Genomic DNA, 57,671 nt, shown 5'->3' on the forward strand with positions numbered 1-57,671 from the left:
CAGATTGTCTGATATATTGTTAAAGAGCAGTCACAACCGCTTCGCTTCCATTCAGAACGCTGCGTCGTTGTGAGGTGCGCATTATAGACATTCAGAAATTCTTTGCAACCCCTTTTTCTCACTTTTTTTCTGTTTTTTATCAAGCGATGGTTTTTTATCCGAAATACCGCACTTTTGTCTGTTTACTCGGCAATTTTTTCCGGATTATCATTCCTAATTCGCAAAAAAGTAGCAAAGCGCGGTTTACCGTTTTTGGTCAATCCACGGTATTGGTAGGTAATCAGGCTACCGATTGGCGGAGGGTTTTGACGATCTAGCAGCTTAAAGCCGGAGCCTATTTTAAAAACGCCCCGTTGATTTTGACAGCTAACCGCACCTAATTTACCGCTGAACTGCCCTTTTCCTTCATGGTGTGCGATCACTCGGCACTCCTCATCTTGGCTGGTTTTGAATTTTAGAATCTGCGAACTACGTTGCTGTTGATAAGGCATATGCGGATTGCGCACCACAATTCCTTCACCACCTAGACGCTCGATTTCAGCTAAAAAATCCTCAGCATGCCGACGGTTTTGAATCGGGATCTGTGGAATAATCTCAATATAAGCGCTGGGATTTTGTCGCAAATAATCTGCCAATTGTTGTAGCCGTTGCGATAAATCACCCTCAGCATCCGGCACGTCAAATACATACAGCTTGAGTTGTTGCCAACCGATGTCATCAAAAGTGCGGGTGATTGAGGAAATTTTCTCAAATTCGCCTCGTTGTGAAAACAATTCACCATCGATGGCGAAAGGCGGAAAGTCTTGGATAAAATAATCCGGCGTATTAAACCGATTGCCACCACGGCTCAGCAACTGTTTGCCATCCCAAAAACCGCGCACGCCATCCAGTTTTTCGCTCATCACCCAACCGTCTAACGGCTGTCCTTGATAGACGTCTAACAACATAAGATTCCGTTTACTATTTGCCGCAGCCTCATTTATTATGCAAAACCACGCCAAGATACAAGTTACATACACACGCCACATCCCACACACCTCCAATAGATAAAAGTGCGCTTAGGCTAGCTCAAATAAGCATAAAAGGAAGCAAGGATAAACGTAATTGGAACCTGGATCGTAAAAAAGCAAGTGCGCCCAACTCATCTGACCGCACTTTGCCTAAAATAAAAAATGCAATTAAATCACTTTTTGCACCAACGCTGAAAGGTCACCTGCAAACTGTTGCTGCTTCGCCATCGCAATAATCTCATCCGCACTGTGTTTAGCGCTATTGTACACCACCACCATGCTGACATCGCCCGGCTGCAAGAAATGCGTTTCGCCGAAGTCGGTGTAGCGGGTGGCGCCGATACTGATCACTGCTTGTTGCGGATAATTGGCTTTTTCCAGCAAACTTGCAATAGGGTGCATCGGGCCTTGATCCGGCTGATTGTTCATGCGTTCGACAATCCAATCCAGCAATTTTTGATGAAAATAGCTATAGCCGACGGTCGGGCTATCGATACCATAAATATTGAATTGCTCGCCGCGTTGGTGGAAACAGGCGATACGGTATTGATCTAAATTGCAGCCTGGCGCAAAGCCGTCTAACGGAATTAATGTGGCGGACAGCCCCTTGGTTTGCTCACCCCAATTTTTCTTATCGGCGATTTTGGCGGCATTCGGGCGGCGAATAGAGCAGTCGTTGTAAGCGCCGAACAACGTTGGATAAAGTGCGGTCACTTGCTTATGCTGGTCATATTCAATATCGCACACAATCGCCACTTCCGGCTCAATTTGCAAATTATCGGCATCTTGCGGAAAACGCAAAGTGTCCGCCGACAACGGATAAACTGATAAAAAGTTGCCAGCAAAGTGCGGTACATAAAATGGAAAAATCGCTTTCGGCTGATGTGCTTCCTGCACTTCAACCTGTTTGAAATCCGCCGCTTCGCCCGCCTGTTCCAAATGTCCGGCAAAGTTGCCGGCCACACCGAAACCGATTGCTTGTTTAAACGCCATATTACGCTCCTGATAAACCGTTCAAAAAGGAATTTGAGTATAACAAAAAACCGCACTTTATACCGAAAAAACATAAAAGTGCGGTGTTGCGCTTTGATTATTTGATGAAACTGACATGTTTGCAGATTTCTTCAATCGCCGCTTCTTTCTTCTTATTGAATTCGATTTTATTTTCTTCAAAAATATTGCGTCCGTGGGTGTCAATCGACACAATCAACGGCCCGAACTCTTTCACTTTGCACACCCATAAGGTTTCCGGCATACCGAGATCTTTCCATTGCGCATCGACGATCTCTTCCACGCACTCCGCCGCCAGCACAGCGCAACCGGCAGGAAATACGCAGTGCAGCGCTTTGTAGTCGCGACAACCTTCCATCGTGCCGTTGCCCATGCCGCCTTTGCCCAAAATCAGTTTGACGCCGGTTTGCTTGATAAATTCTTTCTCAAATTTTTCCATACGCATACTGGTGGTCGGGCCGACGGAAACCATTTCATATTTATCGTCGCCCAATGAACGGATAATCGGACCGGCGTGCAGAATCGCGCCGCCGTCGATATCGACCGGCAACGACCGTTTTTCTTCGATTAAACGGCGGTGCGCCACGTCACGGCAGGTGACCAGATAACCGTTTAAGTAAATAATATCGCCCACGTTGATGTCTTGCAGATCTTCCGCTTTAATCGGGGTGGTGAGGATTTTTTTATCGGTCATAATGTCACTCCTGAATGTGAAGTAATGGTGTAGTTCAACTCTTTGTCAAAAATAATGTGCCCTTTGCGGTGCGACCAGCAGCCCACGTTGACGCTGACGCCAATCACCGACGGGTGGCGTGCGGTGTTTTCTATATTCACGCCCATGACGGACATTTTGCCTTTTAAGCCTTGCGGCCCCAAACCGATACTGTTAATGCCGTCTTCCAATAATTTTTCCATTGAGGCGGCTTTCTCGTTAGGGTTGCTTTGTCCCAACGGGCGGAATAGGGCTTTTTTGGAGAGCACCGCGGCGGTTTCGACCGAAGTGGCGATACCCACGCCGACCAATAACGGCGGACAGGCGTTCAAGCCGTAGCTGGTCATGATATCCATGACAAAACGGGTGACACCTTCATAACCTTCGCCAGGCATTAAGACTTTGGCTTGTCCCGGCAAAGAGCAACCGCCGCCCGCCATGTAAGTGTCCAGCTCCAGCTTGTCGCTGTCCGGCACAATTTCCCAAAACACGCTCGGCGTGCCTTTGCCGACATTTTTGCCGGTGTTGTATTCGTCAAACGTTTCTACGCTGTTGTGGCGCAACGGTGCGTCTTTAGTAGCTTGAATCACCGATTCTTTCAGCAAGGCTTCCAATTCGCCTATATATGGAAAATTCGCACCGCACTTGACGAAAAACTGGATAACTCCGGTGTCCTGACAGCTAGGACGATTCAATTTCGCCGCCAAATCCTGATTTTGGAACATCGCGCCGTAAATGATTTTCGGCAATTGCTCCTGCTCTTTTTCACGCAACTCTTTCAGTTTCTTCATCACGTCGTCAGGCAGTACTTTTCCGGTAAAGCCAACAAATTTTGCAATGGTATCCGTTAAATAGCGCACACCTTCTTCTTTTGTCATCATAGATAACCCCTTAATTTTATTGGTTAAAAATAAAATACTCATACATGGTTACAATCACCATAAACCTAATGCTTTCCACCACAACGTCCCAACGCCAAGCCAAATCACCACGTTGATCACGGAAGCAAAAAAGCCAATACGCCACCAGTCTTGCTGTTTGATGTAACCTGCGCCGAAATAGATTGGTGCCGCGCCGGTGGCATAATGGGTCAGCCCCGCCATTAAATTGGACAGTGCGGCAAAGCCGAATGCCGCCAGAAACGGCGGTGCGCCGGCGCCGACCGCTACTGCTAGAAATGCGGCGTACATGGCGGTGACATGGGCGGATAAACTGGCGAAAACATAATGGCTGTACATATAAATCAGGAATAAGACGATTAAAGTCGGCACCCATGACACGCCCGCCATCAAACCGGTCGCCGAACCGGCAAACCAAGGAATAAAGCCGACTTTATTCAACATACCTGCCAAACCGACGATACCACCCATCCAGATCATGCCGTCCCAAGCGCCTTTCTCTTCCAGAATTTCATTCCATTCCAACACATTAGTAATCAACATCACGCTCACACCGAGCAATGCCACGACAGTCGAATTAATTTGGGTATATTGTGAGGTACTCCACAGCAACAGCGCACCGATAAACACACCGCTGATAATCCACTCGCCACGGCTCATGGCACCCATTTTGGCCAATTCTTCTGTTGCCACGACTTGCGCCGCACGCGTATCTTTGATTTCTGGCGGATAAAATTTATAAATAAAATAAGGGATCAACAGTATCGACAACAGTCCCGGCACAACCCCTGCCAACGCCCAAGTCCCCCAGCTGATATTGACATTGGCAGTATCCAGCGCAAAAGCGGCGATAAGCAGATTCGGCGCACAGGCGGTCAGGAACATTGCAGCAATCGGCGCGTCAACCTGAAAGGTCGTGGAGAGGATATACGCCCCGATTTTGCGCGGATTTTGATTCGGCTCGGAACCGAAAGCCGATGCCAGGCTGCGCACGATCGGATACATTATGCCGCCACAACGTGCGGTATTGGACGGTGTTGCCGGACTGATAATAAAATCGCTAATCGCCAGGGTGTAACCCAATTTCAGTGCGCTGCTGCCGAAACAGCGGATCAGTTGATACGAAATGCGCCGTCCCAAACCGGTTTTGATAAAGCCTTTGGCAAACAAAAAGGCGGAGACAATCAGCCAAATGGTGCTGTTACTGAAACCGGACAGCGCCTCCGACATCGTGATAATGCCGCTTAATGCCGCAAACATCACCCCAATCAATGCCACTGCCCCCAGCGGCAACGGTTGCAAAATAAAGCCGATAATGGTGGCGGCAAAAATGGCAAATAGGTGCCACGCTTGCAACGAAAGTCCATGCGGTAGCGGTGAAAGCCAGATACCGAACATCAGCAAAATAACGATAATTCCCCGAGTTAATCGCGTCATATCCACACTCCAAACAATAAAAATAGAAAGGCAAGTCCTTATAATTTATGTGGTGTATGGTACGGAATTTCATTAAAATAAGTCCAATACGATTTTTTATATACTTGATATAAGTAAAAACCTATAGGTGGAAGGCGATCAATATGGAGTTTCGACAATTCAAATATGTCTTAAAAGTGGCGGAAGAACGCAATTTTTCTGCGGCGGCGAAAAAGTTGTATATTTCGCAGCCGTCCTTGAGCCAATTTATTCAGAAAGTGGAAGAAAAAGTGGGTGCGCCACTGTTTGATCGCAGCGTATCCCCGCTGAAATTAACCTATATCGGTAGCTTATATGTTGAAACCGCACAAGCGATTATGGATTTACAGCATCAATTTGAACAAAAAGTCGATGATACCTTGAATATACGGCAAGGGCGAGTCACGATCGGCAGTTCACCATTTCGCAGCGCTTATTTGCTTTCGCGCGTTTTACCGCACTTTCGCCGACAATACCCAAATATCGAGGTATTTTTGCAGGAAGATAACACCCACAATTTGGAAGATCGTGTGCTGCACGGTCTGACCGATTTATCCCTGTCGCTGCTGCCGATTAACGAAGCGCTGTTCGATTACGATATTCTGTTTGAGGAAAGGATGTTGCTGGCGCTACCGCCCAACCACCCAATTGCCGCACAGTTAAAGCTGAAAGCCGGTGATCACGCCTACACGCCGATAATTGATCTCAGCGAACTACAAAACACGCCATTTATCCAGATGAACAAAGGGCATAAATTACATTATATGCTGCAAAAACTATGTGAAAATGCGGGGTTTTCGCCAAAGGTGGTTTTGGAAACCGAAAGTATGACCACCGCCCAAGCACTTGCCGGCGCCGGAATCGGCGCAGCTTTATTACCGGAAACCTTAGTCCACGCTGATCATTTCGACAAAGAACCGTGCTACTGCCGACCGGACAGCAAACCAAGCCGAACGGTAGTGGTGGTTTATCGCAAAGGGCGCTATTTATCGCGCGCCACCCGTGCCTTTATCCAAATGTTAAAGGATTATATGACGGATAACCCGAATTAAAAAACCGCACTTTGACTTTCAGACCAAAGTGCGGTTAAAGTGCTTACAGATGATTTTACTTATTGGCGGGCAATCACTTTATTGTCCTCCAGTTCCACGGTAATCGCAGTACCCGGCAGTAATTTACCCGACAAAATTTGTTGCGCCAACGGATTTTCGATTTCCTGTTGGATAGCCCGTTTCAGCGGACGTGCGCCGTAAATCGGGTCGTAGCCCACTTTAGCAATAAAGTCCAACGCTGCCGGGCTGAATTCGATTTGGTAGCCGTGCGCTTGCATGCGTTTGCTCAGGCGCTGCAGCTGAATCGAGGCAATCGCTTCGATATTGGCTTTATCCAACGGGTGGAATACCACGCTTTCGTCAATCCGGTTGATAAATTCCGGACGGAAATGGCGGCTGACCACCGACATCACCAGCTCTTTCACCGAGCCGTAATCCAAGTCGTTGACATTTTCCTGAATCAGATCAGATCCCAGATTCGAGGTCATAATCACCACGGTGTTGCGGAAATCCACGGTTCTGCCTTGTCCGTCGGTCAAGCGTCCGTCGTCCAACACTTGCAACAGAATGTTGAACACATCGTGGTGCGCTTTTTCCACTTCGTCGAGCAGAATCACCGAATACGGACGGCGGCGTACCGCTTCGGTCAGATAACCCCCCTCTTCATAACCGACATAACCCGGAGGCGCACCGACCAAGCGCGAAACGCTGTGTTTCTCCATAAACTCGGACATATCGATCCGAACCATCGCATCGTCGCTGTCGAACATAAACTGCGCCAAGGTTTTGCACAGTTCGGTTTTACCGACCCCGGTCGGGCCTAAGAACAGGAACGAACCGATCGGGCGGTTCGGATCCGCCAAGCCGGCACGACTACGGCGAATCGCATTGGCAACCGCTTCCACCGCTTCGCTTTGCCCGATCACCCGTTTGTGCAATTCGTCTTCCATGCGCAACAGTTTCTCTTTTTCGCCTTCCATCATCCGCGCCACCGGAATGCCGGTCGCACGCGATAACACTTCGGCAATCTCTTCATCTGTGACCCGATAGCGCAATAAAGTCATCTCTTTGCCCTCGGAGGCTTCCGCTTGCGCCAGCTGTTTTTCCAGTTCTGGCATGACGCCATACTGCAGTTCCGACATTTTGGCAAAGTCACTGGTGCGCCGTGCCTGCTCCATTTGTGTGCGCACATTGTCTAATTCCGCTTTGATGTGCTGCGTGCCGGACAGTGCCGCCTTCTCACTTTTCCACACCTCTTCCAGCTCGGAATATTCACGCTCTTTTTCGCCCAACTCTTGTTCTAACATCTGCAAGCGTTTACGGCTGGCGTCATCATCTTCTTTTTGCAACGCTTGTTGCTCCAGTTTTAGCTGGATAATCCGCCGCTCCAAGCGATCCAACGGTTGTGGTTTGGAGTCGATTTCCATGCGGATACTGGATGCCGCTTCGTCGATCAAATCAATCGCTTTATCCGGCAGTTGGCGGTCGGAAATATAACGGTGCGATAAAGTCGCCGCCGCCACAATCGCCGGGTCGGTGATCTGCACATGATGGTGAATCTCATAGCGCTCTTTTAAGCCGCGCAAAATTGCAATCGTGTCTTCCACGCTCGGTTCATCCACCAGCACTTTTTGGAAACGGCGCTCAAGGGCGGCATCTTTTTCGATATATTGACGGTATTCGTCCAGCGTGGTTGCACCGACACAATGCAGCTCGCCACGCGCCAAGGCCGGTTTTAGCATATTGCCGGCGTCCATTGCGCCGTCGGATTTGCCGGCGCCGACCATGGTGTGGATTTCGTCGATAAACAAAATCACCCGCCCTTCTTCTTTCGCCAGCTCGTTTAACACGCCTTTCAGTCGTTCTTCGAATTCGCCACGGTATTTAGCACCGGCAATCAGGGCGCCCATATCCAACGACAACACCCGTTTATTGCGCAAGCCTTCCGGCACTTCGCCATTGACAATCCGCTGTGCCAAGCCTTCGACAATCGCGGTTTTACCCACCCCGGGCTCGCCAATCAGCACCGGGTTGTTTTTGGTGCGGCGTTGCAACACCTGAATCGCACGCCGGATCTCCTCGTCACGCCCGATTACCGGATCGAGCTTACCGCTCTCCGCTCTGGCCGTTAAATCAATGGTAAATTTATCCAGTGCTTGGCGCGACTCTTCCGCATTTTGATCGTTCACGTTCTCTCCTCCACGCATTTTTTGAATCGCTGCTTCTACCGTCTCAGCTTTCAAACCACTTTGACGCAGCGCATTACCCAATGCGCCTTTGTCTTCCAACGCCGCCAACACAAACAGCTCGGACGAGATAAATTTATCCTGCCGTTTCTGTGCTAATTGATCGCAACGGTTGAGCAAACGCACCAAACTTTGCGACAGTTGCACATCGCCGGCGTTGCCTTCCACTTTTGCCAAACGATCGATTTCAGCGTTAATTTGGTTCTTCAATTGTGTAACATTGACGCCGCAACTGAGCAATAGCGGCTGTATTGAACCGCCTTGTTGATTGAGTAACGCCGACATCAAATGCAGCGGCTCAATATATTGTTGCTCCTTGCCCAACGCCAGCGATTGCGCTTCGGCAAGCGCTTGTTGGAATTTGGTGGTAAATTTCTCGATATTCATAAAAAAATCCTCCTGAATCATATCTTGTCTGACGCTAACCATAACGTCTATTCACGAGGATTAAATGAGGGGTGTTTTTTAAAAGTCAAGGAAATTTTAAAAATAAAATTGCATTTGAAACTGTTTGTTGCTTTTCTAGCCAAAAAGAAAACCCATCACAGTGGATGGGTTTCTATCAGCTAAGCTATAGGCGGAAATTAAAACGCTACCGCACTTTTCAATTTTTTCAAGGCGTTATTTTCCAACTGACGCACCCGTTCAGCGGAAATATTATATTTTGCTGCCAAATCCTGCAAAGTGGCTTTGTCATCATCCAACCAACGGGAACGGATAATATCCAGACTGCGCTCATCTAAAGCGGATAAAGCCTCGTTTAATTGCTCGTTTGCCTGATTTTCATAGTTTTCCGTTTCCAATTCCATGGCAAAATCGGAACTTTTGTCTTCTAAATATAGCGCTGGGCTGTAGCTCTCTTCTGCATCGTCAGTCGGCAAGTCGAACGCCATATCTTGTCCGGTCATGCGTGATTCCATCTCTTTCACATCATCAACCGACACCCCCAACTCATCAGCAACCATCGCCACTTCATTTTCATTGAACCAACCAAAACGTTGTTTCGTTTTACGCAGGTTAAAGAATAGCTTACGCTGTGCTTTAGTGGTTGCCACTTTGACAATCCGCCAATTGCGCAGTACATATTCGTGAATCTCGGCTTTAACCCAGTGCACCGCAAAAGACACCAAACGGACACCCACTTCCGGATTGAAACGACGCACCGCTTTCATCAAGCCGATATTGCCTTCTTGAATCAGATCGGCTTGTGGCAAGCCATAACCGGAATAACCACGTGCAACATGGATCACAAAACGCAGGTGCGACAAAATCAACGCTTTCGCCGCGTCCAAATCCTGTTGGTAATACAAACGTTCCGCCAATTCCTTCTCTTCCTCAGCGGTCAGCATCGGGTATTGATTGGCGGCACGGATATAACCTTCCAAGCTGCCTTGAGGAACCAACATCATTTGCATTTCTTTAGTCATCGTCTTCCTTCTTTATCTTAATTAAATCGGCGAGTGCTACTTATACCACAAATTCGAACGAGTTCAAAATTTGATACGCCCACACTATGGGGCTGGGAAGAACACTCTGTCACTGCTGTTTAGACTTAACTTTCTTTGAATAGTTCAACTTTTTTATGGATTTTGTACATCACTATTTTCAACAATATGATAAGCAATCGGTGCTTGTACAATGCCGTCTGCCAAACCTGAAACCAATTTTTTGCTGCTGGCTTCGCGGCTGTCGATCAATAAACGATTGCCTTCGCTGTGCAAAAATTTGCTGATTTCTGCTTCGCTATAGTCACTGCATTGCTGATAAGCGTCGGCAAAAACTTGGTTGTACATCACAGATTCTTTTTTCAAATTGTCAATATCATCCGGACGCAACAGACCTTCTGAGCCGGTCAGGCTAGAAGCGTGCAGCAAAAACTTACCGTTCGGCAGTGACAACCGCTCTTTTGCCGCACAAAATATCAACGTGGCAGAAGAACCAACCATCGACAGATTGACGGTAGTCACCGGGATTTTCGAGCTTTTCACTGCCCAATAGGCAATTTGTCCGCTGTCCATATCGCCGCCATCGCTGTTGAGGTACAAGTAGATTTTTTTCAATCGTGGATAATTGATATTCAGATCATCCAACGCATACACCAACTCGGAAATCAAGTGCGGTTCAACCGCTGCGGTGTAAAAAATTTTAGCGGTTTCAGCTTGATCATTTTCAAGATAGTCGGCCGGAATTTTTTTGATTTCGGCTTGAGTGGTGGAGCAAATCGCTAGCCCGGAAACAAGAGCAAGTGCGGTTTTGATGAGCTTTTTTGTCATTGAAATATCTCGCAAAGGTGAAAATGCCGCTCATTATTCAATAAGCGGCTAAAAATAAAAACCTGAATTACGTAGTTTTAATCTGTTTTGCTTAGCCGATTCCCGCTATAAATCAGCAAATTCGACAATTTTCGCCCAACCACGACTTTCCAGAAAATCCAGTAAGACTCGTGGGCTTTGGTTTAATATCCGTTCACTGGGAAAATCGACGGCTTCGAGTAACGCCAAACTTTTCTCAAAATTCCCCAAATATCCGGCATAATGCGAATCCGAACCGATGCTGACCCAGCCGCCGGCATCACGCACTGCGGTGGCAATGGTCAGGCAGTTGTCATAACTGCCGACACGCGAATGCAAAAACGAAGAGTTGTTGATCTCTAATGCCACATGATATTTCGCTGCCGCTTGTGCCACCGCCACCGCATCAATCGGAAATTTCGGATTACCAGGGTGGGTGATAATATCCACCTTTTCGCTCTTGATACAGTTGATCAGCGCCTCGGTATGCGCTTCACGGCTTGTCGGCTGAATCGACGGCGGATGAAATCCCGCCAACACCAAATCCAGCGAGCGGCGCATGCGATCATTGCAATCCGTTTCGCCGTCAACATTTAGGATATTGGCTTCGATACCGCGTAAAATACCGACGCCATCAATAAAACGCGGTAGAATTGCCAGATTGGAAAAATGCCATTCATGTGGTGCATCGCTCAATGCCGGGCCGTGATCGGTATTGGCAAACAAGCGAATACCACGTTGTTTGGCGACCGTAACATATTCATATAGCGTGCTGTAAGCATGGCTGCTGGCAATGGTGTGCGTATGTAAATCAACCGGATATGTCATGTTTTCCTCTTATACCTTAAACCGCACTTTTACGGTCTTGCCACAAATCCGACCATATCATATACCTTACGCAAGGTTTCGGCAGCTCGGGCTTGGGCTTTTTCTGCGCCTTCGCGCAAAATACGGTTTAACAAGGCTTCATCATTACGGAAATGTTGGAAGCGCGCTTGCAGTTCAGTCAGCATGGCTGAGACTTCATCGGCAACCGCACTTTTCAGGTGTCCGTACATTTTGCCGTCAAATTCCGCTTCTAACTCGGCAATGGTTTTGCCGGTCACGCCGGATAAAATATCCAACAGATTAGAGACACCGGCTTTGCTTTCACGGTCGTATTTCACCACTGGCGGCTCGTCGGAATCGGTGACCGCTCTTTTGATTTTTTTCGCCACCGCTTTCGGATCTTCCAACAAACCGATCACGTTGTTGCGGTTATCATCAGATTTCGACATTTTCTTAGTCGGTTCCAACAATGACATCACCCGCGCCCCGGCTTTAGGAATAAAGACTTCCGGTACGGTAAACGGATTGTCGTACAACGCATTAAAACGCTGTGCAATATCACGCGTGATTTCCAAATGTTGACGTTGATCATCCCCCACCGGCACTTGATTAGCTTGGTATAACAAAATATCCGCCGCCATTAATACCGGATAGGTGAATAAACCAACATTGACGTTTTCTTCATAGCGTGCCGATTTATCTTTAAACTGGGTCATACGGCTCATTTCGCCAAAATAGGAGTAGCAATTCAACACCCACGCCAGCTGGGTGTGCTGCGGCACATGCGATTGCACAAAAATGGTGCTTTTTTCCGGATCGATTCCGGCGGCAAGGTAAATCGCCAGCGTATCCAAAGTAGCATTACGCAAGGCTTGTGGATCTTGGCGTACCGTAATGGCATGCAAATCAACGATACAAAACAAGCAATCAAACTCATCCTGCATCTTCGCCCATTGGCGCAACGCCCCCAAATAATTACCGATTGTCAATTCACCCGACGGCTGCACACCGCTGAATACCACAGGTTTTTTACTCATTTTTTTCCCTTATTTATTTCTGTTTTTATCATTAATTTGTCACTAAAGTTAGTTAATCACCGTTAAAATATCGGCAAAATCGTCAAACACCCAATCCGGATTTGTCTCGCTGATCGGGATGTTGTAATTATAACCGTAAGTCAGCCCGACGACTGGGCAACCTGCCTTATGTGCTGCCAAAATATCATTTTTCGAATCGCCGACAAACAACAACTGTTTCGGATAAATCCCAAATTTACCACATAGATAATACAGCGGCGCAGGGTGCGGTTTAATCGCCGGCAGCGATTGCCCGCCCAATAGCTCGGAAAACAGGTGATCGATACCGAATGCCGCCAACACCGGCTGTACATGTTTGCTCGGTTTATTGGTAACCACCGCTAGCGTATACCCCTGTTTTTTCAAGGTTTCCAGCGTCGCTTTCACATTCGGGAACAGACGGCTTTTATTGCAAATATTTTCGCCATAATAAAAGCCAAAACGTCTTTTCAACTGCTTAATCGCTTCAGGATCCAGCGTTGCCCCGCTCCACTCAAGCGCTCGAGCAAGCAACACATCGGCGCCATTGCCGATCCAAGTCAACACCAGCTCTTCTGGTGCCTGCGGCAAACCAACCTCTACAAAGGCTTGGTTAATCGACAACGCCAAATCCGGCAAACTGTCGACCAAGGTACCGTCCAGATCGAAACCGATCACTTTAAACTGACTCATGCTGCTTTCCTTATACGATAGTTGAAGTGAGGCTCGCCAATTGTTGCCGCATAGCGTTGATCACTTCAGCATAATCCGGTTGATCAAAAATGGCCGAACCCGCCACAAACATATCTGCCCCTGCGGCGGCAATTTCAGCAATATTATTCACTTTTACGCCACCATCCACTTCCAAACGAATATCAAAACCGCTGGCATCAATCCGTGACCGCACTTGGCGCAATTTGTCCAACGTCGCCGGAATAAATGACTGCCCACCAAACCCCGGATTGACCGACATCAGCAGAATCACATCAATTTTATCCATCACATAATCCAGATAAGATAATGGTGTTGCTGGATTAAACACCAAGCCAGCTTTACAGCCGCAGCTGCGAATCAACTGCAAAGTGCGGTCAATATGCTCACTGGCTTCCGGGTGGAAAGTAATATAATCCGCCCCCGCTTTAGCGAAATCCGGAATAATCCTATCGACCGGCTTCACCATCAAATGTACATCAATCGGTGCGGTGATGCCGTAATCGCGCAACGCCTTGCACACCGCCGGCCCGAAGGTCAGATTCGGCACATAATGGTTGTCCATCACATCAAAATGAATCACGTCAGCACCGGCGTCCAACACCGTTTTGACATCATCTCCCAAACGCGCCAAATCGGCAGAGAGAATCGAAGGAGCAATTAAATAGGGTTGCATAAATCACCTTTTGTCGTTTAAAAGCCATAAAAGAGCGGTAAGAGGGGGTAGTTTACTACTTAATGGGGAGGGAGTGAAATAAATTGGCTATTGATGGATATTAAGCTTTTGCCTAATGAAAATGTTAGCCAGATCAAATTTTAGACATTTGATAGTTTACACGTGTAAGCCTGACTGTTATAACCATACTTGTACTTAGATTACTTGATGCCGTTTAAAGTACACAGGGATTTCCATTTAATAATAATATTGGAGAAATGTGATGAAAAAAATTTTCAAACAACTGATGTATGGTAGTGCAATTGCGGTAGCCTGCAGTAGCGCTTGGGCAGCGGACCTTATTGGAGCATCGCTATTAACTCAGCAACATCCGTTTTATATTGAACTAGCTGACGCAATGAAACTAGAAGCAAAAGAGAAAGGTGTTAATTTAGAGGTTTCTATTGCAAATCAAGATTTGGGTAAGCAGCTTGCCGATGTCGAAGATTTTATTGTTAAAGGCGCTAAAGCTATTATTATTTCGCCAGTTGACAGTCAAGGGGTTTTACCGGCAATTAAAAAAGCGCAAAACGCCGGAATTAAAGTTATTACGGTGGATGTTCCTGCCAAAGGCGTGGAGGTGACTTCTTATATCGGTACTGATAACTATATTGGTGGTGTAAAAGCCGGTGAATTAATGGCAAAAGAGTTAGGTAATAAAGGTAACGTTGCTATTATTGATTATCCAACTGTTCAATCTGTTGTTTTGCGAATCGATGGATTTAAAAAAGCACTAACCGATTATCCGGAAGTAAAAATTGTTGCTCAGCAAACAGGTATTACACGTGCTGAAGCTTTAGCGGCAGCACAAAATATGTTACAGGCGAATCCAGATATCCAAGGTATTTTTGGTTTCGGTGATGATGCAGCATTAGCTGCTGCAGTTGCAGTGAAATCAGCTGGATTACAACAACAAGTTAAAGTTATCGGTTTTGACGGTATGAAAGAAGCTAGAGATGCCGTTAATTCAGATCCAGTAATGGTTGGTGTTATCCGTCAATATCCTGACAAAATGGGAAAAGAAGCCGTTGATACTGCAGTGAAAGTATTAGCCGGAGAAAATGTTCCGTTAGAGCAGCCAATTGAACCGGGTGTTTATACCAAATAGCACTCTCAAAATAGCGGAATAGCATCTTCCGCTATTTTCCTAATTGGAGGGTAAACATGGTACAGAAAAACAATGTTATTTTGACATTAAATGGGATCAATAAATCATTTGGTGCCTTCAAGGCATTAAAAGATATGCGTTTAACTATCATGCGTGGGCGAGTTCATACTTTATTAGGAGAAAATGGAGCGGGTAAATCGACATTAATGAAGATATTAACCGGCGTATATTCAGCAGACTCAGGCGAAATGTCACTAAACGGCGAAAAATATAGCCCATCCTTCCCCCAAGACGCAGTGGCTGCCGGTTTATCTATCGTTTTCCAAGAGCTTAGTCTGGTCAATAATTTAACCGTCGCACAAAATATTTATGCCAACCATGAGCCTTCTCGCTTTGGATTTATTAATGATCGCAAAATTGAGAAACAAGCCACAACCTTGATTCGTTCTCTAGGTTTACCAATTAATGCTGCCACAAAAGTGGGCGATCTTTCCATTGCTCAGAGACAATTGGTTGAAATCGCTAAAGCCCTCAGCCGTAATGCCGACATTGTTATTCTTGATGAACCGACCTCCTCATTATCCGATTCCGAAGCTGAAATTTTATTTTCTATCATTGAAAAATTGACTACTGACGGCAAAGCAATTATCTATATTTCTCATCGCATGGAGGAAATCATGCGATTGTCGGATGACATTACCATAATGCGTGACGGAGAATATATTCAGACGCTAGCAAAAACAGAAACAACAATCGATCAATTAATCGCCCTAATGGTAGGAAGACGGATGGATCAAATTTACCCACCCAAATTATCAGTGAAATTTATACCAACAAATGAAAATATTTTAGAAGTTAGCCATTTAAGTGTTGCGGGTAAAGTTAATGACGTCAATTTTCAGGTAAAAGCCGGCGAAATTCTGGGATTCTTTGGTTTAGTGGGGGCCGGAAGATCTGATGTGATGAAAGCATTATTTGGAATGTTACCCCATTCTGGAGAAATTAAACTACACAATAAATCAATACCAATTAAAAATGCCAGTATTGCCATTAACCACGGAATTGGTTTTGTTACTGAAAACAGAAAAGAAGAGGGATTAGTCCTACTCGCCTCATTGCGTCATAACATCACCATGGCTGCACTACCGCACTTTACCACCACAGGCGGCTTGATGAATATGTCTAAAGAGAAAAAACAAACAGATAAAGCGATTGAACAGCTGGCTATTCGAGCTTATTCAGGGGAAATTGCTGCCAATACTTTATCTGGTGGTAATCAACAAAAAGTGGTTCTAGCAAAATGGCTAGCAACCAAACCCAAAATTCTAATTTTAGATGAACCGACACGTGGTGTTGATGTTGGCGCTAAATTTGAGATATATAGCATTATTCGTGAACTATCTGCCAATGGTACAGCAATACTACTGGTTTCTTCCGAACTACCGGAGCTTTTAGGACTGTCAGATCGCATCATTGTAATGGCAGGAAAAAGCATACAGGCTACAGCCAACACAACAGAACTTAATCCGCAACGAATTATGGCGGCAGCAACGAGGCAATTATAATGATAAAAAACAATCGGCTTACTCAATATTTACGCCAACTGGGCGGTATTTTCCTTGCGTTAATCATCTTGTGCGTTTTCTTCTCCTTAGCCAATAACCGCTTTATGTCTGTTGCTAATTTTATGAATATCTTGCAACAGGTTTCTGTTGTTGCCATTGCGGCTTTTGGTATGACTTGGGTTATCCTACTTGGTGAAATTGATCTGTCTATCGGTTCTATTATTGCCGTCAGTGGTATGGTAGCAGCCCAAGTTTTAACCTTAGATTATGGCTTATTTACCGCACTTTTTGTGACATTGTGTGCCGGTGCAATGATGGGTTTTATCAACGGTACTTTAACTGCAAAATTAGCGCTACCCTCGTTTATTGTCACCGTAGCAACCATGGGCATTTATCGAGGGATGGTGAGTTTACCGACCAATGGCGCACCACAAATGATCACAAATAGCGATTGGACAGCAATCGGAAATTCTGCGCTATTTGGAATTCCGGTGGTTATTTGGGTGTTGATACTACTCTTTTTAATTAACCATATAGTGTTGTCAAAAACGGTATTTGGTAGAAAGGCTTATCTTACTGGTGGTAATATCGAGGCAGCACAATATTCCGGTATTCAAACCGCAAGAGTTAAAATTTGGATTTTCACTTTATCCGGCATCATGGCAGCTATTGCCGGAATATTATTGTCGTCAAGGCTGTATTCAGCACAAACCAATGCCGGAATGGGATATGAATTAGATGCGATTGCCGCAGCGGTATTAGGCGGAACCAGTTTAACCGGTGGTGTCGGAACGATGATTGGAACATTGGTTGGCGCTTTAATCATCGGTATATTGAATAACGGAATGAATATGATATCAGTCCCATATTTTTACCAATTGATTGTGAAAGGTATTGTTATTTTAGTTGCAGTTTGGCTAGATGTGCGTGCAAAAAAGAAACGGAGTAAAGCATAATGCGAAAAATATTAACAATTGGTGAAATCTTAGTCGAAATTGTCGCAACAACCAAAGGTAATGGTTTTTTGGAAGCTCAACCTCTTATCGGACCTTTTCCTTCAGGCGCACCCGCTATTTTTATTGATCAAGTCGGGAAACTCAAAACGCCCTGCGCAATTATTTCTCGTGTCGGGAATGATGATTTTGGTCAGCTAAATCTGAATAGGTTAATGGCTGATCAAGTTGATATTTCAGGCATCTCGATTGCTGAAGGTGAAACGACCGGCAGTGCCTTTGTACGTTATCAGGCAAATGGCGATCGTAAATTCGTTTTTAATATTGCACACAGTGCATGCGGGAAATTAGAGGATAATCCCAATATTGAGGTATTATTAGCCCAATGTGATCATTTACACTTGATGGGAACCGCTCTTTCCTCTCCGGGTTTAAAAAATATGGCATTACGTGCTGTTCAGGTAATTAAAGCTCGCGGTGGCACGCTATCATTCGATCCTAATTTAAGAGCTGAAATCATGACACCTGAGCTATGTTCCGACCTAAAAATGATTTTACGACAAACTGATCTTTTTTTGCCCTCCGGTGACGAGCTGTTTTTATTTACCGAAGCCAAAGAAGAACAAGCGGCAATTAATGAATTATTTGTATTGGGAATTCAAGAGATCGTCTTAAAACGTGGCAATCAGGGAGCAACATATTTTACGAAAGAGCAACAAATAAATATACTACCGCACCATGTTGATGAGTTGGATCCAACCGGTGCCGGCGATAGTTTTGGCGGTGCATTTATCAGTTTTTGGATTAACGGTTATTCTGCAGCTGAAGCGCTTCGTTATGCAAATGCTGCCGGCGCAAGAGCGGTAACACTGCTTGGACCGATGGAAGGAACATCAACACAATTAGAGCTAGACCAGTTTTTAGCTCAATAAACAGCGAGAAGATTAATGGATAAAAAAAAGATGATCCCAAGCGTGCAAACTATGCAGCAACTTGCTGATTATGTCGGACTTTCTCGTCAAACATTGTCTAAATATTTTAATGATCCGCAACAAATTGGTGAAAAAACCCGTAATCATATTCAACTTGCCGTCGAAGAAACCGGATTTCGCCCCAATTTATTTGCCAGCAATCTTAAACGAAATAAAAGCAGAGTGATTGGTATTATTGTTCCAAGTATTACGGATCCTTTTTACATGCTGTTAGTATCACGTATATCGGAAATAGCAGAAAAATTAGGATATTTCACTTTTACACTACCTTCCAACGGTAAATTAACGCTTGAGGCTGATGCGGTTGCACGCTTACAATCGATGAATGTTGCCGGTGTTCTAGTGGTTCCATTAGGTAAAGATGCTGTACAACCTAAATTGCGTCGAATCGAAGAAAATCTACCAATGATATATCTTGATTCACCACCGTCACACCCTGCCCCTTTTATAGGTACTGATAATAAACAAGGGATCACATTATTGGTCGATTACCTTTGCCAAAAAGGAACACCACCTGCGTTTTTAGCAATGCCAGAAATTAACCAAAATGCCAAAACCCGTCTCAATGCCTATCAAGATGCGATGGCAAAAAACCGAGAAATACCACTAGTTCTGCAATCAGACGGCAGAGTAGATTGGCAATTTGAAACCTACGGCTACCAACAAACAGCTTCTTGGCTGGAACATAAGCCAAAACATAATGCGCTGTTATGTGCCAATGACCGACTTGCTTACGGTGCTTTTTTAGCGGCCTGGGAAGCCAAAATACCGGTTGGAATCAATGATGAAAAACTGCGTATAGCAGGACATGATGATCACCCCCTTGCAGCTTATACTTGTCCACCGTTGACGACGGCAGCCCAAAATTACGATATGCTTGCAGAATCGGCAATCACCATGTTGATAACTCACATGACAAAAGGCGACACAACTACAAATCCTCAATTAATTCCAATGAAATTAGTAATCAGGCAATCCGCATAATAAAATTTAATTATAACGTATTGTGTAAACCAAGGAAGTCCAAATGAATCCGAATACACCAAAAGAAAATATTCCATTATTATCCGACTATCCGTTTGATATGGATTTAGTCGCTGGTCGTACATTGATTGAAAAAGATAATTATCTTGACTACATTATCAATCGTCCACAAGGTATAAAAGGCTACATTATCAATTTAACTACCAGAGGCCGAGGAGCTATATTTGATGGAGAAAAAACCTTTTTGGCAGACAAAGGAGATTTGCTGTTGTTTTCTCCACAGACAATACATTATTACTGCCGAGAACCTGCGTATTATTCGTGGTATCACCAATGGATTTATTTTAGACCCAGAACATTTTGGATAGACTGGCTCCGGTGGTCGTCAACGGAAAATGGGATTGGGCGTTTGAGTATTCAAGACAAAGAAGAATATCAAGCTATTTTGGACTTATTCGTTAAAATTGAAAATCTATCCAAAGCAAACGATATTTTTGCCAAAGATACAACAATGTGTTTTCTAGAATTATTATTGATTAAATGTGCCAAACTTGATCCAAAAAATTTAGAGCATAAATCACATAATGAGTTGGATCTCAGAATTGATACGGTATGCAATTTGATTTTAAACGATTTACAACAAAACCATAAAATTGACTATTTTGCCAAGAAAGTTAATCTATCAACCTCCAGACTAACACATTTATTTTCGGAACAATTAGGCATGAGCCTTACGCAATGGCGTGATAATCAAAGAATGGAAAATGCCAAGAAATTACTCTATACCTCAGATATCTCGATTATGAGTATCGCCAAACAATTAGGATTTGATGACCAATTTTATTTCTCAAAAGTATTTAAAAAATACTGTGGCACTAGCCCTTCGCGCTTTCGCCACTCCAGATAATCACCGGCAAGTGACCTACATCACAAAAAAAATCTTTCTGCCAAATAATCTATATAAATAGCCAAATTTTACATATAAATCCCCCTAATTCTAGCCTATTATTCCTACAGACTAAAAATACAGCATATTGCAATGACTTTATTGTTATAAAAATCAATATGTTATGTTATTTTTTGGTCATGTACATTGATAAAGATGTAATATACCATTAGCAAAAATACCCATATTTAATAATATAACGAGGTGAATAATGAAAAAGCTGACCATGAAAAATCTATTCTTAACAGGACTGTTAAGCATGACGGTTCTTACACCTAATGTAATGGCAAAAGAGGTTGAAATAGTCAATATTTCCAAAATAGCGGGTATGCCGTGGTTCAATCGTATGGCTGAGGGCGTTGAACAAGCAGGAAAAGATTTTGGCGTAAATGCTTATCAAGTAGGTCCTTCCAGTACAGATGCGCCACAGCAGGTAAAATTAATCGAAGATTTGATTGCTAAAAAAGTCGATTCAATTTCCATTGTACCAAATGATGCAAATGTTCTAGAACCGGTACTCAAAAAAGCCAAAGAGCAAGGAATCGTTGTACTAACGCATGAATCTGTCGGGCAACCAAGTGCGGATTGGGATATTGAAATCATTGATAATGCACAATTTGCAGCTGACAACGTAGAAGAGGTAGCAAAAGTGATGGGAGGTAAAGGCGGATATGTAATTTATGTCGGAGGCTTGACTGTGCCACAGCATAACCTTTGGGCCGATCTCTTTGTAAAATACCAAAAAGAACACTATCCAGAGATGTTTGAAGTAACAACTCGTATGCCGGTAGCGGAAAATATTGATGATGCGCGCCGTACTACACTAGATTTAATGAAAGCGCACCCTGATTTGAAAACAGTGGTTTCTTTTGGTTCACAAGGTCCGATCGGAGCAGGGCTAGCAGTCAGAGAAAAACGTATGAAAGATAAATTCTTTGTCTTTGGTATGATGATTCCTTCGCAAGCCGCCTCTCTGATTAAAAGTGGCAATATCACGATGGGAATTACCTATGACCCAGCTTCAGGCGGTTATGCTTTAGCTGCAGTTGCTGCCAAATTATTAAAAGGTGAAGACATTACTCAGGGGTTTGAAATTCCAAATGTAGGAAAAGCAAACGTAAATAAAGAGAATCGTCTGATTCAGTTCCATAAAGTCTTAAAAGTCACAAAAGAAAATATTGATAGCCTTTATTAATTCTTCTAAAAATGTATGGATTCCCGCTATATAAAAAGGGAATCCATCATCCTGCTTATCAATCTTCATAGTAAAGGTGGTTATTATGACTTTTATTACCATGGAAAATATTTCCAAAACCTTTTATGGTGTGAAAGCATTGAATAATGTCTCATTAACCTTGAATCAAGGTGAAGTACTTTGCTTAGCCGGACAAAACGGCTGTGGCAAATCAACATTAATTAAGATCTTATCCGGCGTTTATCAACCGGATAAAAATGCAAGAATAACAATAGACTCTGATCAATATGACAAGCTAACACCCAAAGAGTCGATCAAAAAAGGCATTCAGGTAATTTATCAAGATCTTTCGCTATTTCCTAATTTGACTGTGGCTGAAAATATTGCGATTAATTTACATCATGATCACTTTTTATCAAGTAAGAAAAATATTTATGCTATTGCAGATAATACATTAAAAAATATCAACGCCAACTTAACGTTAGATGCTTTGGTAGAAACACTTTCGATTGCCCAACAACAATTGGTTGCTATATGTCGTGCGCTAGCTCAAGACGCGCGCTTGATTATTATGGATGAACCAACAGCTTCTTTAACCGTACAAGAAGTTCAATCATTACTCAAAATTGTTCAACAACTTAAAAATACGGGGATTAGCATTATTTTCGTTAGCCATAAACTAAACGAAGTTATTAAGGTTTCAGATCAGGTGCTGGTGCTCAAAGACGGAGGTTTAGTCGGTAGCTATCCAATCACTGAAATCAATGAAAAAAGGCTGGCTTACTTAATGACCGGTATAGAGTTTCATTACGAAAGATTATTACCTGTTGCTGATTCAAAACCCCTTCTGACAGTTAATAAATTATCTAAGGAAAACCAATATCAGGATATTTCTTTTTCTCTACAAAAAGGAGAAGTGATTTCAATAATCGGCTTGTTAGGCTCCGGCAGAACAGAACTCTGTTTAAGCTTATTTGGAGTAAGTTCACCAGATAGTGGGGATATTATTTTAAACAACCAAAAAGTTGTATTCAAAAGTAATCGTGATGCAATTTCTGCCGGTATCGGGTATGTATCAGAGGATAGAATGGCAACTGGCCTGGTAATGAACTCGTCAATCAAAGACAATATTATTTCGACGATCTTCAATAAAATCACCTCAAAATTCGGTTTAATTAATGAAAAACATGTTTTATCTTATAGTAATCATTTGATTCAGCAGTTAAAAATAAAATCACCCAATTCAGATCTTCCGGTAAATACACTGTCGGGCGGTAACGCACAACGGGTGTCAATCGCTAAATGGCTAGCAATCAAACCGGATTTATTGATTTTAGATGAACCGACAATTGGCGTTGACATTGCCAATAAAGAAGGAATATTTAATATTATAAAATCCCTTTCCATACAAGGTATTTCAGTTATTTTTATTACGGATGAGGTTGAAGAGGCTTACTATAATAGCCACCGAATTTTTGTGATGAAATCCGGAAAAATAAGTCATGAGTTTATCGTCAAAGAAACAAGTGAGAGCGAAATCTTGGAGGCAATCAATGAAAAATAAATCTATTTCACAGAATTTCTTTTTGATTGTAACGATTTTAACAATATCTATTTATTTATCACTCAAAACAGATGACTTTCTGACGATAGAAAATCTTTATGATGTAATCAATAGTTATTCCATGCTGGCTATTTTAGCTTGTGGATTATTTATCGTACTCATTTCAGGTGGGATTGATATTTCGTTTCCGGCAATTACAATCATTTCGCAATATATTATGGTTTCATTTATCATGAAACATGATGCAAATTATTTAGTTGTTTTTCTGATTTCAATTACTTCTGGAGTTTCCTTAGGATTAATTAATGCAGTAATCGTGAATAAACTGAAAGTACCTTCTATCATTATCACTATTTCAACATTGAATATATTTTATGGTTTGTTACTTTACATCACTAAAGGAACTTGGTTATATGACTACCCCGCATGGTTTCAACAAGAAATTATTATCTTTAAAGCAACAACAGCAGACGGTTTCGAATATGGACTTTCATTTCAATTTATTTTATTACTGGCTGTGATTTTGCTAACCGGATTGATAATGAATAAAACCAGTGTTGGAAGAAAAATTTATGCCTTGGGGGGTAATGCAGAAGCGGCATCACGGATTGGATTCAGTTTATTAAAGTTACATCTTTTTGTATATGGTTATATGGGATTTGTTGCCGGTATTGCTGGTATCGTACAGTCATATACCGTACAAACGGTCGCACCCGATTCATTATTAGGTTATGAATTAACAGTACTGGCGGCAGTTGTACTGGGTGGAACCAGTTTAATCGGTGGTAAAGGAACTCTATCAGGCACCATAATGGGGGTTATTTTACTTGCCATAATTCAAAATGGATTGAATCTTTTAGGTATTTCATCATACTGGCAAACCGTAGTAACCGGCTTAATTATTGTATTCAGTGTCAGTATGACTGCATGGAGCCAACGGAAGAAAATAGGAGTATAGCCGTTATGCATAAATTTAATGACAGTTCTTTTAGGTATTTGATAATACTATTGATTATAATAATACTTACATTTAGCTTTTTTATTCCTGATATTTTTTGGTCACTCAATAATTTCCAATCAATAGCATCACAAATCCCTATTCTTGGTGTTCTAACACTGGCAATGGCGATCACCATGCTGATAGGTGGAATCAATTTATCCATTATTGCCACGATGAATTCCTGCTCACTGGTTATGGCATTTTACCTTATACATTATCCTACATCTGTTTTTATCGCTATTTTATTAGGCTTAATTACAGCAATCATAATCGGATTAGTAAACGGATTATTAATCGCTATTGTCAGGGTATCACCAATTCTTGCAACACTGGGAACAATGACATTACTGAATGGTTTAAATGTATTACGATCCAAAGGTTCTGCAGTTTCTAACTTTTCCGATCATATTTTAATTTTAAATAGCGGTGTTTGGTTTGGCATTCCAATTCCACTAATTATTTTTCTCTTTTTATCTATCATGTCATGGATTATTTTTGATAAAACCACGTTGGGGAAATCGATCTATTTTATCGGAAATAATGAGCGTGCAACTTATTTCTCTGGCATCAACACAAAAAAAGTTATTGTGCTAGTTTATATTATTTCTTCTATACTTTGTGTTGCTGCCGCACTCTTAATGATGTCAAAACTTAACTCTGCCAAAGCATCTTACGGCGATTCTTATTTATTAACAGCTATTCTGGCAGCCGTATTGGGAGGTGTAAATCCTGATGGTGGTAAAGGAAAATTAATAGGCATTTTGGCTGCTCTAATTTTGTTACAAACATTAGAAAGCGGTTTAAATATTATTGGATTAAGTAGTTACATTACAATGGCTCTTTGGGGTGCATTATTAATTGTATTTATTTTCTTACAGAAATATCAATTTAACTTTTTTACCAAAAGAAAATAGTTATAGAGGGGCATTATTATGTCAGAACAATTTGTTATTGGTTTAGACTTTGGCAGTGATTCTGTACGTTCGTTGTTAGTCAACTGTCAAAGTGGAGAAGAAGTTGCAACATACGTCAGTAACTATCCTCGATGGAAGAAAGAACTTTATTGTGATTCAGATAATAACCAATTCCGCCATCATCCTTTAGATTATATTGAATCAATGACAGAAGCTATTTGTCAAATCACACAAAATATTGATGAAAAAATTCGGCAAAATATCGTTGGTATTGGGATTGACGCAACAGGCTCAACTCCGGCGCCAATCGATGCGGAAGGAAACATTTTAGCATTAAATGAGTCGTTTAAAGATAACCCAAACGCAATGTTTATTTTATGGAAAGATCATACTGCCACCAAAGAAGCAGAATATATTACCGAGCTGTGCCATAGTGGAAAATATCCCGATTATACTAAATATATCGGCGGTACTTACTCTGCTGAATGGTTCTGGGCAAAAATTACCCATATACAATCTACTGATGAAGCAGTAAGACAACATGCTGTGAATTGGGTTGAATTATGCGATTGGGTGCCCGCACTTTTATCCGGTACTACTCATCCAGGCTTACTAAAAAGAGGACGTTGCACTGCCGGGCATAAAAGCTTGTGGCATCCAGACTGGAACGGTTTACCCTCAAAAGCATTTTTAACAGCACTGCATCCATCAATCACAGGAAATTTACAAACTCCACTATTTACTGAAACCCAAACCGCTGACGTGGCAGTCGGAACTATTACTTCCGAATGGGCGAAAAAGTTAAACTTACCCAGAAATGTGATTATTTCTGGTGGCGCATTGGATTGTCACATGGGTACTGTCGGCGCTGGCGCTTCTAAAAATACCTTAGTTAAAGTTATTGGTACATCAACCTGTGATGTGTTAATCACAGACTATGAAACGGTAAATAAACGCTCTATTGAGGGAATATGCGGACAAGTTGATGGTAGCGTGATTCCAAATGCCATAGGATTAGAAGCGGGACAATCAGCTTTTGGCGATATTTATGCTTGGTTTGCAAGAGTACTGAGCTGGCCTTTAGAACATTTAAAACAGCAACAACCACAGTTACAATCAGAAATTGAGGATTTCAGGCAAAAATTATTAGTTACTCTTGCAGAGGAGTGGGATAAAAATCCTCGGCTGGAACATTTACCGTTAACACTTGACTGGTTTAACGGCAGAAGGACGCCGTTTGCCAATCAAAAATTAAAAGGTGTTATTTCCGGTATCGGCTTAGGAAGCGATGCTAGCTCAATTTTCGGCTCATTGATTGTTGCGACAGCCTGCGGTTCCAGAATGATTATGGAATGCCTCAGTTCACAGCAAGTACCGGTAGAAAAAATTATTGCATTGGGCGGAATCGCAAGAAAATCATCGGTCGTGATGCAAACTTGTGCCGATGTAATGGAAAAACCTATTCAAATTGTAAAATCCGATCAATGTTGTGCATTAGGTGCCGCTATTTTTGCGGCGGTTGCAGCAGAGGTTTTCGCCACAGTTGAATTAGCACAAGGGGCTATGGCAAGCAAAATGGAAAAAACCTATTATCCAAATGAAAACAGAAGTCAACAGTATAATGCACTATACCAACAGTATAGAGAATGGGCAGAAGCCGCAGAGCCATTATATAACAAATTTTTTCTCAATCATTTCTGACTACTTAATAGGACAGTATTAAGAGCTGTTGATCTTTGTTTATAATTTGAGCTATAGACAAAGATCAACAAACCCAAAGCTTAGAAAAAGATAGTCTGAATGGCATATCCTTTTCTTTCATTTAGACAAAAACATACCAATCCCCCGCAATTCCCCTTATAATCGAAAATGCCCGATTTGACCGTTTTTTATAATGAGAAATTAATCATGAAAGAGAGAGAACGCTTTATTCTGGAACAGATTAACAAGCTAGGGAAAGTCGATGTGAATATCTTGGCACTGGATTTGGCGGTGTCGCTGGAAACCATTCGGCGCGATTTGACCAAGCTGGATCGCAAAGGGTTGTTGCACCGCACTCATGGCGGTGCAGTCGGGTTGAAAGCTAAAGATGTGGGGCATTCGTTTCAAGCTCGGCAAAAAAACAATTCAGACGCCAAGCGTTTGATTGCCGAAAGTGCGGTCGAGTATATGTTCGAGGGAGCGGTGATTGGCTTGGACGCCAGCACCACTAGTTGGTTTTTCGCACAGGCAATGCCCGATATACCGTGCACCGTGGTCACTAATGCAATGCACAATATCAATGCGTTATCTGGCAAATCCAACATCAAAACCATTGCTACCGGTGGCGTTTACTCTGCGAAATACGATGCGTTTTACGGGCCGTTATCGGAACAATTATTGCAGCGTTTGCACATCGACATCGGGATTTTTTCTTGTATCGGTGTCGATGAAGGCGGTTCGGTGTGGGAATCAAATGAGTTAAATGCCTCGATCAAACGTAAAATTATGGCAGCGTCCGAACAAAAATTTTTGCTGGTTGATAACAGTAAATTGGGGCGTAAGAGCCTGATGAAGATTTGCGATCTATCGCAAATCGATATTTTGTTTTGCGATCAACTGCCGAATGATGAATTAAAACGTTATTGCGATCAGCAAAATTTATTGGTAATCACCACTTAAAAATGCCCGATTTGCCCGAATTTATTTTAATTAAAATTGTTCGGGCAATCTCAACCGCACTTTTCTCTCTTTTTTATGCTGTTTTCGTGATTAAGCTCACAACAATGCACCTTGTTTAAACAAAATCCTTTTCTCAATTAATCGCTAGTTCGAAGATAGTTTTCAGAAAGCCATTTTCAAACTGAAATTTACTTCATTAGTGATGGATTAAAAGAGGAACAATACAATGAGCATAGCAAAATCCCAACCGATCAGAATTGGTATTCGCCCGACAATTGACGGGCGCCGTCTAGGCGTGCGTGAGTCACTGGAAGAGCAAACTATGGCAATGGCGAAATCCGTTGCAAAATTATTAACGACTGAAATTCGCCATCCCAATGGCGATTTTGTCGAATGTGTGATTGCTGACAGTTGCATTGGTGGCGTTGCTGAAGCGGCTGCCTGTGCGGAAAAATTCAAGCTGAATAATGTCGGCGTGGTGCTCACGGTGACACCTTGCTGGTGCTACGGTTCGGAAACCATTGATATGGATCCGCATATGCCAAAAGCGATTTGGGGCTTTAACGGCACCGAACGTCCAGGCGCAGTCTATCTGGCTGCCGCATTGGCAGGCCATTCACAATTGGGGTTGCCAGCATTTTCAATTTATGGCACCGAAGTGCAGGAATCCAGCGACACCTCTATTCCGCCGGATGTACAAGAAAAACTGTTGCGCTTTGCCCGTGCCGGTTTAACTGTTGCCAATATCCGCGGCAAATCCTATCTTTCAATTGGTTCGGTTTCCATGGGTATTGCCGGTTCAATCGTCAATCAAACCTTCTTCCAAGAATATCTGGGCATGCGCAACGAATATGTTGATATGACCGAGATTAAACGTCGCTTAGATCGCCATATTTATGATCAAGCGGAAGTCGATCTGGCGCTGACTTGGGTGAAAGAATATTGCAAGGAAGGCATCGATGTGAATGCACCGGAAAACCAAAAAACGGCGGAACAACGTGCTGAGCTTTGGGAAAACGTGGTGAAAATGGCGATTATCACCCGTGATCTGATGGTAGGTAATCCAAAACTGGCTGAGCTGAATTACGGGGAAGAAGCGTTGGGACACAATGCGATTGCTGCCGGTTTCCAAGGGCAACGCCAATGGACCGATCACATGCCGAACGGCGATTTTATGGAAGCCATTCTCAATTCTAGCTACGATTGGAGCGGCGTGCGTCCGCCATACATTTTAGCAACCGAGAATGACTCACTCAATGCCGTTTGTATGTTGTTTGGCAATCAATTGACTGGGCAGGCGCAGATATTTGCCGATGTGCGAACATATTGGAGCGAAGATGCGGTGGAACGTGTCACCGGTTTCCGTCCGGAGAGCGGTTTTATCCACTTGATCAATTCCGGTTCCGCGGCGTTGGACGGCACCGGACAACATCAAGATCAAAACGGCAAGCCAGTGATTAAACCCGTGTGGCAAGTCACCGAAGCTGACGGCAAACGTTGTCTGGAAAACACCCGTTGGTGCCCGGCGGTGCATGAATATTTCCGTGGCGGCGGCTACTCTTCACAATATTTAACTCGTGGTGGCATGCCGTTCACCATGACCCGTATCAATATTATCAAAGGAATCGGACCGGTATTGCAAATCGCTGAAGGCTGGTCGATTGATCTGCCGCCGGAAGTACACGATATTCTGAATAAACGCACTAACGAAACCTGGCCAACCACCTGGTTTGTGCCACGCCTCACCGGCAAAGGCGCATTCAGCGATGTGTATTCGGTGATGGCAAATTGGGGCGCCAACCACTGTGTTGCTACCTTTGGTCATGTCGGCGCCGACTTTATCACGTTGGCTTCCATGCTGCGGATTCCGGTGTGTATGCACAATGTGGAAGAGAAACATATTTTCCGCCCAAGCACTTGGAATGCCTTTGGTATGGATAAAGAAGGTCAAGATTACCGAGCTTGCGAGAATTTCGGACCACTCTATCGTTAAAAGATTCACCAAATAGCATGCAATAAAACTATGCCATAACACAAAGTGCGGTCACAGTAGAAAACCGATTCTGCCCTGACCGCACTTAGGGAAACTTTATGCCTATTGTACTGATTTTCGACTGTGGTGCGACCAATACCCGCACGATTGCGCTAAATGAAAAAGGGCAGATTTTAGCGGCACACCACATCGCCAGCAATACCAAAGTCGGCGCCGAGTCGACCGATTACCATATTTGGGATTTTGCTGAAATTTGCGATAAGTTATCCGAGTGTACCCGCCATGTGGTCGTGCAATTAACCCATAAACATCATGATATTCAAGAAATTATCGGCATTTCCGTCACCACTTTCGGTGTGGACGGTGCGCCGTTTGACCGTGACGGCAAGCAGATTTATCCGATCATCTCGTGGAAATGCCCACGCACCCTGCCAATTATGCAAAATATCAGCAACTATTTTGAGATTGAAAAACTTTATACCCGCAACGGCATCGGTTTGTACAGCTTCAACACCCTGTTCAAACTGCTGTGGTTGAAAGAGAACCAAACGGAAATTTATCAACAAATGGATAAATTTGTGTTTATCTCCTCGATGTTGACCCACTGGTTAACCGGGGTTTTCAGCACCGACAAAACCATGGCTGGCACCTCTATGTTGACCAATTTGCAAAGTGGCACTTGGGATCCCAGTATTTTGTCGGTATTGAATTTAACCAAGCACCATTTTCCGCCCATCGTCGAAGCCGGTACACCAATCGGTGAATTGCAAGCCAATATCGCCCATCAAATGGGCTTGCCCGCCGGTATTCCGGTGATCTCTTGTGGTCATGATACCCAATTTGCGATTTTCGGCTCCGGCGCTAAGCCAAATCAGCCGGTGTTAAGCTCCGGTACTTGGGAAATCTTGATGGCACGCACTGCTAAAGTCGAACCGCACTTTGACTTAATTCATCACGGTTTAACCACCGAATTTGATGCCAAAACCGACTACTACACTCCCGGTGTGCAATGGCTCGGTTCCGGCGTATTGGAATGGGTCGGCAAATTGTTCTACCGCGATGTGTATGAGATGCCACATTACTACCCAACCATGATCAGCGAAGCCGAAACCGTACCATTAGGCGCAAACGGCGTGGAATGGCACGGTAGTTTCAACGATGCCGAAACATTTGCTCAACATGGCAAAATCGTAGGGCTTTCATTGCATTCGCAACGAGCTGAAGTTTACCGTGCCGCCTTGGAATATATGGCCTATCAATTAAAACACGGCTTAGCCACATTGGAACAAGTCAGTCACTTTCAAGCTGAGCGCCTGATTTGCGTTGGCGGCGGCTCAAAAAACCGTTTGTGGAACCAGATCCGTGCCGACGTATTGGGTTTACCGATCGAAATTGTGGATGTGGCTGAAGCCACGGTCTTAGGCGCAGCGATGTTCACCTTTGCCGGCGCACAATATTACCAAAATGCCGACGTTGCTCAACAGCAAATGCAGCCGCAGCGCAAGACGATTCAGCCCTCTGCCGACAGCCCAGCTTATCAACAATGGTTGGCCAACTACATTCAACACGGAGCAAACCCATGTTAAAAGGAATTCATCCGGCAATTTCGCCGACACTGTTAAAAATTTTGGCTGAAATGGGGCACGGCGATGAAATCGTGTTTGCCGATGCCCATTTTCCGGCGCACCAACTGCACTCACAAGTGGTACGCGCCGACGGTATTAAAATTGATGTGCTGCTGAGTGCAGTTACACCACTATTCGAATTAGATCAATACGTTGATAGCCCATTGATTATGATGGCTGCCGTCGAAGGCGACAGCCTCGACCCCACGGTTGCTGCCCGCTATTTAGCCGCAATTCAACCCAATATCACACCATTGCCCAGCATTGAACAGATTGATCGTTTTGCCTTTTACCAACGTGCACAACAAGCCTATGCCGTTGTCGTCAGCGGTGAATTGGCAAAATACGGCAATATTATTTTGAAAAAAGGGGTTACGCCGGTCGTAGCCTGAACATTATTTAAAGGACACCAACATGAACAGACAAGCACTTTCCCGAGAAATTATTGATACCTGCCTCGAAATGACCCGCTTAGGGTTGAACCAAGGTACTGCCGGCAATGTCAGCGCACGTTATAACGGCGGCATGCTGATCACACCCAGCGGCATGCCTTATGAGCAGATGAATGAAGACTGCATCGTGTTTGTTGATGGTGACGGTCACTATGAAGCTGGCAAATTGCCGTCCAGCGAATGGCGTTTTCACCATGCGGTGTATCAAGCCCGCCCAGATTTAGATGCTGTGGTGCATAACCATGCGATCCACTGCTCAGCCGTCTCGATTTTGGGCAAAGCGATTCCGGCGATTCACTACATGGTCGCCGTCGGCGGCACCGACCATATTCCGTGTGTCCCCTATGCCACTTTCGGCACCCCAAAACTGGCGGAATATGTACAGCAAGGAATTCAGCAGAGCAAAGCAATTTTATTACAGCACCATGGCTTGATCGCTGCCGAAAAAAATCTGCGAAAAGCACTATGGCTGGCGCATGAAGTGGAAGTGTTGGCAACCTGGTACATTCAGCTATTAGCCATCACCAACGATGTGCCGGTGCTATCGCCGCAAGAGATCCAAGTGGTTCTGGGCAAATTCAGCACCTATGGTTTAAGAATCGAGGATTAATAATTTGTTAGCAGGAGTGTGACATGGCGACTCAATCTCAAGCAGTGCCGCTGCTTTCCATGACCAATATCAGTAAATCATTTGGCACGGTGCATGCCTTAAAAGATGTACATTTAGCACTGCGCAAAGGCGAAGTGCACGCCTTGATGGGTGAAAATGGTGCCGGCAAGTCGACCTTGATGAAATGCCTGATCGGGGTGTATCACCCCGAAGTCGGCGATATTGTGTATAAAGGCGAAAAAGTGCGGTATTCCTCGGTGTTAGAAGCGCAAAAAAACGGTATCAGCATGATCTTTCAAGAACTGAATCTGATACCACACTTGACCGTTGCCGAAAATATCTTCTTTGCGCGAGAACCCCTGAAACACGGTTTAATTGATAAACGCAAAATGAATGTGGATGCAGCGCAGCTGCTATCGATGTTTGACATTGATGTCGCCCCGACCGATATCGTCCACACGCTATCGGTTGCTAAACAGCAAATGGTGGAAATCGCTAAAGCACTCTCCTTTGATGTGGAAGTGTTGATCATGGACGAGCCGACCTCGGCGCTGACTGAAAAAGAGATCGACAAACTGTTTGAGCTAGTGCACCGCTTGAAAGCCAAAGGGGTATGTATCGTCTATATTTCGCACCGCATGGAAGAGTTAAAACGGATTTGCGACCATATTACGATTTTCCGTGATGGCACTTATGTCTCTAACCACCGTTTTAGCGATATCACGATGGATCAGATCATCACCAAAATGGTCGGACGTTCACTAGATAACCACTTTCCGCCAAAAACAGCGGTTATCGAAGATGAGATTATTTTGTCGGTGATGAATGCCGAACGTGTCGGCGTGTTCAAACCGCTGAATTTCGATTTGCGCCGTGGCGAGATTTTAGGGATCACCGGCTTGGTCGGCGCCAAACGCACCGAATTGGCGCGTTCGATTTTTGGCGCCGATCCACTGGATAAAGGAGAAATTTATGTACACCACAAAAAAGTCTCGATCAAAAATCCATCGGATTCAATTAAAGCTGGCATCGCTTACCTGTCCGAAGACCGTAAGTTGAACGGGGTTGCGGTGCGAATGTGCATTCGTGAAAACATTACGATGGCATCGATGGATAAAGTCAGCAGCAACTTGGGGATCATCTCCACCGATGCCGAAGTCAACGCCTCGAAAACTTTTGTCGATAAAATGGAGATCAAAACGCCTACCATCGAGCAGTTGGTCAACAACCTGAGTGGCGGCAATCAACAAAAAGTAGTGATCGGCAAATGGCTGTTCCGTGATGCCACGGTGATGATTTTTGATGAGCCGACACGCGGTATCGACGTTGGCGCCAAATATGCCATTTATCAACTGCTGGATGAGTTGGCAGCCAACGGAGTCGGCATTATTGTGATCTCTTCCGAATTGCCGGAAGTGCTTGGCGTATCAGACCGCGTGATCATCATGCGTGAAGGACAGATGACCGGTATGCTGGAAACCAAATCGACCAATCAAGAAGAGATTATGCAATACGCTACCGGCGTGAAAAATATGTTTGCAAGAGAATATGCAGCCTACAACTATGCTTCCTAAAACAAGAGGTAATGTGATGAATGACAAACAAAAAGATATGTTGAGAAAATTAGCGTCTTTGGCAGGATTATTACTGTTGATCCTAGCCTTTAGCATCAGCAACGACTACTTTTTTACGCTCAACAACATAATGACCATTGGCTTGCAAACCTCCACCATTGCGCTAATCGGGATTGGTGCCACCTGTGTGATCCTGACCGGCGGAATTGATTTAAGCACCGGCTCGGTGGTCGCCCTTTCCGGCGTAGCAGCAGCGATGTTTGTTAACACTGGCATTCCAGTGCCGCTTGGTATGCTTGGCGGTATTTTGGTTGGCGGTATCTGTGGTTATGCCAATGGCATTATGGTCACCAAAATGAAATTACCACCGTTTATCGCTACCTTGGGCATGATGATGGTGGCGCGTGGCGTCGCACTGTATGTCACCAATGCTGCTCCGGTATCCGGTATGCCGGAATCATTCTCTTACCTCGGCAACGGTGCGCTGTTCCGCATCGTTGAAGAAGGCGCAAACGGTTTGCCACTGGTCAAATTTCCCGGCATTCCTTATCCGGTGATTATCATGATCGTTATTGCAGTTCTGTTTACCTTTGCCTTAAACAAACTGCGGGTCGGGCGCTACATTTATGCCATCGGCTCCAATGAAGAAGCCGCTCGCCTTTCCGGCATCAAAACCAATCAAGTGAAAAACTATGCTTATATCGCCAGTGGACTGCTGTCAGGTTTAGCAGGCGTGATTTTGGCCTCTCGCTTGGTAACGGCACAGCCAAACGGCGGTGTGGCTTATGAGTTAGACGCAATCGCCAGTGCGGTTGTCGGTGGAACTTCATTAATGGGCGGAGTCGGCACCATTCCCGGCACATTAATCGGTTCCTTTATTATCGGGGTGTTGCGTAACGGTTTGAACATGAACGGTGTTTCAGCCTTTATCCAACAGATTATTATCGGTCTGGTGATCATTGTCACGGTATCAATCGATCAGCTAAGACAGAGCAAAAAGAAATAAGCGGTCTAAGATTTAATGTTGTAACACACCATTAACCCTCAAAACCTATCCTAAAACAAGGAGCACAACTATGAAAAAATTCGCAGTCGCAGCAATCGCAACACTCGTTGGCTTTTCGGCTTTGATCAGCTCACCGGTGATGGCAAAATCCAACGAAATCGCCGTTATCGTGAAAACCGCCAATGCCAATTTCTGGCAAAATGTGAATAAAGGCGCTGTCGAAGCCGGCAAAGACATCGGTGGCCAATACACAATCTCATTCCAAGGCCCACAAGCCGAAACCGCCATTGATGAACAAGTCAATATGGTCAACAATGCCGTCAATCGCGGCGTTGCGGGCATTGTGTTGGCAGCTTCGGATCCAGACGCATTGGTTCCGGCAGTGAAAGGCGCTTTTGAAAGAGGCATTCCAGTGGTGATGATCGACTCCGGCATCAACAGCGACGGCAAATATTACCAATCCTTCTTGGCGACCGATAATCGTGCCGCTGGGAAATTGGCTGCCGAAAAACTGTTAGAGAAAAATGGTACTAAAGGCAAAGTGGCTGTGATGTCATTTACCCCAGGCGCAGCCAGTGCGATTGAACGTACCGGTGGTTTTGTGGACAGAATTAAACAAAATGCAGATATCACCATGGTCGGCCCTTTCTACTCTCAATCGGATATGGTGACCGCACTTAACCAAACCATCGACGTCTTGACCTCCCACCCGGATTTAACTGCAATCTTCGGTGCCAACGAACCGACCGCCGTCGGCATGGCTCGTGCGATTAAAGAACGTGGCTACGCCGGAAAATTGGTAGCTGTCGGCTTTGACGGCAATCAAGATTTGCAAAATTTCGTGCGTGACGGAACCTTAGAAGGCATCGTGGTGCAATCCTCCTATCAAATGGGCTACAAAGGTGTAACCGCAATTAAAGACGTCATCGACGGCAAGACAATTGAAAAATTCATTGACACCGGTGTGGTTTTTGTCACCAAAGACAACATTGATTCGGACGAAGCCAAAGGCGTATTGTATTAATTTCTATCATAAATCCTGCTTCAGTACTCTTTATGTTATCGAGGAATTTGATAGATAATTACAAGGGCGGATTATATATCCGCCCTAGACTGATACTGATAGGTATTCGTTTTAGTTTAATACAATAATAAATCAGACTAAGACGAAAGAGAATTCCACACCAAATGCCAGCCAGGCGCCAACTCTGCCGCTCGTTCACAGGCCAAGACTAATGAGTTTTCTCTGGCAATCCCTTTTCCGGCGATATCAAAGGCGGTTCCATGATCAACCGACACCCTAACAACCGGTAATCCTGCGGTAATATTGACACCGTCATCACCATACACCGCTTTAAAAGGTGCGTGCCCCTGATCGTGATAACAGGCAATCACTATATCCCATTTCCCTCGAACCGCCTGCGGAATTAAAGCATCTGCAGGAAGCGGACCTTGAATATTAACGCCTTTCCGCTGCGCAAGTTGAATCGCAGGTGCAAGTTGATCCTGATCTTCATCACCAAACAATCGATTTTCACCGGCATGCGGATTAATCCCGCAGACCCCTATTTTCGCATTCGGTTTATTTAATGATTTTGCCAATGCAAACGCTAAATTAATCACGGTAGTTGTTCGTGTTGTGGTGCAGGCATCAATTGCCGAATGCAATGATTGGTGGGTTGTCAAATGAAACAGATAAAAATCGCCGGAAGAGAGTATCATGGAATAATCTTTAACACCAAACTCATGCGCAAGGATTTCGGTATGTCCCGGCCAATGATGACCGCCGGCATGCATGGCTTCTTTATTGAGCGGTGCGGTCACAATCCCGTCAATTTTACCTTCACGCCCCAATTTACAGGCTTCGACAACAAAACGATATGCCGAATCCCCCGCTACGGCGGAAATCTTACCGACTTGAACCGCGGGTAACGGATCCGCAATCTGTAGTAGCTCTATTTCATTCGGATTGTTGTTTAAGCAGCTTAAATCCGTCACTAACTTAATTTGGCTTGCCGAAAATCCTGATAACACGCAAGCGTTCGCTAACGCAGTATAATCGCCGATAACAAATAATTTAGCTTTACGTCTTAAATCGGCGTGTGCTAATAATGTTTTTACGGTAATTTCGGGGCCGATTCCGGCAATATCACCCATTGTCACCGCTAGTATTGGTAATGACATAATCTTACGCTCCTACTTGTTTGAATGTTGCTGCATAATATTGCTTAAAAGTTGCTTATCTCCGAACCCTCCGGATTTAGTCATCACTTTCAATCCTTGATAAGTATCGCCGGCAATACGACACAGCGGAACACCTGCAACAACCGCATGCAAAATCTTCATCTCATATACCGGTAAACGCGCTAAAAGTGCAGCTGCACCATCTCCTCCAAACAAAATTAAAGTATCAAAAGCCGCATGATCCAGACAATATTTGCCTAAATCCGCCAAATATCCCGAAATAGTGCGGGCAATTTCATTGATATTTCCTGCAGCATTAATTTTCGCCGGATTAGCACGGATAATAACGTTCTCCTTGCTACAGTTAATCAGCGCTTTTAGTTGCTGTTTCAAAGCCGGTTCCGAAATGGTTGCGTTAATTAATTGTGAGGGATGCGGACTGAAAACAATGGTTTTTCCGCCTGTTGTCGCGATATATTCATCGACTTGAGCTTGACTGATTTCATGCACCGAGGTCACTAAAATAAGGGCGCGCGACAGCGCAAAAGAGTGATGAGAAGCGGGCTTGTTTGCCGATTTTTTCAGAACCTGCGCCAGACCGGCCGAACCGACAGGAATAATCTGATTGCCTAACTGCGCAATGACATTGGCAATCAGAGTAAGATCCTGTGCAGTTTTAGCATCAACAGCCAATTGCGTTGCCGCTGATGTCGTAATCATATGCTGCAATTCTTGCTCAGATGTAAATCCGCTGATAATCTCGGCTTGAGGTAACAGCTTATCCATTGAAGCGGACGGCACCGGACAAATCGGATCTCTGCCTGATGCCGTTTCATGCACGGGAATACCATTGACATATAAATGCCCCTGTTCGATTGTCCTGCCCATTTCAGGATAGGCAGGACAAATCACAGCTTTCGCATCGGGATAACGCAAACGCCAAGCCTGCAGCGCACCTTCTATCTGATAAGCAACCGAACCTCGCATCGTTGAGTCAATTTTTAAATAAATCTGCTCAATGCCGTTTTGTAAACCTGCCTCAACCGCACTTTTGGTCAACTGAACCGCTTTTTCACCGACCGGACGTGCATCAGTAGAAACCGTAAATACTTCAGCTTGTGAGAAATCCGTTTGATGTAAATAATCGGAATTGACCTGTAAGATAGTTGAAAATCCGTTCTCGGCAAACATTACACCTGTATCATTAGCACCGGTTAAATCATCGGCAATTACCAGAATATTATTTTTCATATCAGTTACCCTCTTTAAAATGATCTTCCAAGCCGCCCTGACGTTTCAGCACCCAAGCCGCAACCAGCGGAGCCAAAATCGCAGACACCAACACTGCTGCAGCTATTTGCGCAGTTGCCGTTTGAACATACTGCGCCATATTTGGATCAGCCTGCGCAACAATTTCCGGTGTAATAATTGCGTTGCCGGCAGTGGTTCCGGCAGCAAATCCTATCCCTGATTGCGTTCCTCTTTTTAAAATCACTTTATAACCGAAATAAACAAAGGCACCGGTTAACAAAGAAACGACAACACCTAAAATAATTCCCGTTGCACCACCGGTTATAATAGAATGCAAATTGATTCCGGTGCCAAGCGCAAATGCAAAAAATGGAATAACAATCGCACCGGTCGGCTTCATAATATTGGTCCATTTAGGATCAAGATTCCCGACAACCATACCAACCAATAACGGAATAACCGCCGCTAACATGAGCGAAAGTGGAATATCCGCCAATCCGGAAACCCCAAGAAACAGTAAAACAAAAAAAGGTCCGTCGTTAACCGCCGATGCGACGTAAGCCCCTCTATCGCGATAATCGCCATACTTACCTGTAAATGCAAGCCAGATACCGCCGTTTGAGTTAGCGACTACAGTTAATATTGCCAAAAGCGAAATTCCCATAATACCGTCCGAGCCGACAGCCAAACCGATCAGCGTAATTAATCCAGCCGGAATAATGGTTTTAAATAGCAGGACTACTCCTGTGTGCGCCAAGACCGGTCCGGAACTACGCACGGTAATCTGCATACCCGTTGCGAAAATTAATAATGCGATCAACGGTCCAGCGGAAGATTTGAAAAGTGCGGTAGTGAATGAACCTATACCCAAAAATTCCGGAAAAAAAGTACCGATAATTGATCCCAATATAAGAGGTACAACCATCGTTCCACCCGGAATCTTGTTCATCCAATCGTATAAAGGAACTAATGTTTGAGTTTTTGAGTCCATCTGATTAACTGGCATAACTGTCTCCTTAGTATCAAATTACGCACAACTTGTACGTACAAGATATGATGTGGTAGAAGATTCAGATTGTCAATCAGTAAAATTAAATTGTGGTTTCTAGATCAAACATAATTTTATCGCCGCGATGATAAGTCGAAAAAACTTCGACGATGTTATTATTTTTATCAAAGGTTGTGCCTTTTAGCAGTAAAAGAGGGCTGCCGATAGGAATATTCAAGTATTCTGCAATATGTGATGGCGCCGCAATGGCATAAATATGGCGGGTCGAACGTTCTAGTTCAATATTGGCATCTTGCTTTAAAATCTGATGTAAAGAGGCGTGTGCTAACTTCTCAGGGGTAAGCCAGCGTTGATATTTTGTAGGCAAATAAGTTTCGATATAAGCAATTGGCTGGGTAATATCGGAGCGGATTCGTGCTAAATACAATGCTTGCTTCTCATTCCAAAATTGATTGGCTTTATCATAATCCATTAATTCAAAAGAGATGATTTTTGTATTAACCATTGTTCCCATTTTCTCGATTTGCATACCCAAACCGTTTAACGACTGCACTACCCGGTGAATCCTATTAACCGGCAACACGAAGCTGCCTTTTCCCTGCGCTTTGCTGATTAAACCTTCCACCTCTAATTTAGCCAGCGCTTGACGTATCACCGAACGTGAAACACCAAACATTTTTTGCAATTCCGCTTCCGACGGGAGAAAACCATGAATCGTTTCTGATAGAATCTCACGTTTCAGTTTTTCAATTATATTGATATACAACGGCGTTTTTTTGGTAATTATAGTCATCGGAATAGCGTTTATTAAATATAGATTGCGTTTGAGTATAGCAACTCTTTCTCATTCTTCCTATAATTTACATCAATAATCACTTATCTCAGGAATCTTTCAGCATGTTCGTTCGCTCCCAAATCACCTTTTTCCAACGCTTTGAGCAAGATATTCTCAATGGCAGCAAAACCATTACCATTCGTGATCGCAGCGAAAGCCACTATCAACCACAAAGTATTGTCGATGTTTTCACCAACGAAACACAGCGTTGGTTTGCCCAAATCCGGATCTTGTCGGTCACGCCGATCACTTTCGCACAATTAAATTCACAACATGCTGCACAAGAAAATATGACTCTGGCCCAGTTGCAAACCGTTATTCGAGAAATTTATCCGAACGAAACCGCACTTTTTGTGATTCAGTATGAGTTAATCAAATAGAGACTTGTTCATTTAGATGCCTGATATCTTCAAATTTCCTGCCTATTCGGGCATCTAAAATCTAACACTCACACTTTTTTCTGTACATTTCAGTGATAGCAGTCACAAAAAACCACCCCAATCAAATAAAATACTGTTTCTATTTGATCATATTTTGAAATCTTGATTTCATATTGATTATGACTTGATTGAATGGGAGCAAGCAATTGAGCATATTGATATGAATATTTAAAAGCTGTATATCCATATGAATTCACTATTAAATAATATTACAGTGAGGAATTATTATGAAAAAATTCTATTCTGCAACTTGGGAATCCGTTAAAACCCACCCTCTGCCCGATTGGTATGATGATTATAAATTTGGTATTTTTATTCATTGGGGAATTTATTCCGTACCAGCATTTGCACCGTTGACTTGGGAGCTGGGAGAAATCGAAATTGATGAACAGTGGTTTTGTAATAATCCTTACGCAGAATGGTATTTTAATTCAATTAACGTCAAGCAAGGCCCGACTTATCAGCACCATCTTCAAACTTACGGCAAAGATTTCAGCTATCGCGATTTTCTGCCACTTTGGAAAGCCGAAAAGTGGCAGCCGGCGGAATGGGCACAATTATTTAAGCAAGCAGGGGCAAAATATGTGGTGTTGACCACAAAACACCATGACGGTTTCTGTCTTTTCCCAAGCCGTTACACCGATTATCATTGCCTGAACTATGGTCCGAAACGTAATATTTTAGGGGAATTAAAAAGTGCGGTTGAAGCCGTCGGGTTAAAAATAGGTACCTATTATTCCGGCGTAATTGATTGGACATTTTCTTCAGCGCCAATTTTCACCGAAAGCCAAAATATGTCAAATGCCAGCCCAACTTATGCTTACGCAGACTATGCTTTCAATCAGGTATTAGAGCTAATCGACGACTATCAGCCGGCAGTATTATGGAACGATATCGGTTGGCCGAAACAGGGCGAACATATGCTGCCGAGCTTATTTTCCCACTACTATAATCAGGTGGAAGACGGCGTGGTCGATGATCGTTGGAACGGCTTATGGTGCGATTTCACCTCGAAAGAATATAAACACGGAGAAGCCTCCCGTGAGCGGAAATGGGAAATGTGTCGTGGTTTGGGACTGTCATTCGGTTATAACCAAAATGAAAGCGATGACGATTTGATTGCGGTAGAGAAATTGGTGGCGCTGTTGGTGGAAGTGGTCGCCAACAATGGTAATTTATTACTAAACGTCGGACCAAAAGCCGACGGCACAATCCCAAACGGACAAATTGAACGCCTGACCGCACTTGGCAATTGGTTAGAAGTGAACGGTGAAGGAATTTATGCCACCCGTTGCAGCTGCCGAGAATCTTATCGCCAAGCCGATTTGGATTTCCATTTCACCAAAAAAGAGACCGACCTGTATTGCTTCGTCAGCGGGCTTCGCGCTGGTGAAACCTGTTTTTCACTACCTTGCAACACGACTGTCAGCGCTTTGAACCCGGCGGTAGAATTCTCGCAACAACGGCAAGGCGATAAAGTGGAAATCACCGTACACAACTATCAACCGGCTTGGCAAGTGTTATGTTTCAAAGTTGTCAACGGCGAATAGGAGGTGCGTAATGAGCCAGTTTAGCCAAAAAATGATCCGTTACATGGATAAATACGTCACCCCGACCGCACTTAAGTTAGAAAAACAGCCGCACATTTCCGCTATCCGTGACGGGTTTATCGTGGTTCTGCCGTTCTTGATTGTCGGCAGTTTTATCATGATTTTACTGATTCCGCCCTTTGATCAAAACACCACTAATAGTTTCGGCATGGCATGGTGGCGTTTTGCCACTTGGGCAAGCGATTACGGCTGGGCATTTTTCCAAATGTCGTTCAATGCGATTTCGTTATTTACCTCCGCCAGTATAGCCTATAACCTCGCTAAGGCTTATAAACGGGAGCCGCTACCGGCAGCGTTTTTATCAGTGATGACGTTTTTACTGATCGCTGCACCAGTAAAAGACGGTGCAATGGACATTAAATTTTTCGGCGGTATCGGGCTATTTTCTGCAATTTTCGTTGCAATTTACACCGTAGAAGTCACCCGTTTGCTGGAATATTTGAATATTCGCATCCGTCTGCCAAAAGAAGTGCCAAGTGCGGTCGCCGAATCGCTGAATATCGTGATCCCGATTTTAGCCATGTTGGTCACCATTTTCCCGTTTTCGATTTATGTTGAACATGCGATGGGTGTCACTATTCCGCAGCTAATCATGGACTATATGGCGCCGTTGATCAAAGTCAGCGATTCGCTTGGGGCGATTATGTTGTTTGTATTTGCTACCCACTTACTGTGGTTCTTAGGCATTAATGGATCTCTCGTATTAATGCAACTTTGGACCCCGTTCTTACTGCAAAATATGGCTGCCAATTTGGCGGCGTTACAAGCGGGTGAGCCACTTCCTTTTATTGTTACCAACTCATTTTGGGATTTTTATATCGTGCACGGTGCTTCCGGCGGGGTGATTGCGTTGGCTTTCTTGCTGATTCGCAGCCGATCGGTGCATTTGCGTTCAATCGGCAAAATCGGGCTGGTACCGTCTTTCTTCTCTATCGGCGAACCAATTGTTTACGGCGTACCTATGGTGGTCAATCCACTCTTTTTTATCCCATTGATTTTCGCACCGATGGCAAATGCGGTGATCGCCTATTTGATCTTGGATTTTGACTTAATTCATCGGGTCTATCTGATGGCACCGTGGACAACACCGGCACCGATCGGCGCTTATTTAGTCTCCGGCGGCGATATTTGGGCGCCGATTTTAAGTATCGGATTGATTATTCTGGATATTTTTATCTATTATCCGTTCTTTAAAGCCTATGAACGCCAATGTGTCAAACGTGAGCAGGAAAAAGATCGTGAGTTAGCCGCGCAACAAGCCTAACCACACTTCTTTATCTGCTGTCAAACAAAAAGCCGCTGAATATCTGAACTGTACACCAGCGGCTTTCTCAGTGATTAAGAATAATTAAGGAATATCATGCCCTTGTGCGGCTTTATAGACTTCGATCCAATCTTGTTCCGTCAACCGGATCGAGAGCGCATCGACCGCTCTTTTGATGCGGCGCAGTTCGCCGGAGCCGATCACTGGGGTGATTTTTGCCGGGTGGCTGAGCAGCCAAGCATAAGCCAAGGTGTCGAGATGGGTTTCGTTAAAGCGTTGTCCAATGTCTAGCAAGACTTTGCGCACCCGCATGCCGGCAGGGTTGTCTTTGTTGAATAGTTCTCCGCCAGCCAGTGGCGACCATGCCATCGGGCGAATTCGCTTCTCCATTAAATAATCGAGCGTGCCGTCGTCAAATGGTGCCAAATGCAACGGCGACATTTCGATTTGGTTGGTCAGCAGTGGTTGGTCGAGGTAGGACTGCAACATACTGAACTTCGACGGGGTGTAGTTGGATACGCCAAAATACCGCACTTTGCCGCTGCTGTGTAGATGTTCGAAGGCTTTCGCAACCTGCTCCGGATCCACACAAGGAGAGAGGCGGTGAATCAGCAGTACATCCAGATAATCACAGCGCATTTTGGCAATTGAACGCTCCGCTGATGCCACAATATGCTCATAACTGTTGTCATAATAATGGCTGTTAATCGTCGGCAATTCCTGGCTGGGAAACAGAATACCGCACTTGGTGATTAGAGTAATCCCTTGGCGCAGCGATGGTTTGAGTTTTAATGCCCGTCCAAACTCTTCCTCATTGGTAAACGAGCCATAACAGGCGGCGTGGTCAAAAGTGCGGATCCCCAGCTCGATAACCTGCTCGGTCAATTGCAACAATTGCTGTGGGGTTAAATTCCATTGTTTCAAGCGCCAATAGCCGTGAACCAGACGATCCAATTGCATTTCCGTTGGGGTTTGCATAGCTTCTCCTTTTAGGGTCTGTTGATCTTCATAGCTTGAATCATACCGTAAAACGTTAGCCGACTATAGCAATATAGCTGTTTTTTTATGCAATAATTAGGGGCTGTGGATCTTTGTTTATCATTTGAGTTATAGACCCTAATCAAAAACAGAAGGGGACGTTTGAGCGCTTTTTAGGGTTTTTTGATGTTCTTTAATCAACGCTATAAACGGTTGCGCAAAGCGATCTAATTTGCGCAGCCCTACGCCGTTGATTTGTAACATTTCGGTATTGGAGGTCGGCATCAGCTGCGCCATTTCCTGCAAGGTAGCATCGTTAAACACGATATACGGCGGAATGCTCTCTTTGTCGGCAATCTGCTTGCGTAGAAAACGCAACCGGGCAAACAGGTCTTTGTCATAATCTTTCAAGCCGGAGCTTTGCGTGCGCTGAATCACCGACATTGACAGACGTGGCGTTGCCAATGAAAGTGCGGTTTCGCCGCGCAAAATTGGGCGGGCGGCTTCAGTCAGGCGCAGTGCGGAAAACTGCATGATATTTTGTTCGATATAGCCCAAATGGATCAACTGGCGGATCACATTCATCCAATACTCTTGGCTCTGATCTTTACCGATGGCGAACACCGACAGTGTGTCGTGCCCATGCTCTTTAATCCGCTGATTCTGTAAACCGCGCAAGATTGCTACTACATAATGTGTGCCGAAATTTTGCCCGATACGGTAAATCACCGACATCACTTTTTGTGCGTCCAGCAGACCATCGTAAGATTTGGGCGGATCGAGGCAAACATCGCAGTTTTTGCACGGCGTGCTACGGTGTTCGCCAAAATAGTTCAGCAGCACTAAACGGCGACAGATTTGCGATTCGGCAAAGGCACCCATTGCCTGCAATTTATGCTGTTCAATTTGGCGCTGCGGGCTTTCCGGCTTTTCCAATAATATTTTATTCAACCACGCGTAATCGGACGGATCATATAGCAGAACCGCTTCTGCCGGCAAATCGTCACGCCCGGCACGCCCGGTTTCTTGGTAATAGGCTTCAATGCTGCGCGGCAAATCAAAGTGCAGCACAAAGCGCACGTTGGATTTGTTGATGCCCATGCCGAATGCCACCGTCGCCACCACCACTTGAATATTATCGCGCTGAAACGCCAGTTGTGTGGCTTCACGCTGCTCAATCGTCATGCCGGCATGGTAAGGCGCACAGCTGACCTTGCGCCGCTGCAGGCTTTCACACAGTTGCTCGGTTTTTTTGCGGCTGTTGCAATACACAATACCGCTCTTGCCTTTTTGCGCCAGCACAAAACGGCACATCTGCTCGACGCCTTTGTATTTTTCAACCAAGGTATAACGGATATTGGCGCGATCAAAACTGCCTATATAGTGATAGGGTTGGCTTAGCTCGAGGTGTTGTAGAATATCTTTACGCGTGGCACTGTCGGCGGTAGCGGTCAGCGCCATCACCGGCACATTGAGGAAACTCTTTTTCAAACCACCCAGTGCGGTGTATTCCGGACGAAAATCGTGTCCCCACTGTGAGATACAGTGCGCTTCATCAATTGCAATAAAACTGACTCGACACTGACAGATAAACTGAAAAAATGTGGTGGTCATCACTTTTTCCGGCGAAATGTACAACAGTTTTAATTCACCGTTAATCGCTTTGTTTTGCACTTGTTGCTGCTCGGCAAACGATTGGGTCGAGTTCAGATAAGCGGCTTCAACCCCGTTACTCAACAGTTGATCGACCTGATCTTTCATCAGTGAAATCAACGGCGAAATCACTAACGTCAAACCATCAAAACACAGCGCCGGCACTTGATAACACAGCGATTTGCCGCTGCCGGTCGCCATCACCACCAAGCTGTCCTGCCCGTTTAACGCCGCTTCGATAACCTGCTGCTGCCCCTGACGAAAGGCGTGATAACCAAACACTTGTTGTAACACAGCAAGTGCGGTTTGCAGGGTCGGGGCATTGGAAGGCTCTACAGACATTAAGCCACGGTCACCGTTTCACCGTAATACGCACTGAGCGCTTCGCTCAATAACGGAAAAAACGCTTGCTGATCAGCGGTCAGCCATTGCCCGTCGTGAAATTTGAAATGGTAGCCGCCCAGTTTGCTTGCCAGCCACAGCTCGAGCAACGGTTCTTGTTTATTGATCACAATCTGCTGCCCGTTTTCAAAGGTGATAGAAAAAACTGAGCCGTGCGTGTCGCAATCAACGTCAACTTCTTGTTCGTCAAGTTGTTCTTCAATGTAAGACCAGGTTTGTTCAACCTGTTGGTGAAATTCTGCTACGTTCATAAAATATCGGTTCTTTGCTGAATACATAGTGACGAATTATAGTGACTTTAACGCAATTGTGATAGCACAAAGCCCTAATTAATGGTAAAAATAGCCGTTATCAATAGAATTAAAAAAGATGAGGAAATCAGAATGAAAAAATGCTGGTACTGCCTATTGGCAGCATCCATGTTATTGAGTATCACCGCTTGTGGCGTGAAAGGTCCACTCTATTTTCCACAGACCGAACAGCCAACACCAAGCCAAACCTCAAAATAAAATATGATAATAGAGTGAAATATATGGATTTTTTTCAGTATCAACACAACCGTCTTATGGCGGAAAGCGTCGTAGTCAGCGATATTGCCGAACAATTCGGCACCCCACTGTACATCTATTCCCGCGCCACTCTCGAACGCCACTGGCACGCTTTTGATAACGCTTTCGGCGATCACCCGCATTTAATCTGTTATGCCGTCAAATCCAATTCGAATATCGCCGTGTTAAATGTAATGGCAAAGCTCGGTTCGGGGTTTGATATTGTGTCGCAAGGGGAGTTGGAACGCGTGTTGGCAGCAGGCGGTGATGCCAGTAAAATCGTATTTTCCGGCGTGGCAAAAACGGAACAAGAGATCGCCAGAGCGCTGGAAGTCGGCATTCGCTGTTTCAATGTTGAATCCATTTCCGAATTGAAAAGAATTAACCATGTTGCAGAAAAAATGGGCAAAATTGCGCCGATTTCGCTACGGGTCAATCCAGATGTTGATGCCAAAACGCACCCTTACATCTCCACCGGTCTAAAAGAAAACAAATTTGGTGTCAGCGTTGATCAAGCCAGAGCAGTTTACCGTTTGGCACAATCATTGCCTCACATCAACATCAGCGGCATGGACTGCCACATTGGTTCGCAATTAACTGAATTACAACCGTTTTTGGACGCAACAGACCGTTTATTGGTACTGATGCAGCAACTTAAAGAAGACGGCATCGAACTACGCCACCTTGATCTGGGCGGTGGCTTGGGCGTGCCGTATCACGGCGAACAGCCCCCCCATCCAAGCGAATACACCACCGCACTTTTAGCCAAATTAAGCGCCTATCCGCAGCTGGAAATTATCTTGGAGCCGGGACGTGCGATCACAGCCAATGCCGGAATTTTAGTCAGCAAAGTTGAATATCTGAAAAGTAATGAATCACGCCATTTTGCGATTGTCGATGCCGGAATGAACGATATGATCCGCCCTGCGCTGTATCAAGCCTATATGGAAATTATTGAAGTTGACCGCACTTTACCGCAAACCGAACAACGACAAAGTGCGGTTTACGATATCGTCGGCCCGATTTGCGAAACTTCCGATTTTCTCGGCAAACAGCGCCAACTGACGATTGCCGAAGGCGATTTGATCGCACAACGCTCTGCCGGTGCTTACGGTGCCAGCATGTCTTCCAACTACAATTCTCGTCCACGCACCGCCGAAGTGATGGTCGATGGCGACCAGGCTCATTTGATCAAACGTCGTGAAAGTTATGCGGATTTATGGCGCGATGAGAAATTATTGCCGTAATCGTTTTCTGATAACGCCACTGATTCGTTCAGTGGCGTTAAGTTAAGTCACTAAATTTAAAAAACATTGCAAAAAAATAGATATAATTTTATTCGGTTTATTAAATCATAAAAACTATAATTAATTTTAAAAGCCCTTATAATGTTTAGGTCCGTTTCTTCCAGAGATACATAAAATGAATAAATCATTAGAACTTGAACAACTAGAAAGCCAAATTCGGGATCGCTATGACAATCTGAGTAAACGCTTGAAGCAAGTGGCTAAATACATTCTGGATAACTCGAATAGCATCGTATTCGATACCGTAGCGGTGATCGCCGAACGAGCAGACGTGCCGCCGTCCACCTTGATTCGCTTTGCCAATGCGTTTGGTTATAGTGGTTTTAACGAAATGAAACAGATATTTCGCGAAAATCTGATGGAAGAGACAGTTAATTACAGTGAAAGAGCGGTTTTGTTCGATAAAATTGATCCCGACAATGCCACACAAGGAGCGCCGAACGAGATCCTGAATGTGTTTGCTCAAGCGAATAATCAGGCGTTGTTACAATTGGTCAATCAAATCAGCCTTGAGCAGCTTGAAAGTGCGGTCGAGCTGCTGCATTCTGCCAACAATATTTTTATTATTGGGCTAAAACGCTCTTTCAGCGTCGCCAGTTATTTAAATTATGCGTTGCATCATCTGGATTGCCATTCGTATATTATCGACGGCTTGGGCGGTATGTTTGAAGAACAGTTGAATCTGATTAAGCCGGGTGATGTGGTGGTCGCAATCAGCTTTTCGCCTTACGCTAAAGAAACCATTAATATTATGAATGCCGTTGCCAAAAGCGGCGTGAAACAAATTGCCATCACCGACAGCCAAATCAGTCCACTCGTCGGCTTCAGCGATGTGGCTTTCGTAGTCAAAGAAGCGCAAGTCAGCGGCTTCCGCTCACAATGTGCCACCATGACCCTGGTGCAAACGCTGGCAATCTCACTGGCGTTTAAACGCAAAGAATAAAAGCGTTTTTCCGTGCTCGATTTCATCGTACATGGTTGAGTATCGTTGAATCCCTCTGAAACTGCTTTATCGACAGCCTGAAACCTGTAGTTTGTCACTACAGGTTTTTTTACGGTTTAAGATAACTGGTTAGTCGGTGACACGGTACTTATCCAGCAAGCGGATATTCACTTTCGCCAATAGATCGCCGTGTAATTTGTAATAACGGAAATAGACACATAATTTAATCACATAGAAGAAAATCGGTAAGGCGATCATAATCATTTCCATCCAGAAAATGGTTTCTGCGGTTTGTGTGATATTTGGTACATAGCTAATGGCAGTCAAAAGCACGCCGATCAAAAAGGCAGATACTGCGGAACCGGCTTTGACCACCATGGTTTGTACCGCATAGGCGATACTTTCGGAACGGATGCCCAGTTTATATTCACCATAATCTACCGTATCCGCCACCATGATCACTTGCAATGTCCAGAATAAAGCACTACCAATTTGCATAAAGACACCGGCAGTGATGATTAAAAAGATGTTGCCGTGATCGACCAGACCGGTATATGCCAAAATGGCACAGCTTAAAATAGAGAATAAGGAAATACTCGTCCATAACGTTTTGCGTGAAAACAGTTTGGCTAAACGAGCAAACAAGATGATTACAGTAAGATTAGCGATACCGGCATACGACATATAGTATGGGAATAACTCTTTATCGCCGACAACATAGGTAAAATAATACACCGCAAAGCCTGAGATGATATTACCGGCAATGTTATAGCACAGCGCCATCACTAGCAGGCTGGACAGTTGGTCATTTTTTGGAATCAACGACACTAGGGTTTTTAAGGGGATTTTCTTAGCCGGCTGATCGCTATCTTCAAATTGATCCGATGAATATTTCTCTTTGACATTGGCCAAGGTGATAATGGTCGAAGCAATGAAGAAAGCGATGATGACGAGGGTGAACATACGGAAACCATAGCCTTTATCCGCTCCGCCGACATAATCGACAAACGGCATACATATTCCAGCGGTGACAAAACCGGCCAGGCTGGCAAAAAAGCGTGGATAAGGCACGAGTTCTTCACGTTCACGTTGCTCCAGGGTTAAAGTCGGGGTTAATGACCAAAATGGAATATCCATGAGGGTATAAGTCATGCCCCAAAGAATATAGGTTACCGCGATGTAAACAAGTTGTGTCGTGCCACTAAAGAAATCCGCACAAAATAGAGAAAACAGCGCTAGAGAATTGACAATCGTGCCGATTAGAATCCAAGGTTTGAATTTTCCCCAACGGGAGCGGGTGCTATTAACAATCCAGCCCATAATCGGGTCATTTAATGCATCCCACACTCGTGCCACCATAAAGATGGTGCCGACGATTGCCGCACTGACGCCCAGCACATCCGTGTAGTAATACATCAGGTACATATACACAATGCCAATAGCAAAATCTTTACCGTAGGCACCGAGTCCGAAGCTGATTTTGGTTTTCATTGATAAGCTCATAACACTTCCTTTTATCTTTGTGAAATACCGGGGGTCCGGTATTTCTGATTAATGTCAGGTGATTAACGGTAGATCCATTGCGGCATCCAGTCTTTATGAGCCACCAACAACTCATCAACTAAGCTGTAAATTTCCTCTAGCCCCAAAGCTGCGGCAGTGTGTGGATCGAGCATTGCCGCGTGATAAATACGATCACGATTTTCGGTCAAAATGGCTTCGGTGGTGAGCCGTTGTACATTAATATTCGTCTGCATTAATGCGGCTAAATGGTTCGGCAATGTGCCGACTTTGGTTGGTTGAATACCGTTGGCATCGACCAAGCAAGCCACTTCAACACAACACCCTTGCGGCAAATTATCAATAAGTGCGGTATTTTGCACATTGCCATAAATCACACTCGGAGCGCCAGTCCAGATAGAATTAATAATCGTGCTGGCATACTCTCTCGACTCCGGCATTTGAATGCTGTCGGTCTGCTTGTATTTTGCAAGATCACTTTTCCAAGCCGCGATTTGTTCAACGCAACGTTTCGGATATTCATCCAATGGCACTTTGTAGCGCTCGATTAAGTCGGGACGATTTGGCTTAATGAAATATGGCGTGTATTCGGCAAAGTGCTCGGAAGATTCAGTAACGAAATAACCTAATTTTTTCAGCATTTCGTAGCGGACAAGGTTATTACAGCGCGGGTTATGATCGATGCGCGGTTTTGGTGCCGTGCCTTGTTCAAATGCGTTTAACAGATCAGGATAAATGCTGGCGTAACTGCCGTCCGATAAGCTTTTTTCCAGATTTAAGTAAAATGCCATATGGTTGATACCGGCGCAGGTGTAGCGCAAATCGTCCGGATTCAGATCTAAATCGTGAGCCAACTCCTCGGCGGTTCCCTGCACTGAATGACAAAGCCCGACCTGTTTGATGTGTGGGTATTTTTCATACATCGCCCAGGTGTTCATCGCCATCGGGTTAACATAGTTCAGCATGGTGGCATTTGGGCAAACTTCAGTCATATCTTCACAAATTTGCCATAAGTGCGGTATGGTGCGCAGCGCACGCATAATTCCGCCAACGCCGAGCGTATCGGCAATGGTTTGTTCCAGACCGTATTTTTTACAGATCTCAAAATCGGTGACGGTACAAGGCTCATAGCCGCCAATTTGAAATGCCACCACCACAAAATCCGCATCACGCAGTGCCTCTTTTTGATTGGTGTAACATTCGATGCTGCCATTTGCTCCGGCAGATCGCATCAATTTATCGATCACAAACTGTGATTCCTGCAAACGCGTTTGATCAATATCCATCAGTGCAATTTTTGCCTGTTTCAAAGCCGGTTTGTGGAAAACATCACTCAGAATATTTTTCACAAAAATGGTTGAGCCGGCGCCGATAAAGGTAATTTTAGGTGCATTCATGAGTATTTACTCCTTTGATAGTGGTGAGTCTGTCATTTGAATTCGATCTTCATCATCGCATTGCACACCAAAAGAAGTCGCTTCGAATTATCGGATAAAATTCCTGAAAGCTCATTTTTCTGGATCATCACGACATAATCTGAAGTTTCAGGATTATTTGGCGGAAAAATACTATTTTACATAGGATAAAAATGCTAGCCTTAATCGAAATGAAGAGGGATTTTAGAGTGATAGCCAATGAAAAAAACGATATTACAAACAGTACGCTTTAAAGCGGTGGACGGCAATACCTTTGGTAGCGAAAGCATTAGCCCGTTGGCACTTTATTCGGATAACCAGCCGTTAAGAGTGAATCTGCAATATCCACCGGCCGCCATGCCGGGCTATCACTGGCACGGTCATATGGAGATCAATATTCCGTTTGATGACGATGTGGACTATATTTTTAACGGCCACAACGTCACGATAAAGGCAAACCATATCACCTTATTTTGGGCTTCGGTTCCGCATCGTGTGGTCGATTGCCGACAATGTAAGGCAATGGCGGTGTTAGATGTGCCAGTGCATCTGTTTCTGTCTTGGCCGCTGCCGCAAGATTTAATCAACCACATTACTCACGGCATGATTATCCAGTCGTTGAATCCAGATCTCGTCAGCCAATTTGAAGTGGCACGTTGGGAAAAAGAGTTAAAAATGCCCGCCTTGAGCCGCCAGCAGCTGGTTTATGATGAAATCGAATTGATGATAAAACGGATCGCCTTGGACGGTTGGCAATTGCTGTTGGAAAAAGTGTATGAGCCGAATGGCCAACAAAAAGCGTCTAAACACACTCAGCATTATGTCAGCTTAATGCTCGACCACATTGCCAGCCATTACAGCAAATCTTTAACCGTGAACGATGTGGCAACTGCTGTCGGGTTAAATACCAATTATGCGATGGGGCTGTTCCAGAGTGTTATGCAGCTGACGATTAAGCAATACATCACCATGATGCGAATTAACCACACCAAAGCGTTGTTAAGCGACACCGACAAAACCATGTTGGATATTTCATTAACTGCCGGGTTCAATTCGATTAGTCGGTTTTATGATAATTTTCAAAAATATACCGGATTTTCGCCAACTCATTACCGCAAAATGATTCGCTCTAATGATAAATGGTTGGCGCAGGGATTTAACCCGACCGAGCAACCGAAAAAAGGAGCGAGTAACGGGGAGGACTTAATTGCGAGGGTTTAGTTTTTTAAAAAATAGTGAGCGGCTAAAAGTTAGCCGCTCAGCTTATGCAAAAAAACAGAAGCGTAATTACTTAAACTTCCGCGCATACTCTTCACTGTTGATCCATTGGTGATCCTGCTCCCAGCTGAAACGCCATTTGCGCACCGGACCTGCCATCACATTCAAGTAATAGTTGTTATAGCCGGCGATGGTTGCCACCGGGTGGTAGCCTTTCGGTACTTTGACCACATCGCCATCGTAAACCGCCATACATTCGTCCAATGTGTGGTCGTCGGTATAAACCCGTTGCAGGCAGAAGCCCTGTTGCGGCTCGAAGCGGTGGTAGTAAGTTTCTTCCAGATAAGTTTCGGTTTCCGAATTTTTCTGATCATGTTTATGGCTCGGAAACGAACTGGTATTGCCTTCGTCAGTAAACACTTCGACCACCAATAAACTGTCGGCAGCTTCAGTTTCCGGCAAGATATTGTGCACCAAGCGTTGATTGTTGCCGAAGCCACGTTTTTCCACGCCGACATCTTGCGGTTTAATCACCCGAATCGGTAAGTTGCCATTGCTAGGCGCACGGCAAATGGCCAGCTCCACCTCAGTATCAGCAATTACTCGCACCTGTTTATGATGCGGCACATACAGTGAATACGGTGGAATCCGTTCAAAAGGCGAAGTGCGGTTACCCAGATGTTCAAAAATTTTGGCATCGACCGCAAATGAAGCGTAGCCGGACACCACCACAAAACAGATTTCGGTGTTACCACTCTCGATTTCCTGTGCCGCTCCGGCGGATAAATGCAGCAGTTCGAAACCGACATATTCCCAATTGGCGTTTTGCGGGGTGATTTGTTGACGAAAGCCGTTATTAATGGCGTTGGATTTGGACAGTAATGGGCTCATGACTAACCTCTGTTTTAGCGTCTGTGGTTCTTTTAAGCAAAAGTATAAGCGACAATCGGCTTTTGCTGAATCAGATCTTTTGCAAGATTCTACTTGGATCACAAAAAATGAAATAAAAATTTCATTTTTGGCGGTTTTCGATTGAAAAAAATATTTCATAGGGGTATTGTATCCGTGAAATATGCCTTAATTGTCATCAGCCGATTTGTATCGAGGAGAAATATGAGCCAGTTTATTCCAAATTTTATCAATGGCAAAACCGTTGAAAGTCAAAGCGCCCGTTTAACACCGGTGTTCAATCCGGCGACCGGTGAGCAAACCAAACAAGTCAAATTGAGTACCGCAACTGAAGTGGATTCCGCGATTGCCGCAGCCCAAGCCGCTTATGCTGATTGGTCGCAGCAGTCTCCGCTACGTCGCGCTCGAATTTTGTTTAAGTTCAAAGAATTACTGGAAGCTAATTTTGATGAGCTAGCCAAATTGATCACCAGTGAACACGGCAAAATCTATTCCGATTCAATCGGTGAATTAACCCGTGGTCTGGAAGTGGTGGAATTTGCCACCGGGATACCGCACTTGTTGAAAGGCGAGTTCTCCGCCAATGTCGGGCGCGGTATTGATACCCATTCGGTGATGCAGCCGTTGGGCGTAGTCGCTGGGATCACTCCGTTCAACTTCCCGGCGATGGTGCCGATGTGGATGTTCCCGATTGCGTTGGCATGCGGTAATACTTTCGTGTTGAAGCCGTCGGAAAAAGATCCGTCGTTGTCAATTCGTTTGGCAGAGTTGTTGCAACAAGCCGGTTTACCTGACGGCGTGTTTAACGTGGTGCAGGGCGATAAAGAAGCAGTGGATATTTTGTTGCGTGACCCACGCATTCAAGCCGTCAGCTTTGTCGGTTCAACCCCGATTGCCCAATATATCTACGAAGTCGGTTCGGCGCACGGCAAGCGAGTACAGGCATTGGGCGGCGCCAAAAACCACGCCTTGATCATGCCGGATGCGGACATTGAAATGACGGCGAATGCGTTGCTGGGGGCGGCTTTCGGCGCTGCCGGCGAACGTTGCATGGCGCTATCGGTTGCGGTCACCATTGACGATGCCGTAGCCGATGCGATTGTCAATAACCTAAAACCAAAAGTAGAAGCGTTGCGTATCGGTCCGGGTGTGTTGCCGGAAGGACAGAAAGAAAACGATATGGGGCCGTTGATCTCAAAACCGCACTTGGAAAAAGTGTCAAGCTATGTTGATCAAGGTGTAGCCGCTGGGGCAACGCTCGTCGTGGACGGACGTAATTACAAAGTTGCCGGGCATGAAAACGGCTATTTTATCGGTGGCAGTCTTTTCGATCATGTCACAACCGAGATGAGCATCTATCAAGAAGAGATTTTTGGACCGGTATTATGTGTGGTCAGAGCCAAAGATTATGCCAGTGCAATCAAACTGATCAACGATCACCAATACGGCAACGGCAGTGCAATTTTCACCAGTGACGGTGACGCCGCCAGACAATACAGCCAAGATGTACAAGCCGGCATGGTCGGGATTAATGTGCCGATTCCGGTGCCGATTGCTTACCATTGCTTTGGCGGTTGGAAAGCCTCGATTTTCGGTGCATTGAATGTATACGGCCCTGATGGTGTGCGTTTCTACACTCGCATGAAAACCATCACCAGCCGCTGGCCGAATCACAATGTGCGGGAGCAAGGGGCGGCATTTAGTATGCCGACATTGTGACCATTTACGATTGGTACAACTAAGATACAACATAAGAGGGCGGATTGAATATCCACTTCAGATTATTGATAAAGATATTTGATGAGGCAAAGTAGGGGCGGATTATATATCCGCCCGTTTGCGAAGTGTGGCATAAGCGCTTAATCAATAAAGGAAAAATACAAAGTGCGGTTCGGGCGGATATATAATCCGCCCCTACTTTTACAATATCAATCGTGTGTTTTAACCTTTGTCAGCAATCTAGGGCAAATTGAATATCCGCCTTTTTTAAAGCGATAAATGTAAGGAGAACACATGGATACCGTCAGAATAGGACTTATCGGCACAGGTTATATCGGGCGCTGCCACGCAATTGCCTATGCTCAGGCACCAACCGTTTTTAATTTACAGGGCAAGTTAGTGCTGGAATATCTAGCAGAAATCACCCCGGAGCTGGCAGCACAAAAAGCGCAGGAATTTGGTTTTAAACGTTCTACCGGTGATTGGCGCGATGTGGTGCGTGACCCGAATGTGGATGTTGTGGATATTTGCACACCCAATTTTTTGCACCGCGAGATTGCGCTCGAAGCCATCAAACACGGCAAACATGTGTATTCGGAAAAGCCGTTGGCACTGACCGCACTTGAAGCCAAAGAGATGTATGATGCCGCCACCGAAGCCGGAATTAAAACGTTGGTCGGGTTTAACTATATGAAAAATCCCACCAGCCAACTGGCAAGGGAGATTATTCGCAACGGCGAAATCGGCGAAGTTATCCACTTTTACGGCACTCACAATGAAGACTATTTAGCCAACCCGGACACCCCGATCGATTGGCACTGTTATCGGGCAAAAGCCGGCTTGGGTGCGTTGGGTGATATTGGCGCGCACATTGTCAATATGGCGCAATATTTGCTGGACGAAGACATTGTCAGCGTCAATGGCGATCTGCAAACCGTGATCAAACAGCGCCCTGATCCGCAAGATCGAAGCAAGCTGATCCAGGTTGAAAATGAAGATCAGGCAAGTAGTCTGTTGCGTTTTGCCAATGGGGTGATGGGTACGATTGAAACCTCAAGAATCGCCTGCGGACGCAAAATGGGCTTAACTTATGTAGTGACCGGTACCAAAGGCAGCATCAGCTATACCCAAGAACGAATGGCGGAATTGAAGCTGTATCTACATGACGATAACCCGGCACGTCAAGGCTTTAAAACCCTGCTCACCGGACCGCTGCACCCTGACTACAAACCGTTTTGTGTCAGCGCCGGACATGGCATTGGCTTTAACGATCAAAAAACCGTTGAGGTACGCGATTTAATCCTTGGCTTAACCGAAGACAAACCGATGTGGCCTGAT

Annotated in this window: 51 protein-coding genes (1 of these 51 running past the window's edge); 29 read left to right on the forward strand and 22 right to left on the reverse strand. The window is 44.6% G+C overall.

Annotation, left to right across the window (positions count from 1 at the left end):
* Positions 1 to 182: 182 nt before the first annotated feature.
* From EDC16_RS10545 to EDC16_RS10565, 5 genes are all read right to left on the reverse strand, one after another.
* On the reverse strand, positions 183 to 1,028 hold the full coding sequence (locus EDC16_RS10545; protein WP_132967819.1) for a DNA ligase: 846 nt from the start codon (positions 1,026 to 1,028) through the stop codon (positions 183 to 185).
* 150 nt (positions 1,029 to 1,178) lie between these two features.
* A complete protein-coding gene (locus EDC16_RS10550; protein ID WP_132967820.1) occupies positions 1,179 to 2,003 on the reverse strand; it encodes a DUF5718 family protein in 825 nt (274 codons plus the stop codon).
* 97 nt (positions 2,004 to 2,100) lie between these two features.
* Complete coding sequence (ttdB, locus tag EDC16_RS10555; RefSeq protein ID WP_132967821.1) at positions 2,101 to 2,715, reverse strand: L(+)-tartrate dehydratase subunit beta; 615 nt, start codon at positions 2,713 to 2,715, stop codon at positions 2,101 to 2,103.
* Positions 2,712 to 3,614: a L(+)-tartrate dehydratase subunit alpha gene (gene ttdA, locus EDC16_RS10560; RefSeq protein ID WP_198362737.1), complete on the reverse strand. Its 903-nt coding sequence runs from the start codon at positions 3,612 to 3,614 to the stop codon at positions 2,712 to 2,714. The genes ttdB and ttdA overlap by 4 nt, the downstream gene beginning before the upstream one ends.
* A 54-nt stretch (positions 3,615 to 3,668) precedes the next feature.
* Positions 3,669 to 5,069, reverse strand: coding sequence for an anion permease (locus EDC16_RS10565; RefSeq protein WP_132967822.1), 1,401 nt, complete (start codon positions 5,067 to 5,069; stop codon positions 3,669 to 3,671).
* Positions 5,070 to 5,212: 143 nt separating this feature from the next.
* Here EDC16_RS10565 and EDC16_RS10570 point away from each other — a divergent pair, with 143 nt between their 5' ends.
* The gene (locus EDC16_RS10570) at positions 5,213 to 6,139 is read left to right on the forward strand and encodes a LysR family transcriptional regulator (protein WP_132967823.1); all 927 of its coding nucleotides are present in this window, start codon (positions 5,213 to 5,215) and stop codon (positions 6,137 to 6,139) included.
* A gap of 59 nt (positions 6,140 to 6,198) precedes the next feature.
* Here EDC16_RS10570 and clpB read toward each other — a convergent pair whose 3' ends face one another.
* The 7 genes from clpB to rpe all read right to left on the reverse strand — a co-directional run bounded on the left by clpB (position 6,199) and on the right by rpe (position 13,946).
* Positions 6,199 to 8,772 (reverse strand): ATP-dependent chaperone ClpB, encoded by a 2,574-nt coding sequence (gene clpB / locus EDC16_RS10575; RefSeq protein ID WP_132967824.1) that lies wholly within the window; start codon positions 8,770 to 8,772, stop codon positions 6,199 to 6,201.
* 197 nt (positions 8,773 to 8,969) lie between these two features.
* Entirely contained in the window at positions 8,970 to 9,812 is an 843-nt protein-coding gene (gene rpoH / locus EDC16_RS10580; RefSeq protein WP_132967825.1) for an RNA polymerase sigma factor RpoH, read from the reverse strand.
* Positions 9,813 to 9,965: 153 nt separating this feature from the next.
* Positions 9,966 to 10,658 carry an ATP-dependent Clp protease proteolytic subunit gene (locus tag EDC16_RS10585; protein ID WP_132967826.1) on the reverse strand — a complete coding sequence of 231 codons (693 nt, stop codon included), beginning with the start codon at positions 10,656 to 10,658 and terminating at the stop codon, positions 9,966 to 9,968.
* 105 nt (positions 10,659 to 10,763) lie between these two features.
* A complete protein-coding gene (locus EDC16_RS10590; protein WP_132967827.1) occupies positions 10,764 to 11,504 on the reverse strand; it encodes a phosphatase in 741 nt (246 codons plus the stop codon).
* Positions 11,505 to 11,533: 29 nt separating this feature from the next.
* Entirely contained in the window at positions 11,534 to 12,541 is a 1,008-nt protein-coding gene (gene trpS / locus EDC16_RS10595) for a tryptophan--tRNA ligase (protein ID WP_132967828.1), read from the reverse strand.
* A 48-nt stretch (positions 12,542 to 12,589) separates the two neighbouring features.
* Complete coding sequence (locus tag EDC16_RS10600) at positions 12,590 to 13,252, reverse strand: phosphoglycolate phosphatase (RefSeq protein WP_132967829.1); 663 nt, start codon at positions 13,250 to 13,252, stop codon at positions 12,590 to 12,592.
* Positions 13,253 to 13,262: 10 nt separating this feature from the next.
* The gene (gene rpe, locus EDC16_RS10605) at positions 13,263 to 13,946 is read right to left on the reverse strand and encodes a ribulose-phosphate 3-epimerase (RefSeq protein ID WP_132967830.1); all 684 of its coding nucleotides are present in this window, start codon (positions 13,944 to 13,946) and stop codon (positions 13,263 to 13,265) included.
* Positions 13,947 to 14,208: 262 nt separating this feature from the next.
* Between rpe and EDC16_RS10610 the strand changes: the two genes are divergently transcribed.
* From EDC16_RS10610 to EDC16_RS10700, 19 genes are all read left to right on the forward strand, one after another.
* Complete coding sequence (locus EDC16_RS10610) at positions 14,209 to 15,093, forward strand: substrate-binding domain-containing protein (RefSeq protein WP_132967831.1); 885 nt, start codon at positions 14,209 to 14,211, stop codon at positions 15,091 to 15,093.
* A gap of 56 nt (positions 15,094 to 15,149) precedes the next feature.
* Positions 15,150 to 16,658: a sugar ABC transporter ATP-binding protein gene (locus EDC16_RS10615; RefSeq protein WP_132967832.1), complete on the forward strand. Its 1,509-nt coding sequence runs from the start codon at positions 15,150 to 15,152 to the stop codon at positions 16,656 to 16,658.
* Positions 16,658 to 17,614 (forward strand): ABC transporter permease, encoded by a 957-nt coding sequence (locus EDC16_RS10620; protein WP_132967833.1) that lies wholly within the window; start codon positions 16,658 to 16,660, stop codon positions 17,612 to 17,614. The genes EDC16_RS10615 and EDC16_RS10620 overlap by 1 nt, the downstream gene beginning before the upstream one ends.
* Positions 17,614 to 18,543, forward strand: a complete 930-nt coding sequence (locus EDC16_RS10625; RefSeq protein ID WP_132967834.1) for a tagatose kinase — start codon at positions 17,614 to 17,616, stop codon at positions 18,541 to 18,543. The genes EDC16_RS10620 and EDC16_RS10625 overlap by 1 nt, the downstream gene beginning before the upstream one ends.
* A 15-nt stretch (positions 18,544 to 18,558) precedes the next feature.
* Entirely contained in the window at positions 18,559 to 19,587 is a 1,029-nt protein-coding gene (locus EDC16_RS10630) for a LacI family DNA-binding transcriptional regulator (protein ID WP_132967835.1), read from the forward strand.
* A gap of 43 nt (positions 19,588 to 19,630) precedes the next feature.
* Complete coding sequence (gene araC / locus EDC16_RS10635) at positions 19,631 to 20,494, forward strand: arabinose operon transcriptional regulator AraC (protein WP_132967836.1); 864 nt, start codon at positions 19,631 to 19,633, stop codon at positions 20,492 to 20,494.
* Between the two features lie 298 nt (positions 20,495 to 20,792).
* Positions 20,793 to 21,728, forward strand: coding sequence for a substrate-binding domain-containing protein (locus EDC16_RS10640; protein WP_416069077.1), 936 nt, complete (start codon positions 20,793 to 20,795; stop codon positions 21,726 to 21,728).
* An 85-nt stretch (positions 21,729 to 21,813) separates the two neighbouring features.
* Positions 21,814 to 23,292 carry a sugar ABC transporter ATP-binding protein gene (locus tag EDC16_RS10645; RefSeq protein ID WP_132967838.1) on the forward strand — a complete coding sequence of 493 codons (1,479 nt, stop codon included), beginning with the start codon at positions 21,814 to 21,816 and terminating at the stop codon, positions 23,290 to 23,292.
* Positions 23,282 to 24,250 (forward strand): ABC transporter permease, encoded by a 969-nt coding sequence (locus EDC16_RS10650; RefSeq protein WP_132967839.1) that lies wholly within the window; start codon positions 23,282 to 23,284, stop codon positions 24,248 to 24,250. The genes EDC16_RS10645 and EDC16_RS10650 overlap by 11 nt, the downstream gene beginning before the upstream one ends.
* 5 nt (positions 24,251 to 24,255) lie before the next feature.
* Positions 24,256 to 25,206, forward strand: a complete 951-nt coding sequence (locus EDC16_RS10655; protein WP_132967840.1) for an ABC transporter permease — start codon at positions 24,256 to 24,258, stop codon at positions 25,204 to 25,206.
* A gap of 18 nt (positions 25,207 to 25,224) precedes the next feature.
* Entirely contained in the window at positions 25,225 to 26,907 is a 1,683-nt protein-coding gene (locus EDC16_RS10660; RefSeq protein WP_132967841.1) for a ribulokinase, read from the forward strand.
* Between the two features lie 207 nt (positions 26,908 to 27,114).
* The gene (locus tag EDC16_RS10665; protein WP_132967842.1) at positions 27,115 to 27,867 is read left to right on the forward strand and encodes a DeoR/GlpR family DNA-binding transcription regulator; all 753 of its coding nucleotides are present in this window, start codon (positions 27,115 to 27,117) and stop codon (positions 27,865 to 27,867) included.
* 226 nt (positions 27,868 to 28,093) lie between these two features.
* On the forward strand, positions 28,094 to 29,860 hold the full coding sequence (fucI, locus tag EDC16_RS10670; protein ID WP_132967843.1) for an L-fucose isomerase: 1,767 nt from the start codon (positions 28,094 to 28,096) through the stop codon (positions 29,858 to 29,860).
* A 98-nt stretch (positions 29,861 to 29,958) separates the two neighbouring features.
* Entirely contained in the window at positions 29,959 to 31,446 is a 1,488-nt protein-coding gene (gene fucK / locus EDC16_RS10675; RefSeq protein ID WP_132967844.1) for an L-fuculokinase, read from the forward strand.
* Positions 31,440 to 31,877, forward strand: a complete 438-nt coding sequence (gene fucU, locus EDC16_RS10680; RefSeq protein WP_132967845.1) for an L-fucose mutarotase — start codon at positions 31,440 to 31,442, stop codon at positions 31,875 to 31,877. The genes fucK and fucU overlap by 7 nt, the downstream gene beginning before the upstream one ends.
* A gap of 22 nt (positions 31,878 to 31,899) precedes the next feature.
* Positions 31,900 to 32,547: an L-fuculose-phosphate aldolase gene (locus EDC16_RS10685; protein WP_132967846.1), complete on the forward strand. Its 648-nt coding sequence runs from the start codon at positions 31,900 to 31,902 to the stop codon at positions 32,545 to 32,547.
* A 23-nt stretch (positions 32,548 to 32,570) separates the two neighbouring features.
* Positions 32,571 to 34,121 carry a sugar ABC transporter ATP-binding protein gene (locus EDC16_RS10690; protein ID WP_132967847.1) on the forward strand — a complete coding sequence of 517 codons (1,551 nt, stop codon included), beginning with the start codon at positions 32,571 to 32,573 and terminating at the stop codon, positions 34,119 to 34,121.
* Positions 34,122 to 34,137: 16 nt separating this feature from the next.
* Complete coding sequence (locus EDC16_RS10695; RefSeq protein WP_132967848.1) at positions 34,138 to 35,127, forward strand: ABC transporter permease; 990 nt, start codon at positions 34,138 to 34,140, stop codon at positions 35,125 to 35,127.
* A 70-nt stretch (positions 35,128 to 35,197) separates the two neighbouring features.
* Positions 35,198 to 36,151: an ABC transporter substrate-binding protein gene (locus EDC16_RS10700; protein WP_132967849.1), complete on the forward strand. Its 954-nt coding sequence runs from the start codon at positions 35,198 to 35,200 to the stop codon at positions 36,149 to 36,151.
* Positions 36,152 to 36,288: 137 nt separating this feature from the next.
* On the opposite strand, the gene pdxA is transcribed toward EDC16_RS10700, so the two are convergent.
* The 4 genes from pdxA to EDC16_RS10720 all read right to left on the reverse strand — a co-directional run bounded on the left by pdxA (position 36,289) and on the right by EDC16_RS10720 (position 40,364).
* The gene (gene pdxA, locus EDC16_RS10705) at positions 36,289 to 37,311 is read right to left on the reverse strand and encodes a 4-hydroxythreonine-4-phosphate dehydrogenase PdxA (RefSeq protein WP_132967850.1); all 1,023 of its coding nucleotides are present in this window, start codon (positions 37,309 to 37,311) and stop codon (positions 36,289 to 36,291) included.
* A 12-nt stretch (positions 37,312 to 37,323) separates the two neighbouring features.
* Positions 37,324 to 38,562 carry a four-carbon acid sugar kinase family protein gene (locus EDC16_RS10710; RefSeq protein WP_132967851.1) on the reverse strand — a complete coding sequence of 413 codons (1,239 nt, stop codon included), beginning with the start codon at positions 38,560 to 38,562 and terminating at the stop codon, positions 37,324 to 37,326.
* Position 38,563: 1 nt separating this feature from the next.
* Positions 38,564 to 39,511, reverse strand: a complete 948-nt coding sequence (locus EDC16_RS10715) for a 2-keto-3-deoxygluconate permease (protein ID WP_416069076.1) — start codon at positions 39,509 to 39,511, stop codon at positions 38,564 to 38,566.
* 142 nt (positions 39,512 to 39,653) lie between these two features.
* Entirely contained in the window at positions 39,654 to 40,364 is a 711-nt protein-coding gene (locus EDC16_RS10720) for a GntR family transcriptional regulator (protein WP_132967852.1), read from the reverse strand.
* A 104-nt stretch (positions 40,365 to 40,468) separates the two neighbouring features.
* On the opposite strand from EDC16_RS10720, the gene yqfB reads away from it, so the two are divergent.
* The 3 genes from yqfB to EDC16_RS10735 all read left to right on the forward strand — a co-directional run bounded on the left by yqfB (position 40,469) and on the right by EDC16_RS10735 (position 43,720).
* Positions 40,469 to 40,786 (forward strand): N(4)-acetylcytidine aminohydrolase, encoded by a 318-nt coding sequence (yqfB, locus tag EDC16_RS10725; RefSeq protein WP_132967853.1) that lies wholly within the window; start codon positions 40,469 to 40,471, stop codon positions 40,784 to 40,786.
* 287 nt (positions 40,787 to 41,073) lie between these two features.
* Positions 41,074 to 42,396 carry an alpha-L-fucosidase gene (locus tag EDC16_RS10730; protein ID WP_132967854.1) on the forward strand — a complete coding sequence of 441 codons (1,323 nt, stop codon included), beginning with the start codon at positions 41,074 to 41,076 and terminating at the stop codon, positions 42,394 to 42,396.
* Between the two features lie 31 nt (positions 42,397 to 42,427).
* Positions 42,428 to 43,720: a PTS sugar transporter subunit IIC gene (locus EDC16_RS10735; protein ID WP_416069075.1), complete on the forward strand. Its 1,293-nt coding sequence runs from the start codon at positions 42,428 to 42,430 to the stop codon at positions 43,718 to 43,720.
* A gap of 84 nt (positions 43,721 to 43,804) precedes the next feature.
* Here EDC16_RS10735 and EDC16_RS10740 read toward each other — a convergent pair whose 3' ends face one another.
* The 3 genes from EDC16_RS10740 to cyaY all read right to left on the reverse strand — a co-directional run bounded on the left by EDC16_RS10740 (position 43,805) and on the right by cyaY (position 47,004).
* Positions 43,805 to 44,698, reverse strand: coding sequence for an aldo/keto reductase (locus EDC16_RS10740; protein WP_132967856.1), 894 nt, complete (start codon positions 44,696 to 44,698; stop codon positions 43,805 to 43,807).
* A gap of 138 nt (positions 44,699 to 44,836) precedes the next feature.
* On the reverse strand, positions 44,837 to 46,693 hold the full coding sequence (gene recQ / locus EDC16_RS10745) for a DNA helicase RecQ (protein ID WP_132967857.1): 1,857 nt from the start codon (positions 46,691 to 46,693) through the stop codon (positions 44,837 to 44,839).
* Positions 46,693 to 47,004 (reverse strand): iron donor protein CyaY, encoded by a 312-nt coding sequence (cyaY, locus tag EDC16_RS10750; RefSeq protein ID WP_132967858.1) that lies wholly within the window; start codon positions 47,002 to 47,004, stop codon positions 46,693 to 46,695. The genes recQ and cyaY overlap by 1 nt, the downstream gene beginning before the upstream one ends.
* Before the next feature lie 132 nt (positions 47,005 to 47,136).
* Between cyaY and lptM the strand changes: the two genes are divergently transcribed.
* The 3 genes from lptM to EDC16_RS10765 all read left to right on the forward strand — a co-directional run bounded on the left by lptM (position 47,137) and on the right by EDC16_RS10765 (position 49,551).
* Positions 47,137 to 47,262, forward strand: a complete 126-nt coding sequence (gene lptM, locus EDC16_RS10755) for an LPS translocon maturation chaperone LptM (RefSeq protein ID WP_132967859.1) — start codon at positions 47,137 to 47,139, stop codon at positions 47,260 to 47,262.
* Positions 47,263 to 47,285: 23 nt separating this feature from the next.
* On the forward strand, positions 47,286 to 48,548 hold the full coding sequence (gene lysA, locus EDC16_RS10760; RefSeq protein WP_132967860.1) for a diaminopimelate decarboxylase: 1,263 nt from the start codon (positions 47,286 to 47,288) through the stop codon (positions 48,546 to 48,548).
* A 175-nt stretch (positions 48,549 to 48,723) separates the two neighbouring features.
* Positions 48,724 to 49,551 carry a MurR/RpiR family transcriptional regulator gene (locus EDC16_RS10765; RefSeq protein ID WP_132967861.1) on the forward strand — a complete coding sequence of 276 codons (828 nt, stop codon included), beginning with the start codon at positions 48,724 to 48,726 and terminating at the stop codon, positions 49,549 to 49,551.
* A gap of 129 nt (positions 49,552 to 49,680) precedes the next feature.
* Here the strand turns inward: EDC16_RS10765 and melB are convergent, their stop codons facing one another.
* Positions 49,681 to 51,054, reverse strand: coding sequence for a melibiose:sodium transporter MelB (gene melB, locus EDC16_RS10770; protein WP_132967862.1), 1,374 nt, complete (start codon positions 51,052 to 51,054; stop codon positions 49,681 to 49,683).
* Positions 51,055 to 51,116: 62 nt separating this feature from the next.
* Entirely contained in the window at positions 51,117 to 52,469 is a 1,353-nt protein-coding gene (melA, locus tag EDC16_RS10775) for an alpha-glucosidase/alpha-galactosidase (protein WP_132967863.1), read from the reverse strand.
* Between the two features lie 237 nt (positions 52,470 to 52,706).
* Between melA and melR the strand changes: the two genes are divergently transcribed.
* On the forward strand, positions 52,707 to 53,708 hold the full coding sequence (gene melR / locus EDC16_RS10780) for a transcriptional regulator MelR (protein WP_132967864.1): 1,002 nt from the start codon (positions 52,707 to 52,709) through the stop codon (positions 53,706 to 53,708).
* A 66-nt stretch (positions 53,709 to 53,774) separates the two neighbouring features.
* On the opposite strand, the gene iolB is transcribed toward melR, so the two are convergent.
* Positions 53,775 to 54,596: a 5-deoxy-glucuronate isomerase gene (iolB, locus tag EDC16_RS10785; protein WP_132967865.1), complete on the reverse strand. Its 822-nt coding sequence runs from the start codon at positions 54,594 to 54,596 to the stop codon at positions 53,775 to 53,777.
* A 222-nt stretch (positions 54,597 to 54,818) separates the two neighbouring features.
* On the opposite strand from iolB, the gene EDC16_RS10790 reads away from it, so the two are divergent.
* Both EDC16_RS10790 and EDC16_RS10795 read left to right on the forward strand, forming a co-directional pair.
* Complete coding sequence (locus EDC16_RS10790; protein ID WP_132967866.1) at positions 54,819 to 56,333, forward strand: CoA-acylating methylmalonate-semialdehyde dehydrogenase; 1,515 nt, start codon at positions 54,819 to 54,821, stop codon at positions 56,331 to 56,333.
* Positions 56,334 to 56,627: 294 nt separating this feature from the next.
* Positions 56,628 to 57,671, forward strand: the 5' portion of a protein-coding gene (locus EDC16_RS10795) for a Gfo/Idh/MocA family protein (protein WP_132967867.1). The gene runs 90 nt beyond the window's last position; the window shows 1,044 of its 1,134 coding nt (coding positions 1–1,044); it begins with the start codon at positions 56,628 to 56,630; the stop codon falls past the right edge of the window.

The organism is Testudinibacter aquarius (genome assembly GCF_004342725.1).
GTDB lineage: Bacteria > Pseudomonadota > Gammaproteobacteria > Enterobacterales > Pasteurellaceae > Chelonobacter > Chelonobacter aquarius.

What these genes read in the sequence shown, in the direction of transcription:
- EDC16_RS10615 (WP_132967832.1), top strand. Translation starts at nt 15,150, where the DNA reads ATGGTACAGAAAAACAATGTTATTTTGACATTAAATGGGATCAATAAA.
- EDC16_RS10695 (WP_132967848.1), top strand. Translation starts at nt 34,138, where the DNA reads ATGAATGACAAACAAAAAGATATGTTGAGAAAATTAGCGTCTTTGGCA.
- EDC16_RS10740 (WP_132967856.1), bottom strand. Translation starts at nt 44,698, where the DNA reads ATGCAAACCCCAACGGAAATGCAATTGGATCGTCTGGTTCACGGCTAT.
- EDC16_RS10610 (WP_132967831.1), top strand. Translation starts at nt 14,209, where the DNA reads ATGAAAAAAATTTTCAAACAACTGATGTATGGTAGTGCAATTGCGGTA.
- EDC16_RS10640 (WP_416069077.1), top strand. Translation starts at nt 20,793, where the DNA reads ATGACGGTTCTTACACCTAATGTAATGGCAAAAGAGGTTGAAATAGTC.
- lysA (WP_132967860.1), top strand. Translation starts at nt 47,286, where the DNA reads ATGGATTTTTTTCAGTATCAACACAACCGTCTTATGGCGGAAAGCGTC.
- melR (WP_132967864.1), top strand. Translation starts at nt 52,707, where the DNA reads ATGAAAAAAACGATATTACAAACAGTACGCTTTAAAGCGGTGGACGGC.
- EDC16_RS10590 (WP_132967827.1), bottom strand. Translation starts at nt 11,504, where the DNA reads ATGACATATCCGGTTGATTTACATACGCACACCATTGCCAGCAGCCAT.
- cyaY (WP_132967858.1), bottom strand. Translation starts at nt 47,004, where the DNA reads ATGAACGTAGCAGAATTTCACCAACAGGTTGAACAAACCTGGTCTTAC.
- EDC16_RS10545 (WP_132967819.1), bottom strand. Translation starts at nt 1,028, where the DNA reads ATGTGGCGTGTGTATGTAACTTGTATCTTGGCGTGGTTTTGCATAATA.
- EDC16_RS10720 (WP_132967852.1), bottom strand. Translation starts at nt 40,364, where the DNA reads ATGACTATAATTACCAAAAAAACGCCGTTGTATATCAATATAATTGAA.
- EDC16_RS10550 (WP_132967820.1), bottom strand. Translation starts at nt 2,003, where the DNA reads ATGGCGTTTAAACAAGCAATCGGTTTCGGTGTGGCCGGCAACTTTGCC.
- EDC16_RS10650 (WP_132967839.1), top strand. Translation starts at nt 23,282, where the DNA reads ATGAAAAATAAATCTATTTCACAGAATTTCTTTTTGATTGTAACGATT.
- araC (WP_132967836.1), top strand. Translation starts at nt 19,631, where the DNA reads ATGAATCCGAATACACCAAAAGAAAATATTCCATTATTATCCGACTAT.
- EDC16_RS10620 (WP_132967833.1), top strand. Translation starts at nt 16,658, where the DNA reads ATGATAAAAAACAATCGGCTTACTCAATATTTACGCCAACTGGGCGGT.
- EDC16_RS10730 (WP_132967854.1), top strand. Translation starts at nt 41,074, where the DNA reads ATGAAAAAATTCTATTCTGCAACTTGGGAATCCGTTAAAACCCACCCT.
- EDC16_RS10710 (WP_132967851.1), bottom strand. Translation starts at nt 38,562, where the DNA reads ATGAAAAATAATATTCTGGTAATTGCCGATGATTTAACCGGTGCTAAT.
- EDC16_RS10585 (WP_132967826.1), bottom strand. Translation starts at nt 10,658, where the DNA reads ATGACAAAAAAGCTCATCAAAACCGCACTTGCTCTTGTTTCCGGGCTA.
- EDC16_RS10655 (WP_132967840.1), top strand. Translation starts at nt 24,256, where the DNA reads ATGCATAAATTTAATGACAGTTCTTTTAGGTATTTGATAATACTATTG.
- EDC16_RS10630 (WP_132967835.1), top strand. Translation starts at nt 18,559, where the DNA reads ATGGATAAAAAAAAGATGATCCCAAGCGTGCAAACTATGCAGCAACTT.
- EDC16_RS10735 (WP_416069075.1), top strand. Translation starts at nt 42,428, where the DNA reads ATGATCCGTTACATGGATAAATACGTCACCCCGACCGCACTTAAGTTA.
- EDC16_RS10665 (WP_132967842.1), top strand. Translation starts at nt 27,115, where the DNA reads ATGAAAGAGAGAGAACGCTTTATTCTGGAACAGATTAACAAGCTAGGG.
- EDC16_RS10660 (WP_132967841.1), top strand. Translation starts at nt 25,225, where the DNA reads ATGTCAGAACAATTTGTTATTGGTTTAGACTTTGGCAGTGATTCTGTA.
- fucK (WP_132967844.1), top strand. Translation starts at nt 29,959, where the DNA reads ATGCCTATTGTACTGATTTTCGACTGTGGTGCGACCAATACCCGCACG.
- EDC16_RS10765 (WP_132967861.1), top strand. Translation starts at nt 48,724, where the DNA reads ATGAATAAATCATTAGAACTTGAACAACTAGAAAGCCAAATTCGGGAT.
- pdxA (WP_132967850.1), bottom strand. Translation starts at nt 37,311, where the DNA reads ATGTCATTACCAATACTAGCGGTGACAATGGGTGATATTGCCGGAATC.
- trpS (WP_132967828.1), bottom strand. Translation starts at nt 12,541, where the DNA reads ATGAGTAAAAAACCTGTGGTATTCAGCGGTGTGCAGCCGTCGGGTGAA.
- ttdA (WP_198362737.1), bottom strand. Translation starts at nt 3,614, where the DNA reads ATGATGACAAAAGAAGAAGGTGTGCGCTATTTAACGGATACCATTGCA.
- melA (WP_132967863.1), bottom strand. Translation starts at nt 52,469, where the DNA reads ATGAATGCACCTAAAATTACCTTTATCGGCGCCGGCTCAACCATTTTT.
- rpe (WP_132967830.1), bottom strand. Translation starts at nt 13,946, where the DNA reads ATGCAACCCTATTTAATTGCTCCTTCGATTCTCTCTGCCGATTTGGCG.
- EDC16_RS10790 (WP_132967866.1), top strand. Translation starts at nt 54,819, where the DNA reads ATGAGCCAGTTTATTCCAAATTTTATCAATGGCAAAACCGTTGAAAGT.
- EDC16_RS10625 (WP_132967834.1), top strand. Translation starts at nt 17,614, where the DNA reads ATGCGAAAAATATTAACAATTGGTGAAATCTTAGTCGAAATTGTCGCA.
- clpB (WP_132967824.1), bottom strand. Translation starts at nt 8,772, where the DNA reads ATGAATATCGAGAAATTTACCACCAAATTCCAACAAGCGCTTGCCGAA.
- yqfB (WP_132967853.1), top strand. Translation starts at nt 40,469, where the DNA reads ATGTTCGTTCGCTCCCAAATCACCTTTTTCCAACGCTTTGAGCAAGAT.
- EDC16_RS10570 (WP_132967823.1), top strand. Translation starts at nt 5,213, where the DNA reads ATGGAGTTTCGACAATTCAAATATGTCTTAAAAGTGGCGGAAGAACGC.
- EDC16_RS10685 (WP_132967846.1), top strand. Translation starts at nt 31,900, where the DNA reads ATGAACAGACAAGCACTTTCCCGAGAAATTATTGATACCTGCCTCGAA.
- EDC16_RS10645 (WP_132967838.1), top strand. Translation starts at nt 21,814, where the DNA reads ATGACTTTTATTACCATGGAAAATATTTCCAAAACCTTTTATGGTGTG.
- EDC16_RS10715 (WP_416069076.1), bottom strand. Translation starts at nt 39,511, where the DNA reads ATGAACAAGATTCCGGGTGGAACGATGGTTGTACCTCTTATATTGGGA.
- EDC16_RS10700 (WP_132967849.1), top strand. Translation starts at nt 35,198, where the DNA reads ATGAAAAAATTCGCAGTCGCAGCAATCGCAACACTCGTTGGCTTTTCG.
- ttdB (WP_132967821.1), bottom strand. Translation starts at nt 2,715, where the DNA reads ATGACCGATAAAAAAATCCTCACCACCCCGATTAAAGCGGAAGATCTG.
- EDC16_RS10565 (WP_132967822.1), bottom strand. Translation starts at nt 5,069, where the DNA reads ATGACGCGATTAACTCGGGGAATTATCGTTATTTTGCTGATGTTCGGT.
- iolB (WP_132967865.1), bottom strand. Translation starts at nt 54,596, where the DNA reads ATGAGCCCATTACTGTCCAAATCCAACGCCATTAATAACGGCTTTCGT.
- melB (WP_132967862.1), bottom strand. Translation starts at nt 51,054, where the DNA reads ATGAGCTTATCAATGAAAACCAAAATCAGCTTCGGACTCGGTGCCTAC.
- fucU (WP_132967845.1), top strand. Translation starts at nt 31,440, where the DNA reads ATGTTAAAAGGAATTCATCCGGCAATTTCGCCGACACTGTTAAAAATT.
- lptM (WP_132967859.1), top strand. Translation starts at nt 47,137, where the DNA reads ATGAAAAAATGCTGGTACTGCCTATTGGCAGCATCCATGTTATTGAGT.
- recQ (WP_132967857.1), bottom strand. Translation starts at nt 46,693, where the DNA reads ATGTCTGTAGAGCCTTCCAATGCCCCGACCCTGCAAACCGCACTTGCT.
- EDC16_RS10690 (WP_132967847.1), top strand. Translation starts at nt 32,571, where the DNA reads ATGGCGACTCAATCTCAAGCAGTGCCGCTGCTTTCCATGACCAATATC.
- fucI (WP_132967843.1), top strand. Translation starts at nt 28,094, where the DNA reads ATGAGCATAGCAAAATCCCAACCGATCAGAATTGGTATTCGCCCGACA.
- rpoH (WP_132967825.1), bottom strand. Translation starts at nt 9,812, where the DNA reads ATGACTAAAGAAATGCAAATGATGTTGGTTCCTCAAGGCAGCTTGGAA.
- EDC16_RS10600 (WP_132967829.1), bottom strand. Translation starts at nt 13,252, where the DNA reads ATGAGTCAGTTTAAAGTGATCGGTTTCGATCTGGACGGTACCTTGGTC.